The organism is Streptomyces sp. NPDC029041 (genome assembly GCF_040637515.1).
Classification (GTDB): domain Bacteria; phylum Actinomycetota; class Actinomycetes; order Streptomycetales; family Streptomycetaceae; genus Streptomyces.
On record NZ_JBEZWO010000002.1, the window covers coordinates 599,875 to 655,641 of the forward strand.

53 protein-coding genes and 3 tRNA genes (1 of these 56 only partly in view) are annotated in these 55,767 nt (G+C 70.6%); 28 read left to right on the forward strand and 28 right to left on the reverse strand.

All coding sequences use genetic code 11. From position 1 onward, the window contains the following. Nucleotides 1-279: 279 nt before the first annotated feature. From AB0F04_RS06270 to AB0F04_RS06280, 3 genes are all read left to right on the forward strand, one after another. The gene (locus tag AB0F04_RS06270; RefSeq protein ID WP_362038317.1) at nt 280-648 is read left to right on the forward strand and encodes a hypothetical protein; all 369 of its coding nucleotides are present in this window, start codon (nt 280-282) and stop codon (nt 646-648) included. A gap of 134 nt (nt 649-782) precedes the next feature. Continuing rightward, a complete protein-coding gene (locus tag AB0F04_RS06275) occupies nt 783-1,421 on the forward strand; it encodes a bifunctional DNA primase/polymerase (protein WP_362038319.1) in 639 nt (212 codons plus the stop codon). Beyond that, nucleotides 1,412-1,488, forward strand: a tRNA-Lys gene (locus tag AB0F04_RS06280). The genes AB0F04_RS06275 and AB0F04_RS06280 overlap by 10 nt, the downstream gene beginning before the upstream one ends. A gap of 56 nt (nt 1,489-1,544) precedes the next feature. On the opposite strand, the gene AB0F04_RS06285 is transcribed toward AB0F04_RS06280, so the two are convergent. After that, the gene (locus tag AB0F04_RS06285; protein ID WP_362038321.1) at nt 1,545-2,810 is read right to left on the reverse strand and encodes a M6 family metalloprotease domain-containing protein; all 1,266 of its coding nucleotides are present in this window, start codon (nt 2,808-2,810) and stop codon (nt 1,545-1,547) included. 309 nt (nt 2,811-3,119) lie between these two features. Between AB0F04_RS06285 and AB0F04_RS06290 the strand changes: the two genes are divergently transcribed. Further along, nucleotides 3,120-4,985, forward strand: coding sequence for an EAL domain-containing protein (locus AB0F04_RS06290; RefSeq protein WP_362038323.1), 1,866 nt, complete (start codon nt 3,120-3,122; stop codon nt 4,983-4,985). Here AB0F04_RS06290 and AB0F04_RS06295 read toward each other — a convergent pair. After that, complete coding sequence (locus tag AB0F04_RS06295) at nt 4,955-6,073, reverse strand: LLM class flavin-dependent oxidoreductase (RefSeq protein ID WP_362038326.1); 1,119 nt, start codon at nt 6,071-6,073, stop codon at nt 4,955-4,957. The two genes, AB0F04_RS06290 and AB0F04_RS06295, sit on opposite strands and share 31 nt — an antisense overlap. Before the next feature lie 92 nt (nt 6,074-6,165). Beyond that, nucleotides 6,166-6,435 carry a hypothetical protein gene (locus tag AB0F04_RS06300; RefSeq protein ID WP_362038328.1) on the reverse strand — a complete coding sequence of 90 codons (270 nt, stop codon included), beginning with the start codon at nt 6,433-6,435 and terminating at the stop codon, nt 6,166-6,168. Between the two features lie 260 nt (nt 6,436-6,695). Here AB0F04_RS06300 and AB0F04_RS06305 point away from each other — a divergent pair, with 260 nt between their 5' ends. Then, nucleotides 6,696-6,917, forward strand: a complete 222-nt coding sequence (locus AB0F04_RS06305; RefSeq protein ID WP_362038330.1) for a hypothetical protein — start codon at nt 6,696-6,698, stop codon at nt 6,915-6,917. Beyond that, nucleotides 6,914-7,177: a hypothetical protein gene (locus tag AB0F04_RS06310; RefSeq protein ID WP_362038332.1), complete on the forward strand. Its 264-nt coding sequence runs from the start codon at nt 6,914-6,916 to the stop codon at nt 7,175-7,177. The genes AB0F04_RS06305 and AB0F04_RS06310 overlap by 4 nt, the downstream gene beginning before the upstream one ends. 42 nt (nt 7,178-7,219) lie before the next feature. On the opposite strand, the gene AB0F04_RS06315 is transcribed toward AB0F04_RS06310, so the two are convergent. Then, on the reverse strand, nt 7,220-7,951 hold the full coding sequence (locus tag AB0F04_RS06315) for an aspartate/glutamate racemase family protein (RefSeq protein ID WP_362038334.1): 732 nt from the start codon (nt 7,949-7,951) through the stop codon (nt 7,220-7,222). Further along, nucleotides 7,948-8,763 carry an aspartate/glutamate racemase family protein gene (locus AB0F04_RS06320; protein ID WP_362038337.1) on the reverse strand — a complete coding sequence of 272 codons (816 nt, stop codon included), beginning with the start codon at nt 8,761-8,763 and terminating at the stop codon, nt 7,948-7,950. The genes AB0F04_RS06315 and AB0F04_RS06320 overlap by 4 nt, the downstream gene beginning before the upstream one ends. Nucleotides 8,764-8,960: 197 nt before the next feature. On the opposite strand from AB0F04_RS06320, the gene AB0F04_RS06325 reads away from it, so the two are divergent. Further along, on the forward strand, nt 8,961-9,908 hold the full coding sequence (locus AB0F04_RS06325) for a D-2-hydroxyacid dehydrogenase (protein WP_362038339.1): 948 nt from the start codon (nt 8,961-8,963) through the stop codon (nt 9,906-9,908). 25 nt (nt 9,909-9,933) lie between these two features. Then, complete coding sequence (locus AB0F04_RS06330) at nt 9,934-11,343, forward strand: amidase (RefSeq protein WP_362038341.1); 1,410 nt, start codon at nt 9,934-9,936, stop codon at nt 11,341-11,343. On the opposite strand, the gene AB0F04_RS06335 is transcribed toward AB0F04_RS06330, so the two are convergent. Next, the gene (locus AB0F04_RS06335) at nt 11,324-11,818 is read right to left on the reverse strand and encodes a DUF3830 family protein (protein ID WP_359627871.1); all 495 of its coding nucleotides are present in this window, start codon (nt 11,816-11,818) and stop codon (nt 11,324-11,326) included. The genes AB0F04_RS06330 and AB0F04_RS06335 overlap by 20 nt on opposite strands. Nucleotides 11,819-11,924: 106 nt before the next feature. Between AB0F04_RS06335 and ehuB the strand changes: the two genes are divergently transcribed. The 6 genes from ehuB (at nt 11,925) to AB0F04_RS06365 (ending at nt 16,150) form a co-directional block, all read left to right on the forward strand. Further along, nucleotides 11,925-12,854, forward strand: a complete 930-nt coding sequence (gene ehuB / locus AB0F04_RS06340) for an ectoine/hydroxyectoine ABC transporter substrate-binding protein EhuB (RefSeq protein ID WP_362038344.1) — start codon at nt 11,925-11,927, stop codon at nt 12,852-12,854. Further along, entirely contained in the window at nt 12,851-13,567 is a 717-nt protein-coding gene (gene ehuC / locus AB0F04_RS06345) for an ectoine/hydroxyectoine ABC transporter permease subunit EhuC (protein ID WP_362038345.1), read from the forward strand. The genes ehuB and ehuC overlap by 4 nt, the downstream gene beginning before the upstream one ends. After that, nucleotides 13,564-14,214, forward strand: coding sequence for an ectoine/hydroxyectoine ABC transporter permease subunit EhuD (gene ehuD / locus AB0F04_RS06350; protein WP_362038347.1), 651 nt, complete (start codon nt 13,564-13,566; stop codon nt 14,212-14,214). Before ehuC ends, ehuD begins: the two co-directional genes overlap by 4 nt. A 4-nt stretch (nt 14,215-14,218) precedes the next feature. Further along, the gene (gene ehuA, locus AB0F04_RS06355) at nt 14,219-15,001 is read left to right on the forward strand and encodes an ectoine/hydroxyectoine ABC transporter ATP-binding protein EhuA (RefSeq protein WP_362038688.1); all 783 of its coding nucleotides are present in this window, start codon (nt 14,219-14,221) and stop codon (nt 14,999-15,001) included. Nucleotides 15,002-15,210: 209 nt separating this feature from the next. Further along, complete coding sequence (locus AB0F04_RS06360; RefSeq protein ID WP_362038349.1) at nt 15,211-15,969, forward strand: IclR family transcriptional regulator C-terminal domain-containing protein; 759 nt, start codon at nt 15,211-15,213, stop codon at nt 15,967-15,969. 107 nt (nt 15,970-16,076) lie between these two features. Further along, nucleotides 16,077-16,150 (forward strand) — tRNA-Lys (locus tag AB0F04_RS06365). On the opposite strand, the gene AB0F04_RS06370 is transcribed toward AB0F04_RS06365, so the two are convergent. From AB0F04_RS06370 to AB0F04_RS06390, 5 genes are all read right to left on the reverse strand, one after another. Next, nucleotides 16,116-17,780 carry a long-chain-fatty-acid--CoA ligase gene (locus AB0F04_RS06370; RefSeq protein ID WP_362038351.1) on the reverse strand — a complete coding sequence of 555 codons (1,665 nt, stop codon included), beginning with the start codon at nt 17,778-17,780 and terminating at the stop codon, nt 16,116-16,118. The genes AB0F04_RS06365 and AB0F04_RS06370 overlap by 35 nt on opposite strands. A gap of 40 nt (nt 17,781-17,820) precedes the next feature. Next, nucleotides 17,821-18,285 carry a DUF3592 domain-containing protein gene (locus AB0F04_RS06375; RefSeq protein WP_362038354.1) on the reverse strand — a complete coding sequence of 155 codons (465 nt, stop codon included), beginning with the start codon at nt 18,283-18,285 and terminating at the stop codon, nt 17,821-17,823. Between the two features lie 106 nt (nt 18,286-18,391). Further along, nucleotides 18,392-18,997, reverse strand: a complete 606-nt coding sequence (locus AB0F04_RS06380; protein WP_362038356.1) for a lytic polysaccharide monooxygenase — start codon at nt 18,995-18,997, stop codon at nt 18,392-18,394. A 101-nt stretch (nt 18,998-19,098) separates the two neighbouring features. Then, nucleotides 19,099-20,220 carry an SPFH domain-containing protein gene (locus tag AB0F04_RS06385; RefSeq protein WP_362038358.1) on the reverse strand — a complete coding sequence of 374 codons (1,122 nt, stop codon included), beginning with the start codon at nt 20,218-20,220 and terminating at the stop codon, nt 19,099-19,101. A gap of 166 nt (nt 20,221-20,386) precedes the next feature. Next, nucleotides 20,387-21,700 (reverse strand): peptidoglycan-binding protein, encoded by a 1,314-nt coding sequence (locus tag AB0F04_RS06390; RefSeq protein WP_362038360.1) that lies wholly within the window; start codon nt 21,698-21,700, stop codon nt 20,387-20,389. A gap of 196 nt (nt 21,701-21,896) precedes the next feature. On the opposite strand from AB0F04_RS06390, the gene AB0F04_RS06395 reads away from it, so the two are divergent. From AB0F04_RS06395 to AB0F04_RS06405, 3 genes are all read left to right on the forward strand, one after another. Continuing rightward, a tRNA-Lys gene (locus AB0F04_RS06395) sits at nt 21,897-21,970 on the forward strand. 634 nt (nt 21,971-22,604) lie between these two features. After that, nucleotides 22,605-24,605: a glycosyltransferase family 2 protein gene (locus AB0F04_RS06400; RefSeq protein WP_362038362.1), complete on the forward strand. Its 2,001-nt coding sequence runs from the start codon at nt 22,605-22,607 to the stop codon at nt 24,603-24,605. After that, nucleotides 24,602-26,542, forward strand: coding sequence for a kelch motif-containing protein (locus AB0F04_RS06405; RefSeq protein WP_362038364.1), 1,941 nt, complete (start codon nt 24,602-24,604; stop codon nt 26,540-26,542). Before AB0F04_RS06400 ends, AB0F04_RS06405 begins: the two co-directional genes overlap by 4 nt. Nucleotides 26,543-26,630: 88 nt before the next feature. On the opposite strand, the gene AB0F04_RS06410 is transcribed toward AB0F04_RS06405, so the two are convergent. From AB0F04_RS06410 to AB0F04_RS06440, 7 genes are all read right to left on the reverse strand, one after another. Beyond that, nucleotides 26,631-27,668 (reverse strand): glycoside hydrolase family 6 protein, encoded by a 1,038-nt coding sequence (locus tag AB0F04_RS06410; RefSeq protein ID WP_362038366.1) that lies wholly within the window; start codon nt 27,666-27,668, stop codon nt 26,631-26,633. 265 nt (nt 27,669-27,933) lie between these two features. Then, a complete protein-coding gene (locus AB0F04_RS06415) occupies nt 27,934-28,446 on the reverse strand; it encodes a hypothetical protein (protein WP_362038690.1) in 513 nt (170 codons plus the stop codon). 148 nt (nt 28,447-28,594) lie between these two features. After that, entirely contained in the window at nt 28,595-29,272 is a 678-nt protein-coding gene (locus AB0F04_RS06420; RefSeq protein WP_362038368.1) for a class F sortase, read from the reverse strand. 2 nt (nt 29,273-29,274) lie between these two features. Beyond that, on the reverse strand, nt 29,275-29,991 hold the full coding sequence (locus AB0F04_RS06425; RefSeq protein ID WP_362038370.1) for a hypothetical protein: 717 nt from the start codon (nt 29,989-29,991) through the stop codon (nt 29,275-29,277). A 135-nt stretch (nt 29,992-30,126) separates the two neighbouring features. After that, nucleotides 30,127-30,906 carry an HAD-IIA family hydrolase gene (locus AB0F04_RS06430; protein WP_359627842.1) on the reverse strand — a complete coding sequence of 260 codons (780 nt, stop codon included), beginning with the start codon at nt 30,904-30,906 and terminating at the stop codon, nt 30,127-30,129. Nucleotides 30,907-31,015: 109 nt separating this feature from the next. Then, a complete protein-coding gene (locus tag AB0F04_RS06435) occupies nt 31,016-31,822 on the reverse strand; it encodes a hypothetical protein (RefSeq protein WP_362038372.1) in 807 nt (268 codons plus the stop codon). 323 nt (nt 31,823-32,145) lie between these two features. Next, on the reverse strand, nt 32,146-33,387 hold the full coding sequence (locus AB0F04_RS06440) for an ROK family transcriptional regulator (RefSeq protein WP_362038693.1): 1,242 nt from the start codon (nt 33,385-33,387) through the stop codon (nt 32,146-32,148). A 95-nt stretch (nt 33,388-33,482) separates the two neighbouring features. Here AB0F04_RS06440 and AB0F04_RS06445 point away from each other — a divergent pair, with 95 nt between their 5' ends. The 3 genes from AB0F04_RS06445 to AB0F04_RS06455 all read left to right on the forward strand — a co-directional run bounded on the left by AB0F04_RS06445 (nt 33,483) and on the right by AB0F04_RS06455 (nt 36,049). Then, the gene (locus AB0F04_RS06445) at nt 33,483-34,574 is read left to right on the forward strand and encodes a Gfo/Idh/MocA family oxidoreductase (protein ID WP_362038374.1); all 1,092 of its coding nucleotides are present in this window, start codon (nt 33,483-33,485) and stop codon (nt 34,572-34,574) included. Then, a complete protein-coding gene (locus AB0F04_RS06450) occupies nt 34,571-35,092 on the forward strand; it encodes a heme-degrading domain-containing protein (protein WP_362038376.1) in 522 nt (173 codons plus the stop codon). The genes AB0F04_RS06445 and AB0F04_RS06450 overlap by 4 nt, the downstream gene beginning before the upstream one ends. Nucleotides 35,093-35,182: 90 nt before the next feature. Continuing rightward, on the forward strand, nt 35,183-36,049 hold the full coding sequence (locus AB0F04_RS06455) for an LLM class F420-dependent oxidoreductase (RefSeq protein ID WP_362038377.1): 867 nt from the start codon (nt 35,183-35,185) through the stop codon (nt 36,047-36,049). A gap of 97 nt (nt 36,050-36,146) precedes the next feature. Here AB0F04_RS06455 and AB0F04_RS06460 read toward each other — a convergent pair whose 3' ends face one another. The 3 genes from AB0F04_RS06460 to AB0F04_RS06470 all read right to left on the reverse strand — a co-directional run bounded on the left by AB0F04_RS06460 (nt 36,147) and on the right by AB0F04_RS06470 (nt 38,262). Continuing rightward, complete coding sequence (locus AB0F04_RS06460) at nt 36,147-37,004, reverse strand: fumarylacetoacetate hydrolase family protein (RefSeq protein ID WP_362038378.1); 858 nt, start codon at nt 37,002-37,004, stop codon at nt 36,147-36,149. A 146-nt stretch (nt 37,005-37,150) separates the two neighbouring features. Continuing rightward, nucleotides 37,151-37,861, reverse strand: a complete 711-nt coding sequence (locus AB0F04_RS06465; protein WP_362038380.1) for a YidC/Oxa1 family membrane protein insertase — start codon at nt 37,859-37,861, stop codon at nt 37,151-37,153. Between the two features lie 71 nt (nt 37,862-37,932). Continuing rightward, on the reverse strand, nt 37,933-38,262 hold the full coding sequence (locus AB0F04_RS06470) for a DUF6412 domain-containing protein (protein ID WP_362038383.1): 330 nt from the start codon (nt 38,260-38,262) through the stop codon (nt 37,933-37,935). 223 nt (nt 38,263-38,485) lie between these two features. Between AB0F04_RS06470 and AB0F04_RS06475 the strand changes: the two genes are divergently transcribed. Together AB0F04_RS06475 and AB0F04_RS06480 are read left to right on the forward strand one after the other, a co-directional pair. Further along, entirely contained in the window at nt 38,486-39,961 is a 1,476-nt protein-coding gene (locus tag AB0F04_RS06475; RefSeq protein ID WP_362038385.1) for a beta-1,6-galactanase, read from the forward strand. A gap of 148 nt (nt 39,962-40,109) precedes the next feature. Then, nucleotides 40,110-41,126, forward strand: a complete 1,017-nt coding sequence (locus AB0F04_RS06480) for an SEC-C metal-binding domain-containing protein (protein ID WP_362038387.1) — start codon at nt 40,110-40,112, stop codon at nt 41,124-41,126. Nucleotides 41,127-41,259: 133 nt separating this feature from the next. Here the strand turns inward: AB0F04_RS06480 and AB0F04_RS06485 are convergent, their stop codons facing one another. Next, complete coding sequence (locus AB0F04_RS06485) at nt 41,260-42,429, reverse strand: DUF3578 domain-containing protein (RefSeq protein WP_362038389.1); 1,170 nt, start codon at nt 42,427-42,429, stop codon at nt 41,260-41,262. 124 nt (nt 42,430-42,553) lie between these two features. Between AB0F04_RS06485 and AB0F04_RS06490 the strand changes: the two genes are divergently transcribed. After that, nucleotides 42,554-45,715, forward strand: a complete 3,162-nt coding sequence (locus AB0F04_RS06490; protein WP_362038391.1) for a DUF3427 domain-containing protein — start codon at nt 42,554-42,556, stop codon at nt 45,713-45,715. A 126-nt stretch (nt 45,716-45,841) separates the two neighbouring features. Here the strand turns inward: AB0F04_RS06490 and AB0F04_RS06495 are convergent, their stop codons facing one another. Next, complete coding sequence (locus AB0F04_RS06495; protein WP_362038393.1) at nt 45,842-46,237, reverse strand: hypothetical protein; 396 nt, start codon at nt 46,235-46,237, stop codon at nt 45,842-45,844. Between the two features lie 482 nt (nt 46,238-46,719). On the opposite strand from AB0F04_RS06495, the gene AB0F04_RS06500 reads away from it, so the two are divergent. Together AB0F04_RS06500 and AB0F04_RS06505 are read left to right on the forward strand one after the other, a co-directional pair. Next, the gene (locus AB0F04_RS06500; RefSeq protein ID WP_362038395.1) at nt 46,720-47,475 is read left to right on the forward strand and encodes a DUF5919 domain-containing protein; all 756 of its coding nucleotides are present in this window, start codon (nt 46,720-46,722) and stop codon (nt 47,473-47,475) included. After that, on the forward strand, nt 47,468-47,935 hold the full coding sequence (locus AB0F04_RS06505; RefSeq protein ID WP_362038396.1) for an NUDIX domain-containing protein: 468 nt from the start codon (nt 47,468-47,470) through the stop codon (nt 47,933-47,935). Before AB0F04_RS06500 ends, AB0F04_RS06505 begins: the two co-directional genes overlap by 8 nt. Nucleotides 47,936-48,034: 99 nt before the next feature. Here the strand turns inward: AB0F04_RS06505 and AB0F04_RS06510 are convergent, their stop codons facing one another. The 3 genes from AB0F04_RS06510 to AB0F04_RS06520 form a co-directional block, all read right to left on the reverse strand. Beyond that, complete coding sequence (locus AB0F04_RS06510; protein ID WP_362038398.1) at nt 48,035-48,418, reverse strand: alpha/beta fold hydrolase; 384 nt, start codon at nt 48,416-48,418, stop codon at nt 48,035-48,037. Nucleotides 48,419-48,506: 88 nt separating this feature from the next. Then, entirely contained in the window at nt 48,507-48,974 is a 468-nt protein-coding gene (locus AB0F04_RS06515) for a DUF2267 domain-containing protein (RefSeq protein WP_362038400.1), read from the reverse strand. 103 nt (nt 48,975-49,077) lie between these two features. Continuing rightward, nucleotides 49,078-49,503, reverse strand: coding sequence for an Hsp20/alpha crystallin family protein (locus AB0F04_RS06520; RefSeq protein ID WP_362038402.1), 426 nt, complete (start codon nt 49,501-49,503; stop codon nt 49,078-49,080). 168 nt (nt 49,504-49,671) lie between these two features. Between AB0F04_RS06520 and AB0F04_RS06525 the strand changes: the two genes are divergently transcribed. Continuing rightward, the gene (locus AB0F04_RS06525; RefSeq protein WP_362038404.1) at nt 49,672-49,974 is read left to right on the forward strand and encodes a hypothetical protein; all 303 of its coding nucleotides are present in this window, start codon (nt 49,672-49,674) and stop codon (nt 49,972-49,974) included. Nucleotides 49,975-50,366: 392 nt separating this feature from the next. Beyond that, nucleotides 50,367-52,004 carry an alpha/beta hydrolase gene (locus AB0F04_RS06530; RefSeq protein ID WP_362038406.1) on the forward strand — a complete coding sequence of 546 codons (1,638 nt, stop codon included), beginning with the start codon at nt 50,367-50,369 and terminating at the stop codon, nt 52,002-52,004. 119 nt (nt 52,005-52,123) lie between these two features. Here AB0F04_RS06530 and AB0F04_RS06535 read toward each other — a convergent pair whose 3' ends face one another. Together AB0F04_RS06535 and AB0F04_RS06540 are read right to left on the reverse strand one after the other, a co-directional pair. Next, entirely contained in the window at nt 52,124-53,593 is a 1,470-nt protein-coding gene (locus AB0F04_RS06535) for an MFS transporter (protein WP_362038408.1), read from the reverse strand. A 67-nt stretch (nt 53,594-53,660) separates the two neighbouring features. Continuing rightward, on the reverse strand, nt 53,661-55,034 hold the full coding sequence (locus tag AB0F04_RS06540) for a DUF445 domain-containing protein (protein WP_362038410.1): 1,374 nt from the start codon (nt 55,032-55,034) through the stop codon (nt 53,661-53,663). Nucleotides 55,035-55,199: 165 nt separating this feature from the next. Between AB0F04_RS06540 and AB0F04_RS06545 the strand changes: the two genes are divergently transcribed. Next, a protein-coding gene (locus AB0F04_RS06545) for an SGNH/GDSL hydrolase family protein (RefSeq protein WP_362038412.1) crosses the window boundary here: on the forward strand, nt 55,200-55,767 show its 5' end (the start). 767 nt of this gene lie beyond the right edge of the window; the window shows 568 of its 1,335 coding nt (coding positions 1-568); it begins with the start codon at nt 55,200-55,202; the stop codon falls past the right edge of the window.

Consider the following 55,767-nt stretch of genomic DNA (forward strand, 5'->3'; position numbering starts at 1 on the left):
GCCCCCGGCCGGAGGCCGGCCAGCCGCCGGAGGCGGCCGATGAACACAGCCCGGACGGCTGGGAGGCCAACCACGCGGTGCTGGCGCACCTGGCGGAGCACAGGGTGGGGCGGCGACCGTGATCTGGCCGGAAAGCGGCGTGCCCCCGAGGCTCTGACGAACACCGGGTGGTGGGGCGGCCGTACCCGCTACTGCGATGCCCACTTGCGCGCCCGCGAGACAATGGACGGTGGCCCACTCCACCGAGAGGGTCAGCGCGACGTACGAGGAGGAGAAGACATGGCGGAGCCCACGCCGCGTCGGAACGAACCGCGGCTACGCCCCGCGCCCCTGCTCTTCGAGCCCGCGGAGGCGGCCTCCGACCCTGAGCACTTCTTCGACCTCGAGTCGATCGACGACCCCCGGGCGCTGCTGGCCCGGGCGACGGAGCTGACGCTGGCGTTCCGGGCCGCGGCGGACCGGGCGGTGGAGTTCCAGGCGATGGCGGCGGCGCAGCTGGCCGATCCGCGCAGGTTCGACCGGCTGACGACGGCAGACATCGCCGAGCGGGCGGAGTGGACCGAGGACTACGCCAAGAAAATGGTCGAGTTCGGGCGGGATCTGATGCGGGGCGGCGTCGAGGGATGGGGGCCCGGCGGCACCGCCTGAGAGGCCCTGCCGTCACCCCTTACTGATCACGTGGCATATGCCAGGCGGGCAAGATACTCCCTCCCACCCGCTCCTGTCCCGATTTCGCACAACCCTCGGGAGCCGGACGCTCACGCGGGGTAGACATGCCTGCCATGAGCAGCGCATGGAACGCCTCCGATGTCACCCCGGACGGGGCCGCCTGGCTCGCCTCGGCAGGAACGTATCCGCGAAGCACGCTCGCCCTCTGGGAGGAGCGGCCGGACGCGCCGGTCGTGCTGCCCTGCGGCTCGGTCTTCGACGTGGTCAGCGCGCCCGCGATGTTCGGCCGACGCATGCTCGACCGGCTGTGGGACGACGGCCCCGGCTCGGGGCCGGTCGCGGAGTTCCGCGGCCGGATGCTGCTGTTCGCCGCCCCGGGGACGGCCCAGCGGCTCCCCGTGCTGCTGGAGTGGGAGGAGTGGGGCACCCGCGGCCGGGGCCGGGACGCCCGGGACGCCCGCCGTACGAACGCCGTACCGCCCCTGCTGTGCCACGGCACCGGCGACGCGGTGACCGTCCCGGCCCCGTCGGAGAGCACCTCCCCCACCGCCCGGGCGTCCACGGAAACCGCCGCCCCCGCCCGCTCCGCCACCCGCTGGCTCGTCGCCCCCGACACCCGTCAGCCCTGGCTGCCCGGGCCCGAGGTACTGCTCTGGGCGGCCGTCCGGGCGGCCCGCTCGGCGGTGCGGATTTCGATTTTTCCTCCCGCCGACCAGGGTGCTAAGGTCTACGACGTCAGCAGGCGCCGCTAGCTCAGTTGGTTAGAGCAGCTGACTCTTAATCAGCGGGTCCGGGGTTCGAGTCCCTGGCGGCGCACCAGACGGTAAGAGGCCTCTCGCGAGAGCGAGGGGCCTCTTGCGTGTCCCGGAACACCCTCAGCGCCCCACCGCGATCTTCACCGTCCACGCCCCGGAGGCCGTACGCCCCTCCACCTTCACCCGCACCCCTTCCCCCGGCACCGTGAAGCTCTCCCCGATGCCGATCGGGGCGTCGGCGAGGGGTGGGTAGACGGAGTTCTCCCAGCACGCGTCGGTGTGCGGATGGGCGTCGATCACCTCGATGGGTCCGCTCCCGGACTGCGCCCCGCCCCGCACCCGGTACACCAGCACCCCCTGCCGGCACGCGCCCGCGTCGTTGCCCACCGGCACCCGCGCCTCGAAGGCGAGCACGCTGTCGACCCCCGTCCGCACCACAGCGAGCTTCGCGCCCCGCCCGAGCCCGAAGGCCTGCGCCCCCGCCGCCCCCGTCAGCGGCATCCCCGGCCCCGCCGTCAGCGGCTCCAGGGTCAGCCGGGCGGACCCGGCGTCCTGCACACACCGCACCTGCCGCGAGTCCAGCCAGCCCAGCTTCCACTTGTGCCACGCGAAGAGGTCGGGCGCCAGGCCGAACTGGCTGCCCATCAGGTCCCAGTCGCCGACGTGCGTGTCCCAGTCGCCCTTGCCGTCGGCGGGCCGGTGGTACAGGTCGGGAAGGTCGAACACGTGCCCGGTCTCGTGGGCGAGGACGAGCCGGTCCGGCGGATGCTGCTCGAACACGGTGACGATCCGGCGCAGCTCGGTGCCGTCGGCCCGCAGCGGGCTCGTCAGGTTCACCACCTTGGTCGCATCGGAGTCCACGCCGGGGGCGTCCGGGTCGGCGACGAAGTACACGACGTCGTAGCGGGAGAAGTCGACCCGGGGATCGGCCGCGGACAGGGCGTCGTGCAGGTAGGCGGCCCGGCGCGCGGGGCTCCAGTCCCGCCTTATGTCGTACGCGGTGGACGGCTTCGGCATCCGGATCCAGTGCCGCAGGGCGTGCGGGCGCAGGGTGAAGCGGCCGTAGGAAGCCTGTTCGAAGAAGCGGGTGGTGGCCGGGAAGTGGTCGGCGGTCAGCTCCTGCGGGGTGGTCAGCGGGTGGGCGTCCGGGAAGGACAGGAAGACCATGACCGCGTCCAGGGACCGGGCCGGGCGCGGATAGGCGGCGTTCCAGGTGTCCAGGCCCTCCGAGTGGTGGGCGTCGGTCCGGGTCAGGGCGCACGGCGCGGCCGAGCCGGGCTCGGCGGCCGAGGGGCCGGCACCGAGGGAGGTGGCGGCGAGCGCCGACATAGTGGTGAACACGGCCGCGGTGCTGCGCAGTCGGGCGCGCGGAAACGGACGCGGCACGGGTATACCTCCGGGTACGGATCGCGGGACACCGCACCCAGCGTGTGATGATTTGTCGTACTGCGTCCTGTTTGCCTGCACCGGTCGGGTGAAGGGGCCGAAAAATCACGGAAGCCGACATCCCCGAAGCACTCACAGAACGTCACAACTGGTCGGGGGCCTGAAGAAGCCGTCCAGCTGCGCGCAGAAACGATCTGGCAGAAGGGCCGGTTGGCCGGGAAGACTGGACACCGGCTGGAAGGCCCTGGGGCCAGCCTCTATGATCGGCACACTTTCCTGACCTTTCCTGCACGGACAGAGATCGAATACATGCGGGAGCGAGCGGTGAGCGGAACCTCCGAAGGGCCGGCGCCCGCGGCAGACCTGGACCGGCCGGTCGTCACAGAGAGTGAGATCGACACGTCTCCCCGTACCGAGCCGCCGTCCCGGCAGCCCTACCGCTCGGTCTTCACGGCCGCCCCGCTCGCCATGGCGGTCGTGGACCGCGAGGGCACGGTCGTCAGCGCCAACGACGCGCTCGCCGCGCTGCTCGGCACCGGCCCGGACGGGCTTCCCGGGTCCGTCGCCGCCGACCTGGTCGACCTCACCTCCGACGCCCGTACCTGGCACGCCTACCGCGAGGTGCTGCGCGGCCGGCAGTCGCGGTTGCGCTGCACGCGCCGGCTCAAGCACCCCGACGGGCACTCGCTGTGGGTGCAGGTGACGGTCACCCCGCTGCCCGCCGAGGACAGCGGGGTCCTGCTGTCCGTCGCCGACATCAGCGCCCGCCGGGAACTCCAGGCCCGGCTAAGGCACTTGCAGATGCACGACCCGGTGACCCGGCTGCCCAACCGCACGCTGTTCTTCGAACGGCTGTCGGCCGCGCTGGAGGCGGAGTCCTACGAGCAGAGCGGCACGGGCCGGATCGGGCTGTGCTACCTGGACCTGGACGGCTTCAAGGCCATCAACGACACCCTCGGCCACCGCGTCGGCGACCGGCTGCTGGCCGCCGTCGCCGAGCGTCTCATGCGCTGCGCGGACGAAGCGGGGCACTCACGGACCAGCATCCCGCTGGTGGCCCGGCTCGGCGGTGACGAGTTCGCACTGCTCGTCGAGGACTCCACGGGCACCGAACAGCTGGCCGAGCTGGCCGAGTCGGCGCTGCGCGCGGTCCAGGAACCGTTCGACATCTCCGGGCAGCGGCTGTCGGTCTCGGCGTCGATCGGGGTCGTGGAGCGGCACGCCGCGGGCACCACCCCCACCGCGCTGATGCAGGCGGCGGACACCACGCTCTACTGGGCGAAGACGGACGGCAAGGCCCGCTGGACGCTGTTCGACCCGGAACGCAACGCCCACCGCATGACCCGCCAGGCCCTGGCCTCCACCCTTCGGCCGGCCATCGAGCGGGGCGAGTTCCAGCTGGAGTACCAGCCACTGGTGGGCATGGAGGACGACCGGCTGCACGGGGTCGAGGCACTCGTCCGCTGGAATCATCCTCAGTTCGGCGTACTGACGCCGAATCGGTTCATCGGACTTGCGGAGGAGGACGGTTCGATCGTCCCGCTGGGCCGCTGGGTGCTGCGCACGGCCTGCCGGCAGGCCCGGCGGTGGCAGCTGGACCACCCGGACGAGCCGCCGATCTTCGTCAGCGTGAACGTGGCGGTGCGGCAGGTCTGGGACTCCGACCTGGTGGCCGACGTGGCGGAGACCCTGGCCGAGACGGGCCTCGCGCCGCACCTGCTCCAGCTGGAGCTGACCGAGTCGGCGGTGATGGGCTCGGCGGGCCGTCCGCTGCAGACCCTGAAGGCGCTCAGCGACATGGGGGTGCGGATCGCCATCGACGACTTCGGCACCGGCTATTCGAACCTCGCCTACCTGAGCCGGCTGCCGGTGTCGGTGCTGAAGCTGGACGGATCGTTCGTGCGCGGCTTCCAGTACGACGACCGGGAGGCGGCCGCCCGCGCGAATCCGGCCGACGCCGTCGTCGTCGAGGCGATGATCCAGCTCGCGCACCGGCTCGGGCTGACCGTCACGGCCGAATGCGTCGAGACCTCGGCGCAGGCGACCCGGCTGCGCAGCATCGGCTGCGACACCGGACAGGGCTGGCTCTACTCCCGCCCGGTGCCGCCGGACCGCATCTCCGAGCTGCTGGGCACGCCGGGCGTTCAGGCCGAGGCGGGCGTCGGCAACCCGTAGGCGTCGGCGATGAGTTCGTAGGAACGGACACGGACGTCGCCGCCGTGCGCGTTGGCCGTGATCATCAGCTCGTCGGCGCCGGTGCGCTTGGCGAGGTCGTCCAGGCCCGAACGCACCTCGTCCGGGGTGCCGTGGATGACGTTGGCGTTCCAGGAGTCGACGAACTCGCGCTCCATGGGGCTGAACTCGTAGGCCTCCGCCTCCTGCGGGGTGGGCACGAGGCCGGGGCGGCCGGTGCGCAGCCGGACCATGCTGAGGGCGGCGGACAGCACCTGCCGGCGGGCCTCCCGCTCCTCGTCGGCGGCGAACGCGGAGACGCCGATGAGGGCGTACGGCTCGGCGAGCACGGCGGACGGTCGGAAGGACTCCCGGTACAGGTCCAGGGCCGGGATCGTGTTCTGCGCGGAGAAGTGGTGGGCGAAGGCGAAGGGCAGCCCCAGGGTCCCGGCGAGGCGGGCGCTGAAGCCGGAGGAGCCGAGCAGCCAGAGAGGCGGGCGGTGCGGGGACTGGACGCCGCCGGGGGAGGTGGCCTGGACCGGACCGGGGACCGCGTGGATGCGGCGGTAGGGATGGCCGTCGGGGAAGTCGTCGTCGAGGAAGCGGGTCAGCTCGGCGAGCTGCTGGGGGAAGTCGTCGGCGCCCTCGTTCAGCCGTTCCGCGCGGCGCAGGGCGGCGGCCGTGGCACCGTCCGTGCCGGGGGCGCGGCCGAGGCCGAGGTCGATCCGGCCCGGGGCCATGGCCTCCAGCGTCCCGAACTGCTCGGCGATGACGAGCGGGGCGTGATTGGGCAGCATGACACCGCCCGAGCCGAGCCGGATGCGGTCGGTGTGGGCGGCGAGGTGGGCCAGGATCACGGCCGGGGAGGAGGAGGCCACGCCCGGCATGGAGTGGTGCTCGGCGACCCAGTAGCGGTGGAAGCCCCGGTTCTCCGCGAGCCGGACCAGGTCGACGCTGGTGCGCAGGGCGTCGGAGGCGGTACGACCGGCCCCCACGGTGACCAGGTCCAGTACGGAGAGGGGGACGGGGGCGCTGCCCCGTGCTGCGCCGCGTATCTCGTCTGCCGCGCCGCGTGTCTCGTCTGCCGCCACGGTGGGGTGCCTCCTGCTGTGGGCCGTGTGCTGTCGTTCCGGCCATAACGGGAGACTGTCTCCGGTTATTCCCCCTGAAGCGCGTCGACAGGTCAGGCGGCCCGGTCCCAATCGCTGCGCACGCTGTCGTGCGGAGGGGGGCGGTCGGCCTTCTCACGGGCCCGCAGGACGGTCCACGCGAGGGCTGACGCACAGACAAGCCACCAGGGCAGCGGCCACACGATGCCCCACCAGCGGGCCCGGGGATCGAGGAAGGCGTCCACGGCGGCGGAGACCATGGCCGCGGCCAGGCTCCAGCACAGCAGGCGCCCGGCCAGCCGGACAGCGCTTGCACAGGATCTGAACGGGCCCGGTACGGCCATCGGGAGTCCTTCACGGCACGACTGGCTGCGGACGTGGTCAGTGTGCACGCAATGGACGACGGAGGGGGAACGCGCTTTCGGTCAATCGAAGTTTCGTGTGATGTGGCGGAGTTGAGCATTCCTCAGCACGGAGTGGGCTGTTGGAGTGCGTATGCCCCGATCCGCACCGAAGAAGGGGTGGGACCGATTCCGGCCCCCATGAAGGACGGGTTCACGGGCACGGCGCCCTTTTCCCGCCACCCCGGGGCACTCGGCAGTCCATGGAGACGGGTACGTACCGGGCGGCACGAGCGGCGGGCTGCCTCAAGGCCGCGTTCGCGTCGGCCCTCGCCATGAACCTGGCCGAGGCCCTCCGGGATCCGGAGGGGGTCGTCCGGGTGGCGGCCAGGGTGACGGTGGGCGCGCTCTTCACGACCGCTCTCGCGGCCTACCTCGTGCTGTGGGTGCTCCGCCGACGGCGCGCACGGAGCGACCGGCTGTGAGCGGGGGCGGGGCCGGTCCGCACACCCGCCTGCGCGGCGCGGTCGCGGCGGGCTGCTTCGGGGCCGTGGTGGCCGGACCGCAGCAGCTGCTCGGCTCCGGTGCCTGGTGGGACGTCGCCCTGGCCCTGGCGGTCGGAGCCGTCGCCGGCTCGGCCGTCGGCTTCGCGTTCCCCTCGGCCCTCGGGCGTCGCCGCCGGGAGCCGCCCGTCCTCCCGCCACCGCCACATCCTCCGCCCCCGCCCCCGGAGCGGAGGCCGTGAAACGCGGGCCGGGCCGCCGGGGGCGAGGATCAGGCCTTCGGCTCACGCCTGGACGATCGGCTCCCTCGTGAACAGCGCGCCCAGCTCCGGCGCGTTCACCCGCCGGTCCGCCAGGCGCAGGCCCTCCCAGACCGTGACCTGGTTGGCGGTGAGGACCGGCTTGCCGAGTTCCTTCTCCAGGGCCTGGATGTGGGCGGCCGTGTGGAGGGCCGTGTCGGGCAGGAGGAGCGCTTCGGCGTCGGGGTGGTCGGAGCCGCGGGCCAGGGCGAGGAGTTCGGCCTCGCCCCACGTGCCGACCTCGGCGGCGGTGATGATGCCGGAGCTGTTGACCGACACCACCTCCACACCGGCCGCGCGGAGGAACTCGGCGAACAGCTGCGCCACGTCCTCCGGGTAGGTCGCACCGATCGCGACCCTGCGCGCGCCCACCTCGCGCACCGCGTGCGCGAAAGCGAAGGACGTCGACGAGGCCGGCATGCCGGCGGTCTGGGCCAGGGCGCGGACCTGTTCCTGCGCACCGTCCCAGCCGTAGACGAAGCTGCCGCTCGTGCAGGCCCACACCACGGCGTCCGCTCCGGCGTGCCGCAGTTCCTGGACGCCCGCCGCGAGCCGCCCGGCGGAGCCCATCTCGAGCAGCGCGTCCACCCGGTGCGCGTCCTCACCGATGTCGGTGTGCACCAGGTCCACCCGGATGTCGCTGCCCAGCAACTGCTCGATGCGCGGATAGTCGTCCTCGGCGGAGTGGCCCGGGTAGAGGAATCCCAGTGCTGTCATGTCCAGCCTTCCTGCTGCTGCTCTTCTTCCGGCAGTACGGGACCGGGGTCCGCCCCCGGCACTGCGGGACCGGAACGCGCCGCCGGATTGATCAGCGCTTGGTACGGCCCCACCGCACGGGTACCCAGTCGGCGCAGTGCCGCCCACATCGTCACTTGGTTGGCCGAGATCACGGGGATGCGCAGCTCGGCCTCCAGCTGCGGGATCACGTCGTACGTGGGCAGGTTGGTGCAGCTGATGAACAGCGCGTCGGCGTCACCGCGGACGGCCTGCCGGGCCATGTCCACGACCTCGCGGTAGGGGACCTTCCAGATGTGCCGGGTCAGCCCCATGAAGGCGCAGCCGGAGATCGCGACACCGGCCTGGGCGACGTAGGCCTCCAGCGACCGCGTCACCGAGACCGTGTACGGCGTCACCAGCGCCACCCGGCGCACGTCCAGTTCCACCAGGGCCTCCAGCAGCGCGCCGGAGGTGGTGATCGCCGGTACGGCACCGGCCCGGCTCATCGCCTCGCACATCGCCCGCTCGCCCATCATGCCGCCGACGAAGCTGCCGGACGTGCAGGCGTAGGCCACGACCTCGGGGGCGATGGCGTTGAGCGTGCGGACCGCCTCGCTCAGCGTCTCGTGCTCACTGACCAGCCGGGCCAGGTCGAGACTGACCTCGACCGGCACGTAGGGCGTTCGTGTCATGTGCAGGGAGACTTCGCCCGGCACCCAGCGCCACAGTTCGCGGTCGAGTGCGAAGTCGAAGGGGGCGACGACGCCGACCCCGCGCTGCGGGCTGGGCCCGCCGAGAAATGAGACGTCCATGGCAGGCACCGGCCTCACGCTGGGCAACGAGTGTGCAACGGATCGTGGGAACGCCCGTGTTGACGACGGTAGGTTCGGGTGCGAGCGTGGTCAATCCGCCCGGATCACTCCTTGGTCAACACCGGGTTAACTCGTCGTCACCGACCGGCGCCACGGGGCCGGCCGGCCCCGCCGCACGGCTGGAGAATCGGCTGCTCATGCCCATGCCCACCCTGCTCGTCCTGGACGCCGAACCCCTGCCCCGCCTCGGCAGCCTCACCGGCCGCGCCCGTATCGAACACACCGACGCGGCACATCTGGCCGAGCGCCTCCCGCACGCGGACGTCCTGCTGGTGTGGGACTTCACCTCGCGCGCCGTGCGCGACGCCTGGCCGGGCGCGGGTCCGCGGCCACGCTGGGTGCATACGGCGAGCGCCGGCGTGGACCATCTGATGTGTCCGGAACTCGCCGCTTCGGACACGGTGGTGACGAACGCACGCGGCGTCTTCGACCAGCCGATCGCCGAGTACGTCGCCGCGCTCGTGCTGGCGATGGCCAAGGATCTGCCGCGGACCCTGGAGCTCCAGCGGGAGCGGACCTGGCGGCACCGTGAGTCGCAGCGGATCGCCGGGACCCGGGCCGTCGTGGTCGGGTCGGGGCCGATCGGGCGGGCGATCGCGCGCACGCTGGGGGCGCTGGACATCACCACCGCGCTCGTGGGCCGCGCCGCGCGCTCCGGCGTGCACGGCCCGGAGGACCTGGACCGGCTGCTGGCCCGCGCCGACTGGGTGATCGCGGCGGCCCCGCTCACGGACGAGACGCACGGGATGTTCGACGCCCGCCGCTTCGGCCTGATGCAGCCCTCCGCCCGGTTCGTCAACATCGGCCGTGGTCAGCTCGTCGTCGAGGACGCGCTGGCCGAGGCCCTGGCCAAGCGCTGGATCGCGGGCGCCGCCCTGGACGTCTTCGAGGCCGAACCCCTGCCCGCCGACAGCCCGTTGTGGCAGGCCCCGGACCTGATCGTGTCCCCGCACATGAGCGGCGACACCATCGGCTGGCGCGACGAACTCGGTCGGCAGTTCGTGGAGTTGTACGAACAGTGGGCGGCCGGAGAGCCGTTGAAGAACGTGGTCGACAAGCAGCGTGGGTATGTACCCGGGCACTGACGTCCGGCGCTCCCTTGGAGGGTGCATGACCGAGCTCACCGACCTGACCGCCGTACGGCTGCTCGACGGGTACCGCAGGGGCGAGTGGAGTCCTGTGGAGGCGACGCGCGCGGCGCTGGAGCGGGCCGAGTCGATCCAGCCGGAGGTGAACGCGTTCGTCCGGCTGACCGCCGAGGAGGCGCTGGAGCGGGCCGGGCAGTCGGAGGAGCGATGGCGGCGCGGTGAGCCACGCGGGCTGCTGGACGGGGTGCCGGTCACCGTCAAGGACATCCTGCTGCAGCGCGGGGCGCCGACCCTGCGCGGGTCGAGGGCCGTGGATCCGGCGGGGAAGTGGGACGAGGACGCCCCCTCCGTGGCCCGGCTGCGGGAGCACGGGGCGGTCTTCATCGGCAAGACGACGACGCCCGAGTTCGGCTGGAAGGGCGTGACGGACTCGCCGCTCAGCGGTGTGACGCGCAACCCGTGCGATCCGACCCGTACCGCGGGCGGGTCGAGCGGTGGCAGCGCCGCGGCGGTGGCCCTCGGCGCGGGACCGCTGTCGCTGGGCACGGACGGCGGCGGCAGCGTGCGCATCCCGGCCTCGTTCTGCGGGATCTTCGCGCTGAAGCCGACGTACGGGCGGGTGCCGCTCTACCCGGCGAGCGCGTTCGGCACACTGGCGCACGTCGGGCCGATGACCCGGGACGCGGCGGACGCGGCCCTGCTGATGGACGTCATCGGCCATCCGGACTCGCGTGACTGGTCGGCCCTCTCCGCCCCGGCCGGCCCGTACACGGACGGCCTGGCGGGCGGGGTGCGCGGGCTGCGGGTGGCGTTCTCGCCGTCGCTGGGCGGGCAGGTGGCGGTGCAGCCGGCGGTCGCGCGGGCGGTGCGGCGGGCGGTGGAGCGGCTGGCGGAACTCGGCGCGTACGTCACGGAGACCGACCCGGACCTCACCGACCCGGTGGAGGCCTTCCACACCCTGTGGTTCAGCGGGGCGGCCCGGGTGACCCAGCACCTGGGCCCGCACCAGCGGGAGGTGCTGGACCCGGGTCTGCGGGAGATCTGTGCGCGGGGTGCCCGGTACTCGGCGCTGGACTATCTGGCCGCGGTGGACGTCCGGATGGACCTGGGCCGCCGGATGGGCCGTTTCCACGACACCTACGACCTGCTCGTCACGCCGACCATGCCGCTCACGGCCTTCGAGGCGGGCGCCGAGGTACCGAAGGGTTCCGGCCATCGGCGGTGGACGGGCTGGACCCCGTTCACCTACCCGTTCAACATGACGCAGCAGCCCGCGGCGAGCGTGCCGGTCGGCTCGGACGCGGACGGTCTGCCGGTCGGTCTGCAGCTCGTGGCCGCCCGGCACCGGGACGATCTGGTGCTGCGGGCGGCCCACGCGCTGTACGAGGCCGGGGTGGCCTCGGCCGGCCGGCCTACGCCCTCCGGAAGCTGAGCGACTCCCCCGCCGCTCCCGACCTCCACAGGTCGTTGCACGCCTCGGCCATGGTTTCCAGGCCGTCGACGACCTGGCCCCAGACGATGCCGGGCACCCAGCCGACGTCGCCGTTCAGCAGCAGGTTGTTGCGTTCGTAGAACAGGGCCAGGTCGACGAGGGTGGTCCCGGCGCGGACCTCGCGGTCGTAGCCGTACGCCTTGGTCCCCAACTCCGCCCCGGCGAAGGTGAAATAGCACAGATCGCCGGGGATCGGGGTGATGGTCGGGTTTTCCAGGGGTGGTTCGGTTTCGGCGAAGGGCGGGAAAAGGGCGTAGATCTCGTTGCGTGCGTACTTCGCGTGGTAGACGTCGCCGGCCAGCGGCAGGGAATCCCAGACGGCCGCGCAGGTGATCGGCGCGCGGTCGTCCAGCAGCCTGGCCGTGCAGGTCACGTCGCGCTTGACCAGCGAGACTTCGATGTAGCGATCAGCCATGCCTCCATGGGAGTGCCCGTCGCCGCTGCGGTCAAGGGTGCACGGGCCACGTGCGGGGCTTGAAAAGATCGGCATAACTCGGGGGCGGTCGGGTAGCCGCGCGCCCATGGCTCCACCACAGAGAAGCCCCTTCAGACGTCCCGAACCCATACCCCGGCCCGTCCCCGGGCCCACCCGCCGGTCGCTGCTCGCGGGGGTGGCGGCGCTCGGCGCGCTGGGCGCCGCAGGATGCAGCCGGGTCGCCACCGCCTCGGACGCCGAGGGCGGTGACCTGCTCGACCGGCTCCGGGCGGCGGGCGTCGTCCGGCTCGGCATCGCCGGAGAGATCCCGTTCGGCTTCATCGACAAGAACGGCGAACTGACCGGTGAGGCACCGGAACTGGCCAAGGTGATCTTCAAGCGGCTCGGCGTCGACCGGGTGCAGCCCGTGCCCACCGAGTTCGGTTCGCTCATCCCGGGCCTGAACTCCCAGCAATTCGACGTCGTGGCCGCCGGGATGTACGTGAACCCCGAGCGCTGCGAGCAGGTCATCTTCGCCGACCCCGACTATCAGATGCTCGACGCGTTCATCGTGCGCAAGGGCAACCCGAAGGGGCTGCGCAGCTACCAGGACGTCGTGGAGAAGAAGGCGAAGTTCGCCACCGGGACCGGCTACGCCGAGATCCAGTACGCCGTGGACGCCGGGTACGAGGAGAGCGACATCCTCATCGTCCCGGACCAGGTGGCGGGGCTCAACGCCGTCGAGGCGGGGCGCGTGGACGTGTTCGCCGGCACGGCGCTCACCGTGCGCGAGGTGGTGAAGAAGTCCGCCAAGGCGGAGGCCACCGATCCGTTCAAGCCGATCGTCGGCGGCAAGCCGCACGTCGACGGGGGCGCCTTCGCGTTCCGGCCGACCGAGACGAAACTGCGCGACGCCTTCAACGTGGAGCTGCGCAAGCTCAAGAAGAGCGGCGAACTGCTCCGCATCCTCAAGCCGTTCGGGTTCACCGAGTCCGAGATGACGGATCTGACCGCGAAGGAGCTCTGCGGCGGATGACCTCGGGACTCTGGGAACTCGTACTCAAGGGCGTCTGGGTCACGATCCAGCTGCTCGTCTGCAGCGCCCTGCTGGCCGCCGCGGTCTCCTTCGGCGTCGGCGTCGCGCGCACCCACCGGCTGTGGATCGTCCGCTTCCTCGCGGGCGTCTACACCGAGGTGTTCCGCGGCACCTCGGCGCTGGTCATGATCTTCTGGGTGTACTTCGTGCTGCCCATCGCCTTCGGCTGGCAGCTGGTGCCGCTGTGGGCGGGCACCCTGGCGCTGGGCCTGACCTACGGGGCGTACGGCTCCGAGATCGTGCGCGGCGCGCTGAACGCGGTCGACCCGGCGCAGAAGGAGGGCGGGATCGCGCTCAGCTTCACGCCCTGGCAGCGGCTGCGGCTGATCCTGCTGCCGCAGGCCGTGCCGGAGATGATCCCGCCGTTCTCCAACCTGCTGGTCGAACTGCTCAAGGGCACCGCCCTGGTGTCCATCATGGGCATGGGCGACCTGGCGTTCAGCGGCAACCTGGTGCGTCTGGCGCTCCAGGAGAGCGCGGAGATCTACACGATCGTGCTGCTGATCTACTTCGTGATCGCCTTCGCGCTGACCCGCGGCATGCGCGGCCTGGAGCGCAAGCTGAAGGCCGGCACCGGTAAGCCCGTCGGGAGCACGCCCGGCCAGGAACTGGATCGTCCGAAGACGACCGGGATCGGAGGTGCCGTCGCATGAAGTGGGACTGGAGCGCTGTCAGCGGCTTCATGCCGCACTTCTGGGACGGTCTGCTCGTCACCGTGCAGATCCTGGCCCTCGGTTCGCTGATCTCGTTCGCGCTGGGCCTGGTGTGGGCGCTGCTCATGCGGGTGCCCTCGCGCTGGGTGACCTGGCCGGTCGGCGCGGTCACGGAGTTCGTCCGCAACACCCCGCTGCTGGTGCAGCTGTTCTTCCTCTTCTACGTGCTGCCCGAGTGGGGTCTGGCCTTCTCGGCGCTGACCACCGGTGTCTTCGCGATCGGACTGCACTACTCGACGTACACGATGCAGGTCTACCGGGCCGGCATCGAGGCCGTGCCGGTCGGCCAGTGGGAGGCGGCGACGGCACTGAACCTGCCGCTGCGCCGGACGTGGACCGCGGTGATCCTGCCGCAGGCGGTGCGCCGCGTGGTCCCGGCACTCGGCAACTACGTCATCTCCATGCTCAAGGACACGCCGATGGTCATGGCGATCACCGTGCTGGAGATGCTCGGCCAGGCGCGCCTGTACTCGCAGGAGCACTTCCAGTTCACCGAGCCGCTGACGGTGATCGGCGTGGCCTTCATCGTCATATCCTACCTGGCCTCCCTTGCCCTGCGAGCCTTGGAGCGACGCCTTGCCCACTGACACCATTCCCCAGCCCGAGACCAATCCGGAGAAGGACCCCGCCGGCAGCACGGGCGAGCTGATCCGGCTGGAGCAGGTCACCAAGCGGTTCGGGAGCAACACCGTCCTGGACCACCTGGACTTCTCGGTCGACGCCGGCAAGCACGTCACCCTGATCGGGCCGTCCGGTTCCGGCAAGACCACGATCCTGCGGCTGCTGATGACCCTGCTCAAGCCCGACGAGGGCACGATCACGGTCGACGGGCAGCAGCTGTTCCCGGCCTCGGACAAGCAGGTCCGCGAGGTCCGCAAGAAGATCGGGATGGTCTTCCAGCAGTTCAACCTGTTCCCGAACATGACGGTGCTGCGGAACATCACCGAGGCGCCGGTGACCGTCCTCGGCCTGTCGAAGGACGAGGCGGTGGAACGGGCCAAGGGCCTGCTCGACCTGGTGGGCCTGGCCGACAAGTGCGACGCGCACCCGGCCCAGCTCTCCGGCGGCCAGCAGCAGCGGGTGGCGATCGCCCGGGCCCTGGCGATGCGGCCGCAGGTGCTGCTGCTGGACGAGGTCACCTCCGCGCTCGACCCCGAGCTGGTCGCCGGAGTCCTCGACGTCCTCAGGGACATCGCCCGCTCCACCGACATCACGATGCTCTGCGTGACCCACGAGATGAATTTCGCCCGGGACATCTCCGACCAGGTACTGATGTTCGACCACGGCCGGATCATCGAGTCCGGAACGCCGGAGAAAATCTTCAGCGACCCGGAGCTGGACCGGACACGGGAGTTCCTCAGCGCAGTGCTGTGACTACAGCACGTGAGCAGGCCGGACGCCCGGCCCGCTGACCGACACCGGGACTGGGGCATGCTTCTGGCACGTGCCAGAGTGTCATTGCCCCAGTCCGCGGCCCCGGGAATCTTGTCAACCCCCGCTCCTGACAAGCCCATTGCCGGTTAACCTGGAACAGGTTCACTGACCGGATCACGGCCCTACAGCAAGCGCAGGGGGAGACCACCGTGGCGCTGAAGCACGAGCCGACCACCCCGTACCACTCGGCCCAGGAAGCCCTGCGCGTCCTCGACACGGTGGCGCGCGGCACCAGCGGTGTCACCGACGCGGAGATAGCCCTGCACACCCGCATCGCGCCGGAGCGGCTGACCGCGCTCCTACGCATGCTGCGCCGCGAGGGCTACATCGAGCAGATCTCCGACGGCGCCTACGTCACGGGCGAGACCCTGGCCCGCCTCGGCTCCGCCCACCACCGCGAGCAGGCCCTGCGCGACAAGCTCCAGCGCACCCTGGACCGGCTGCGGGACTCGGTCGGTGCCGCGGTCTACATGAGCCGGTACGTCGACGGCGAGATCAGCATCACCCACTACGCCGACAGCCCGTCCACGCCCGCGGTCAACGAGTGGGTCGACTTCCGCTCCTCTGCCCACGCCACCGCCATCGGCAAGAGCCTGCTCACCCAGCTCGACCACGCCGGCCGCCGTGACCACCTCGCCCGGCACAAGATGGCCCGCCTCACCTCGCGCACCATCACCAGCGACCGGCTGCTGCTCTCCCGCCTGGAGGCACAGCCGCCGACCGTCCCCGTCCTGGACCTCCAGGAGTACGCGATCGGCACGGTCTGCGCGGCCGTCCCGATCACGGCCGGCTCCTCCGTCGGCTGCCTGGCCCTGTCCCTCCCGATCGAGCACGCCCACCGCCTGCGCCAGGCCGCGGACACCCTCAACCGCCACGCCGCACCGGTGCTGCTCTCGCTGGCGATCTAGAAGCCCCCTGGCCCCGTGCCGGGTGGTCAGAAGCACCCCCCGGCATTGGGTAGTATTTTCCCCGTCGCCCGCCGCGGAACACGGTTCCGATGGCAGGCGGGAGTCATGCGCCGCTAGCTCAGTTGGTTAGAGCAGCTGACTCTTAATCAGCGGGTCCGGGGTTCGAGTCCCTGGCGGCGCACGGATGAGGGGCCTCTCGTGGGAGCGAGGGGCCCCTCAGCGCGTCTCCGGTCCCCCTCGGTCAGCCTGCGGTACGCCCGCTCCCCGGGCGGCCGCCACCACACGGGACCGGCGCACCGGACCCCCTCCCCGCGCAGTTCCGCCCGGCGGATCTTGTTCGTCGCCGTCACCGGCATCCGCTCCACCACCCGTACGAACCGGGGAGCCATCTTCGTCCCCAGGTCGGGCTGGGCGGCGAGGAACGCCGCGAAGCCCTCCGGGTCGAACGACCCGGCGATCGTGGCCATCACCTGGTCCCCGGTCACCGGGTCCGGTACGGCGTACACACAGACCGCCTCCGCCCCCTCGTACCGCGCGAGGATGTTCTCGATCATCGCAGCGGCCAGGTTCTCCCCGTCCACGCGGAGGCGGTCGTCGGTGCGGCCGGCGAAGTAGAGGTAGCCGTCGGTGTCGCGGTAGAAGAGGTCGCCCGTCCAGTACCAGCCTCCCTCACGGCGTTCCGCCTCGGCCGGAGGGTTGCGCCAGTAGCCCTCGAAGGGGCTGGGCCCCTGGTTGACGAGCTCGCCGATCGCCTCGTCCCCGTTGAGCAGCCGCCCCGCCCCGTCGAAGACGGCCGCCTCGCACTCCGCGCGGGTCTCCCGGTCGAGGACGACGAGCCCGGGGGCGGCCCGGCCGACCGCACCCGGCGGCGTGCCCGGGGTCCACGTGATCGCCGCCCCGCCCTCCGACGAGCCGTAGCCCTCCACCAGCGCCGCCCCGAACCGCCGCTCGAAGGCGGCCGCGTCCACCGCGCCGGCCTCCGTGCCGAAGCCCAGGCGCAGGCAGTGGTCGCGGTCGTCCGGGCGCGGCCGGGTGGCCAGGACGTACTGGATCGCCCGGCCGACGTACGTGAAGTACGTCGCCCCGTAGCGGCGTACGTCCGGCAGGAACGCGGACGCCGAGAAGCGGCGGCGCAGCGCCACCGCCGCGCCGGTCACCAGCGCGGGTGCCCAGTCGGCGATCACCGCGTTGCCGTGGAACATCGGCATACAGACGTAGTGGACGTCGTCCCGGGACAGGGAGAACTGGTCCGCCAGGGAGCGGCCGGCTGCTGTCAGGCGCCCTTGGGAGCAGAGTGCGGCCTTGGGGGCGCCGGTCGAGCCGGAGGTGAAGCAGAGCAGGAAACGGTCGCCGGGGGTGGCCCTGCGAGGGTCGGGGCGGACGTCCGCGTAGGGGGTGAGGAGCTCGGCGTACTCCGGGGTGTCCGTCACCAGCAGGCGGACTCCCGGCAGGTCCAGGCCCGCGAGCAGCGGCAGGTGGGCCCGTTCGGTGATCAGGACCCGGCATTCGGTGTGGAGGATGTCGCGGGCGAGTTCGGCCCCGCGCCGGGTGGGGTTGATTCCGGCGACGGCCGCCCCGGCCAGGGCCGCGGCGCCCAGCCAGAGCGGGAACTCGGGGGTGTTGCCGAGCAGCACCCCGAGGTGGGGTTCGGCGGCCGGCGGCAGGAGGTCCGTGAGGAGTGCCGCCCGGGCCGCCGCGCCCGCCGCCACCTCGTGGTGCGTGAGGGTCCGGTCCTCGTACCGCAGCCCGGGGCGGTGGTCGCCCCACCGGGCGGCGATGAGTTCCGCGACCGTGTTCGCCCTGGAGTCCATGGGCGCGCACGGTAGTTGACGTACCGTCAGATGTGGAGCGCTACGGCTGCATGAAGTCGCCCACGGCGGAGAACATCGCGTACGTCACCGCCATGAAGCCGATGGCGAACAGGATGAACGTGCCGAGGAAGGCGAGCAGACATCCCGTGCCCGCGGCGAGCTTCCCGTGCGCCGGGGGCCTGGCCGTGGCGTGCTCCGGGCGGTCCGCCGGGTAGTGCACGGTGACGATGTCGCCCTCGAGGACCGTCCCGGGCCCGCCCTGCTCCTCGAAGCGGACGCCGCGGCCGTCGCGCGTGGTGAACTCGTACACGTGGTGCAGAGAGGTGTGCACCGAGCTGTCGCCGCCCCCACTCGTCGTGGTGTACACCCGCAGGCAGCGGGCCTCGGCGGTCAGGCCGCTGTTCCAGGCGCGGCTGACCCGCACGGAGCGCCGGACCACCACGACCACGGCACAGGAGGCGACCGCGATCATGAGCGTGGGCACGATGTAGAAGAAGATTTCCATGAGCTCCCCCGAGGCCCTGGGCGGCCTTCGAGCGGCCGGTGTGGCAGGAACCTACCCACACCGGCCGCAGCGGTGACTCAAGAGAAGCTCAGAGGTTCACAAGGGGTCAGAAGGTGACGTCCGAGCAGGCGTAGAACGCGTTGGCCGTGTCGGCGATCGTCCACACGGCCACGATGACGTGCCGGCCGCTGAGCCCGGTCGGCAGCCTGCCGCTGTGGGAGAGCGTGGACGGTGGACGCTGCCCGTTGTACGGCACCGTGAGGAACGGGGTGAGGTTGAGGTCGGACCGGGCCAGGTTGTGGTTCTGGTTCCAGCCCGGCTTGGTGACGTAGTACTTGAAGTCGGTCGTGGCGTGCATGGCGGTGAACTGCCAGCGGAACGTGTAGCTCTGGCCACCCGTCACCCTGGTGGCCGGCCAGGCGCCGCCGGACGGGGTCCGCGGTGCGCTGAGCTGACTGAACCGGCCGAGGCCGGCGTTGCAGATCTGCCCGTCGGCGGGGCCGGAGGCCGGGAAGCCCTTCGGTCCCTCGACGCTCTGCGGTTCCCACTGGATGGATCCGCAGTTGGTCACGGTGCCGTTCTGGCAGAGCTTCTGCCGGCTGATGGGGAGGTCGGTGTAGCCGTGGCCGCTGGCACCGCCGGAGGAGAGCACGAGGGCTCCGGTCGTGGCCAGTCCCACCGCGGCTGCGGACACCTTGGTCCTGGTTCGCATGCTGCCGCTCCTGGTGAACGTGGGGGAGGTTCGGTGAGCCGTGCATGTAGGTCTAGACCAAGTTCGAGATTATGGCCGCTAGTTGAACATGTCCATACCAATCACGGGGCTGTTTCTCCCCGGCCGGCGCAGAACGCCACCGTCAGGTCCTTCACCAGCACTTTTCGCTCGTAGTCGTCGAGTTCGACCAGCCCCCGCATGGTCAGCCGGGTCACGGTGTCCTCCACCGAGTCCACGACCGAGGAGAGCACGCTCGCCCGGTGCCGGGCGTCCAGCTGCGCGATCCGGCGGCGGTGCATCGCGGCGGCGATCTCGGGGGCGTACTCCACGCGGACCGGCTGCACGGAGAACACCTCCAGGCCGACCGGGGCCGCGTCCGCCGCCACCAAGCCGGTCAGCGCCTCGGCCGCCGCGTCCCCGGCACCCCGCGGCCCGCCCGGCATCTCCACCGGCACCCGGGCCAGCGCCGCCTCGACGCACTCCCGCAGATACGTCTCGTGGTCCTCGACGCCCAGCACGGCCCGGGCGGTGTCCCGTACCCGCCACACCACCAGCACGACCACCCGCAGCGCGACCCCGCTCCCGTCGGCCGCGGGCACGGGCTCGCTGCGCCAGTGCCGCAGGCGTACGTCCACCCGGCGGCGCAGCAGCAGCGGGTTGACCCACAGCAGGCCGGAGCGCCGGACGGTCCCCCGGTAGCGGCCGAACAGGTCCAGCACCCAGGCACGTCCGGTGCGGCCCCGGGCCAGCCCGCCGAGCCCGAACAGCCCGAGCGCCCCGGCCCCCGCGTACGCCGCCCACTGCGCGGGGCCGAGCCCTGCCCCGGTGTACGCGGGCAGCCGCAGCGCCTCCAGCACGAGCGGCGGCAGCACCCCGGCCCACCAGGAGGTGGCCACGCACCCGGCCGCGCCGCAGGCTCCGGCCAGTACGCCTGCCGCGCCGGGCAGCACCCGCGCGGGCCGCTCCACGAGGCCGGGGTCCACTTCGGGCACCGGGCGCTTCCGGGCGGCCGCCGGGCGTCTGAGGCGCGGCTGCTCTCCCGTGCCCTGCCTGCGGCCGACGACCGCCGGTTTCACCGGCACCGGAGCGGGGTCGGGGTCGTCACGGAACAGCAGATGGACGGGGATCTCGGTGGTGGCCTCGTTCTGGATGAGCCGGGCGGACCGGACCGGTCCGTCGGCCGGCCCGTCGGACTCGGACGTGTGGGAAGTGGTCGTACTCATGCGTGCCTCCAGCCTCCGCGCCAGATGCGTCACAACGGTGGTCCGGATACGGGCCCCTCGAGGGCCCGACCGGGATTCGGGGCCCGCCCGGAGGGGGGCCGAAGGGGCCTTGGAACCCTCCAGACGGAGGGCCTTCGAGCCCGGCAAGAGGGGGTGCCTCGGAGCCCTATGAGAAGAGGCGCCGCCAGGTTTCCGGGCCCGGGTAGCCGTCCGCCGCGCCGCCCCGCCAGCCCTGGGTCCGCTGGAAGGCCTCGACGCCGCGCCGGTCCGCCTCGCTCCAGGCCGGGCCCGGTCCGGTCCGGTAGAACCTGCCGAAGCCCTTCCGCACGAGCTGCTCGCCCAGCCGGGTGACGTGGGGGTTGTTCGCTCCGGGGCGGAACATCGCCCGCCCCGGGTAGCCGGGGACCCCGTGGGAGGCGGGCGGCGGGCCGGCCACCCCGTCCTTCACGTCCTCGCCCTGGCCGGTGACCAGCAGCTCCCAGGTGCGCGCGTCGGGCAGCCCGTCGGCGTCCGCGCCGGTCCAGCCCTGGGCCAGCTGGAACGCCCGGGTCGCCCGCCGGTCGGCGCCGGTCCAGCGCGGCCCCGGGCCCGAGGCGTACGCGCCGCCGGCCCCGCGGTCGACGAGCATGCGGCCGAGCCGCGTGACGTACTCGTTGTTCGCTCCGGGGCCGAAGTACACCGCTCCCGGGTACGGCGTGGAGGCCGGCGCACCCGCCTGGCCGCCGTCCTTGCCGGGGACCGGTTCCTGCGCGGTGACGCCCTTGTAGCGGTAGGGCACGTACCGGCTGGAGTTGTCCCAGTAGGCGTAGGGGGTGGACTGCCGGCGGGTGTGCGGGGGTGTCTGCTCGTAGGCGGTGTAGTGGGTGTGTGCGCTGTCCGTCCAGCCGCCGAAAATGGTGACATGGGAACCCTTCTCGGGGTCGGCCGCATTGTGGAACAGCAGAATGTCGCCCGGCTGGAGCTCCTCCTTGGAAATCTTCTCCCCGTACGCCGCGAGACTGCCCGTCCATTCGTTCCGCGGCAGCCGCCAGGCCATCGATACATAGCCGGAGCAGTCCTGCCGATAACCGTCGGACCAGAAGGCGCTCATGCTGTACGGCACCTTTGCGGCGACCCAGGTCTTGGCCCTGTTGATGATCTCCGTGCGCGTGATGGCGCTGGACTCGGGGGCGACGGAGGACTCCGTCTGGCGGCCTTCGGGACCGTGCAACGGGGACATGGCACCCTGCGGGGTTTCGGGCTCGTCACCTGCGGGAACGCCCGGGTGGTGCGAGGCGTGCGGGGCCGCTGCGGCCGGTGCGGTGTGGCCCGCGCCGAGGGCGGCGGAGGCCACGGCGGCCAGGGCGAGAGCCCGGTGCGCCGCCGGGTGGGCGCCGGCCCGGCCGGACCAGGAATGCGGGAGGGCGCGGCGCCAGTGGACGCAGCCCGGGCAGTCGCAGTCGCTCGCGGGGTCGATTTCCTCGAATACCGGCGACTCCATGCGATTCCCCTCACACTTCCGGCGGAAAATACGGCGCCCGGGCACCGGAGGGCGCGCGTGGCCAGTTTCGCAACTGTCTTCCGCACGCGCATGCTGACGGTCCGAATGATGTACGCGACCGTCTTTCCGGGGCCCGCGCCCCCGGGCGGTGGTCGGGAGCACCTCTCGACGTCCTGTAGGGTTACGACGTCAGCAGGCGCCGCTAGCTCAGTTGGTTAGAGCAGCTGACTCTTAATCAGCGGGTCCGGGGTTCGAGTCCCTGGCGGCGCACGTTGCCGGTGGCGGCTTGTGTTCGTGGATACGCGAACACAAGCCGCCACCGTTGTTTCTGCGCGGCGTCGCCGCGCGCGGCGGCCGCGCTGCGGCTCCCGCGAGAGGGACCTCCTTGAACTGGACGCACCCGTGGGCCGTATGGAAGAGCAGGCCGCGCGGGGAGCCGGCCTCGCCGAGAGCGACGCGGTGCGGTCCGGCGACCCGATGCGGGCGGAGGGACCACGAGAGAGCACTTTCACACCGTTGACGCCCGCCCGTCGACAACGTCTCCACACGGCCCTCACACGGTCACAATGAACGCCTATGACCGTAACCACCGTGTTTCGCGTCTTGCGATCATGCTGAGCGCCGTAGAATCTTGGCTTTCTGGTTTTACAGGATGCTGCGATTACGCGGCAGTTGGGGGGATTCGGAGCCGGTTGCGGGCTGGGCGGGGATAGGGGCCCCGTTCATGAACCGATGCCGTGGGGGGCATCATGCAACCGGAAGGTCGCATTACCGTGTCTATAGGGTGTGGATGACGTGGTGACTGCGATCCACCACTGATACGTCTGTGAAGGTCGAGGGGGACCAGCAGCAGGCGGTAGGAAGCTACGAAACACGCGGCTGTCCGCGTGTGGGGGGATGACTCATGACGTCGAGGCCCACGGGTGCCCGGCAGGAAAACGACCCGTCCCAGACCACCCAGCTCAGGGTGCCGGCTCACCGGATGAGCACGACGGGGACGTTCCGGCGGATCAAGAAGACGCTGCCGAGATACGACTACGAGCACTACAGCCGGCTTGCCGGTCCCCTCACCCAGCCGGATCCGAATAAGCCGTACAAGGTGCAGTACCGCTCGCTCATCTCGCAGGAGCCGCACCGCATCCGCGTCGCCCTGATGCTGGCCGCGGCGCCGGTGCTGTCCCTGGTGCTGCTGTTCTGGCTGCTCCAGCCCGAGCACTGGACCGAGCGCGACTACCCGGCCTTCGACTGGCTGCCCGCGCTCGACATGGTCATGCTCGTCTCGATCGGCCTGATCGAGTTCTTCCGCTGCATGAACGTGCTGTCGAACGCGCACGCCACGCTGGTGGCCCGCGACCCGATCCCGGTGGTGCCCGAGACCGGCACGAGAGTGGCCTTCCTCACCTCCTTCGTGCCCGGCAAGGAGCCGCTGGAGATGGTGACGAAGACCCTGGAGGCGGCCGTCAGGATCCGCCACCGGGGCCTGATGCACGTGTGGCTGCTCGACGAGGGCGACGACCCCGACGTGAAGGCGGTCTGCGAGCGGCTCGGCGTGCACCACTTCTCCCGCAAGGGCGTCGCGAAGTGGAACCAGGCCAAGGGCCCGCACCGCGCCAAGACCAAGCACGGCAACTACAACGCCTGGCTGGAAGCGCACGGCGACGACTACGACTTCTTCGCCTCGGTCGACACCGACCACGTGCCGCTGCCCAACTACCTGGAGCGGATGCTCGGCTTCTTCCGCGACCCGGACGTCGGCTTCGTCATCGGCCCGCAGGTCTACGGCAACTACGACAACCCCATCACCAAGGCCGCCGAGTCGCAGCAGTTCCTCTTCCATGCGCTGATCCAGCGCGCCGGCAACCGCTACGGCTCCCCCATGTTCGTCGGCACGTCCAACGCGGTGCGCATCAAGGCGCTGAAGCAGATCGGCGGTCTGTACGACTCGATCACCGAGGACATGGCGACCGGCTTCGAGATGCACCGCCACAAGAACCCGGCGACGGGGAAGAAGTGGCGCTCGGTGTACACGCCGGACGTGCTGGCGGTCGGTGAGGGCCCGAGCGCCTGGACGGACTTCTTCACCCAGCAGATGCGCTGGTCGCGAGGGACGTACGAGACGATCATCGGGCAGTACTGGAAGGGCTGGTACTCGCTGCCGCCGAGCAAGCTCTTCAACTACACGATGATGATCATCTTCTACCCGATGTCGGCCCTCAACTGGATCCTGGCGGCGCTGAGCTGCTGCCTGTTCCTGGGCCTGGGCGCCTCGGGTGTGAACATCGACCCGGCCGTGTGGCTGATGCTCTACGGCAACGCCTCCGCCCTGCAGATCGGGCTGTACGTCTGGAACCGCCGGCACAACGTCTCGCCGCACGAGCCGGAGGGCTCCGGCGGTGTGGCCGGCATGGTGATGTCCGCGCTGTCGGCGCCGCTGTACGCGAAGGCGCTGATCGACTCCGTGCTGCGGCGCAAGAGCAAGTTCGTGGTCACGCCCAAGGGCGACTCGGCGAGCCCGGACCGCTGGTTCGGCACGTTCCGCTACCACTGGTACTTCGTCGCGATCTTCGGTGGGTCGATCGCGGCCGGCTTCGTCTTCGGCCACTCGCACCCCGCGATGATCATCTGGGCGACGTTCGCGCTGCTGATCACCGCCTCGCCGGTGTTCGCCTGGCGCTGGCAGCTGCGGCAGGACGCGAAGAAGCCCGCCGCCCCTGCCGGGGGGCAGCCGCAGGACCCTGCGGGGCCGCACCGGACGCAGCCGCTGCCCATCCCGCAGCAGCCGTCGGGACACACCCCGCAGCACAAGCCCACGTGGGCCGCCACCCCGGGCGCACACGGGGAGGTCGGGGGATCCGACCAGACCATGCAGATCGCCCTTGGTGGACTTGGGGGACGTAAGGAATGAACGACCGTGCAGGCCGCCGCCGGGCCCGTCGACTCGCGATCGGCACGGCGGTGGTACTCGCGCTGGCCGGGATGAACGGGCCGTGGCTCTACCGCTTCAGCACCGAGAAATACCACCAGTACACCATCGACAAGCCGGAGTACAAGGCCGCCAACGGCAAGTGGGAGATAGTCGATTTCCCCGAGGAGTACCGGCAGAACACCATTCACGCGGCGCTGCTGCGCACCGGCAAGGTGCTGCTCGTCGCGGGGTCGGGCAACGACCAGGACAACTTCGACGCGAAGAAGTTCGACACCCGGATCTGGGACCCGGTCAAGGGCACCATCAAGAAGGTGCCCACACCGGCCGACCTGTTCTGCACCGGCCACACCCAGCTCGCCAACGGCAACCTGCTGATCGCGGGCGGCACCAAGCGCTACGAGAAGCTCCAGGGTGACGTCACCAAGGCCGGCGGCCTGATGATCGTCCACAACGAGAACCCGGACAAGCCGATCACGCTGCCCGCCGGCACGACGTTCACGGGCAAGGAGAACGGCAAGACCTTCGTCTCGAAGGACCCGGTGCTCGTGCCGCGCGCCAAGAAGGTCTTCGACAAGGCGACCGGCAGGTTCCTGCGCAACGACCCCGGCCTCGGCCGGATCTACGTCGAGGCGCAGAAGCGCGGCAAGAAGTACGAGACGGGCACGCAGGACAACTACCGCGTGCACGGCCTGAAGGGCGCCGACGCCAAGAACACCTACGGCATCGCGCAGAAGCTCGCGCTCGACAAGAAGGACTTCCAGGGCATCCGGGACGCCTTCGAGTTCGACCCCGTGGCCGAGAAGTACATCAAGGTCGACCCGATGAAGGAGGCCCGCTGGTACCCGACGCTCACCACCCTGAGCGACGGGAAGATCCTCAGCGTCTCCGGCCTCGACGACATCGGCCAGCTGGTCCCGGGCAAGAACGAGGTCTTCGACCCGAAGACCAAGAAGTGGACCTACACCGACAAGGTCCGGCAGTTCCCGACGTACCCGGCGCTGTTCCTCATGCAGAACGGCAAGGTCTTCTACTCGGGGTCCAACGCGGGCTACGGGCCGGACGACGTGGGCCGTGAGCCGGGCGTGTGGGACGTCGACACCAACAAGTTCTCGAAAATCCCGGGCCTGAGCGACCCCACGCTGATGGAGACGTCCGGCACGGTGCTGCTGCCGCCCGCGCAGGACGAGAAGTACATGGTGGTCGGCGGCGGCGGCGTCGGCGAGTCCGAGCAGTCCAGCGAGAAGACCCGGATCGTCGACCTGAAGAAGCCGAACCCGCGCTTCGTGGACGGCCCGTCCCTGGACAAGGGCACGCGCTACCCGAACGCCTCGGTCCTGCCCGACGACAGCGTGCTGATCTCCGGCGGCTCGGAGGACTACCGCGGCCGCGGTGACTCCAACATCCTCGAGGCGCGGCTCTACGACACGGAGAAGAACGAGCTCGAGCGCGTCGCCGACCCGCTCGTGGGCCGCAACTACCACTCCGGTTCGATCCTGCTGCCCGACGGCCGCGTGATGTTCTTCGGCTCCGACTCGCTCTACGCGGACGCGGCCAACACCAAGCCGGGCGAGTTCGAGCAGCGCATCGAGATCTACACGCCGCCCTACCTGTACGGCGACAAGGACCGGCCCGCGTTGTCGGGCGGGCCGCAGACCATCGAGCGGGGCTCCACGGGGACGTTCACCTCGTCGGACGCGGCGAAGGTCAAGAAGGTCCGGCTGATCCGGCCGAGCGCCGCCACGCATGTCACGGACATCGACCAGCGGTCGATCGCCCTGGACTTCAAAGCGTCCGGCGACAAGCTGACGGTGACTGTGCCGGAGAACCGCAACCTGGTCCAGGCGGGCTGGTACATGCTGTTCGTGACGGACGCCGACGGCACGCCGAGCAAGGCGCAGTGGGTCAAGGTGCCCTGACCGCCGACGGCACGACGAAGGGGCGCTCTCCGCGAGGAGGGCGCCCCTTGTCCATGGGCCGGGGCGTCGACCGCCCTGACCGATCGGGTCAGGCGGTGGCCTTCGCCAGCTTCAGCGCGTAGTCCGCCCACCACTGGCCCGCCTTCGGGCCGCCCTTGCACTCGCCGTCGGACTCGCCCGGCCGCTTCACCCACAGGTACGCGTCGACCAGCGGGTCCGCCGTCTTCGTCGTCGGGGTCTCGCCCAGGGAACGGCCCGGCGGGTTGCACCAGCGCTCGTCGGGCTTGCCGTCGTTGTAGGGGCCCTTGCCGTTGCGGCTGGTGTCGATGACGAAGTGCTTGCCGCCGACCTTGGCGGAGAGCTGCTTGCCGTAGGCGATGGAGTCCTCGGTGGAGTAGAAGTTGGAGACGTTGACCGAGAAGCCGTCGGCCTGGGCGATGCCCGCGCGGTTCAGGGACTCGAAGATCTGGTCCGGTTGCTGCCAGCCGGCGTTGCCCGCGTCCAGGTAGACCTTCGTGTGCTTCAGCGACGTGAGCTTGGCGACGGCGCCCTTGAGGAGGTCGTAGCGTTCCTCGTGGAACTGCTCCGGGGTGCAGCCGTCGACCAGGTGCAGCAGGGCGTCCGGCTCCAGGACGATCGTGGCGGGCCGGTCGCCGATGCCTTCGGCGACGCCGTCGATCCAGTCCCGGTAGGCGTCGCCGTCGGCGGCGCCGCCCTGCGAGTACTGGCCGCAGTCGCGATGCGGGATGTTGTAGAGGACGAGCAGGGCCGTGCGGCCGGCCTTGTCGGCGGCCTCGGTGAAGCCCCGGACCTGCTCCTGAGGGTCGTCCGGGACGACCCATTCGGCGACCGGCTGCTCGGCGATCTTGCGGATCTGCTCGGCGTCCTGCTTCTTGCCGGACTTCTGCAGGGCGGCGACCTCCCGGGCCGCCGTCCCGTCCGGATTGACCCAGAAGGGGGCCTTTTCCTTGGGCTGTTGGGTGATCCCGGCGCCCGCGTCCCCGCGCGCGTCCGATCCGTCTCCTCCGTCGGAGGAGGAACACCCCGTCACCAGCAGTGCCGCCCCCAGCACCACTGCGGACATCCGCCTCCTGGCGAACGCCCCGGCCCCCCTGCTGCCGTACATCCAACTCCCCCTTGGGTGCACCGTTCCAAGTCTCAATCCTGACATACGTCCCGCGACGCCCACGAGGCGAACACCGTCGGCGCGATGACGCAGCGCCACCGCGGAGGGACGTGACGTGATCCGGCCTCCGGGCCGGGGCGGCCCTTCAATCCTGAAGGCTTCACAGCACATGCCCGGCCTTCGGCCAGAGATTCACCCACCGTGGCCGCCGTGTCCTCCGGCGCGGCTCACCGGGTCGCTGGCTCAACCCGGTGTCCCGGCGGGGTCATGCCTGTCCGCGTGCCCGGTGCCGTTTTGCGTATGACCAGGTCACCGCGGTCATCAGGGCGGGGATTGCGAACAGCGGGGCGAAGACGAACCCCCAGACGGTCTGGGCCGTACCGCTCGACATGTACGTCTGGCTCTCGACGGTGAAAGCGACCACGAGTTGCCACAGTGCCACCAGAACCAGGATGCCCGAGGCGCTCCAGGCCAGCGGGGCGAGGACCCTGGGGTGCAGCGGCCTCCACCGGTCGCTGACGAGCAGCAGCGGAAACAGAGCGGCCAGCTCAGTGAGGACGGAGAGGCCGATGACGTATGCGATGCCCCAGCCCGGGATGTCGAAGACATCGCGCAGCACTTGGTCGTCGTAGCCCACATAGACCCCGGATGCCATGGCGATGCGCCACAGACCGGACGGGACGGCGCACAGAGCGATGGCGTGGGCGGCGCGGCGAGCCCACACAGGCGCAGGGGCGGAGGCAGGGAGCGGAGCGGTCGCTGTCGTCATGACGTACATGCTGGCGTCGGACATGGCGGCCACACCTCGTCCGCTACGGCGGACCGTATCCGCCGTGCGGATGAGGGCGCACCCGCTGAGGGGAGGAGCTGAGAGGCAGCGATCGAGGACATCGCGACCTACCCGGTGAACGTTCGCGGTCACAACACTAGGGGCCGGTTCCCGTCAGGTACGCCGAGACGACCACGTTCGCCGTGTAGCTGCGGGTCGTACGGTCGAAGCTGCCGCCGCAGGTGATCAGACGCAGCTCCGCCCGCCCCGACTCGCGGGGGCCGTACGCCTGGTGGGCGTCGAAGCGGTCGCGGGTGAGGACCTGGACGGACTCGACCGTGAACTCGGCGATCCTGGCATCGGCCCGGACCACCCGGATCGTCTGGCCCGGCCGCATGGCACTGACCTTGTAGAAGACGGCGGGCCGCGACTCGGTGTCGGCATGACCGACCATCAGCGCGGTACCGGGCGCCCCGGGTGCGACCCCGCCGGCGTACCAGCCGACCACGCCCGGCTGGTCGTAGGGCGGTGGATCGAGCGCCCCGTCGGCGTCGAGACCCCGTGCCACCACGGGGGCCTGGACGCCGAGCGCGGGGATGTCGACCCGCTGCGGCAGCGCGTCGCCCAGCGGGCGGTGCTCCGGCGGCAGCTTGATGTCCGGGGGCCGTCCGGCCGCCGCCATGTCACCCGTGGCGGGCGCCGCGATGCCGTGTCGCGTCTCGGTGACCTCGCGGCCCCACAGCCACAGCCCGAGCAGCAGCACGACCCAGGCCATGCCGGTCAGCAGGCGGCCGGTACCCGAGAAACGTCTCCGAACGTGATCGCGGTCGTGCATGGTCAGTCCGTCCCCCGGCCCCGGCGGACCCCGCGCAGCGCGAGGACCACCGCGGCGGCCGCCCCGGCGAGTACGAGTCCGGTCACCCCCTGCGCCGTACCGGGACCGGCGCCGCGCCCCTCGGCGGCGAGGGAGTCGGCGGCACCGCCACCACCCGCCCGGACGGGGGCGACGGGCGAGGCGGGTGCGCCGGGCCGGCGGGAGGGCGGGCCCTCCTCCTCGTCGATGCCGGGTGCGGACGGCTGTCCGCCCTTGCCGGGCACCGGGAGCTGCCCGCCCTCGCCGGGGGCGGGTGGCCGGCCACCGGCCCCGGGCACGGCGGCCGGTGGGGCCCCCGGCACGGCAGCCCGCGGGGCCCCGGACTGTCCCGCCCCAGGTCCCGCTCGGCCGTCCTGGACGGTGAACGTGCCGGTCCGCCGCGAGGCACCGCAGGTGATCCGCACGGCGTACGAACCCGCCTCGAGAGTGGAGCGGACGCGGCTGTCGCCGACGAGCTCGCCGGCGCCGGCGACGGTGAGCCGCGTGTCCGCGACGAACGCCGCGGAGGCGGCCACGGCCGTCCGCTGGGCGCAGCCGGTCACGCGGAGCGTGACGTCACTGCCGGGGGCGGGGCGCGCCGGGGTCACCGAGACGCTCCCCGCGTCCGCCGCGTACGCCGCCGGTGCGAGGGCGACGACGGCCAGGACGCTCGTACAGACCGTGACTCTCAGCAAACCCATCGTGAACCTCCAGACGCCTGGAGCCTCCCCCGCCCGGTGGGCCGCCGCATCCTCAGGGACGCGGCGGCTGCGCCGTACGGGTGACCGAGGGTTTGACCGAGGGTTTGAGCCCCGCCCGCCGCCGGGCCCGGGGTGTCAGACCCGGTCGACGAGGTCCGCGATCGAGTCCACGACCTGCGAGGGCCGGTACGGGAAGTCCTCGACCTGCTCGGGCCGGGTCAGGCCGGTGAGCACGAGGAACGTCTGCATCCCGGCCTCCATGCCGGCCAGCACGTCGGTGTCCATGCGGTCGCCGATCATCGCGCTGGTCTCGGAATGCGCCCCGATGGCGTTCAGCCCGGTCCGCATCATCAGCGGGTTGGGCTTGCCCGCGAAGTACGGCTTCTTGCCGGTCGCCTGCGTGATCAGCGCGGCCACGGCACCGGTCGCGGGCAGCGGGCCCTCGGTGGAGGGACCCGTCTCGTCGGGGTTGGTGCAGATGAACCGGGCACCGCCGAGGATGAGCCGCACGGCCTTCGTCATCGCCTCGAAGGAGTACGTGCGGGTCTCGCCGAGGACGACGTAGTCCGGCTCGTGGTCGGTCAGGATGTAGCCGATGTCGTGCAGCGCGGTGGTCAGCCCGGCCTCGCCGATGACGTACGCCGATCCGCCCGGCCGCTGGTCGTCCAGGAACTGGGCGGTGGCCAGGGCCGAGGTCCAGATGCTCTCGATCGGCACCTCCAGGCCCATGCGGCGCAGCCGGGCGTGCAGGTCGCGCGGGGTGTACATCGAGTTGTTGGTGAGGACCAGGAAGGGCTTCCCGGACTCGCGGAGCTTCTTCAGGAAGGCGTCGGCGCCGGGGATCGGAACGCCCTCGTGGATGAGTACACCGTCCATGTCGGTGAGCCACGATGCGATGGGCTTGCGGTCTGCCATGTGCGGGATCTCCTGCCGTACGCGGTCCAGCGTGCGACCCAGCCTAAACAGTGGCGGGATCTTGCGGAACGTCACGTGCACGGCGTCCCGACTGGCGGGACGGGCCTGTCTACGGCCCTTTCGGTGAGTCTCCGCGGCGGCGGCGTGCGACGAGCAGGGCCGCGCCGCCGGCGAGCAGCAGGACCGCGGTGGCCGCGGCGACCCGGGTGCCGGTGCCGGTACGGGCCAGTTCCTCCGCGAACGGGAAACGGTCCTCGCGGGGCGGGACGGATGCCTCGGAGTCGGGGCGGGGATCCCTGTCCGGGTCGGTGTCCGTGCCGGGGTCGGTGCCGGTCCCCGGCCCGTCGGCGTCGATTTGGAACCGGTAGTCGTTCGACTGCCCGACCCAGTCGCCGTCGTCGTCGTGCCGCTGCACGACCGCGGCGTTGGCCGTGACCTCGTTGGCCACGGCGTCGGAGGTGAGCGTGAGCCGCACCTTCACGGTGACGGTTTCGCCCGGTCCGACGGTGAACCCGGCGAAGCCGTCCTCCTCACCGGCGAACGCCCCGACGAGTTCGTCCTCGGCCGTCTTCTCGAACCGCACCGGGCGGGCGTGCGGCCCGTCGAAGAATTCGAGGTGGGGCTGGGAGGGCTCCAGCGCCCGTTTGCCGTCGACGAGCACGACGACGGGGTGGATCCCCGCGCAGGTCCGGTCGGTCGTGTTGGTCAGGTCGACGGAGAAGGTCCCGAACCCGCCACCGGCCGTGTAGGAGTCCGGGCCGCCGTGGATACGGGTGGTGAGCGGGAAGGTGTGGTCGTCGGGCGCGGCACAGGCGGGCGCCGGGGCCTCCGCGTGGGCGGGAGGTGCACCGGGAAGCAGGACGGCAGCCGCCGCTGCCGCCGCCAGGCAGAAGTGAGCGGGCGTGCGGAGTCGCATGATGATGTGACATTCCGAGCGGAGGGGCTCGCCAGACGCCGCCGCCGCGAACCGACCCCGAACGGCGGCTCGGATCCGCCCGGTCGGCGGACAGCCCCGGCGGCGTCGACCGTACCTTGAGTGGTCCCGGCTCGGTCGGGCCTGCCTGCGCCTGCTGCACGGCAGGACGAGCGGTCGGCCCGAGCTCGCGTCCCCCATCCCGCATCCCCTGTCCCTCATCCCGCAGGACCCGCCGGACCGGCGCGGATTGCCGCAGGCGCTGCCTGATGCGTTCCTGCCGCTCGTCGGACGGCGCGCCTTCCCGCCCCCGGTCTCAGCCGGTCTCAGACTCCCCCACGCCCGAACACCGGCCCCAGCACCAGCTGGGCCGCCCCCGCAGCCACGGCCCCGTCTCCCCCGGCCGTGACGCGTACGGGCACGGCGTCCTGGCCCGTTCGCCGGGCGCGGGCCTCCAGTACCGCGCCGACCCCGTCCACGAAGGCCTCGGGCGCAGCCGCCACCGTGCGGCCGCCGAGCAGGACGACGTCGATGTCGAGCAGCCCGACGAGGTTCGCCGCACCGGCCCCCAGCACCCGCGCCGCCTCGTCCAGGTCGCCGCGCGCCACGGCACCGAGGCACAGGGCCTCGACACAGCCCCGGTTCCCGCAGGTGCAGGGCGGGCCGTCGAGCTGGATCACCTGGTGGCCGAACTCCCCGGCCCCGGTCCTGGCCCCCCGGTGCACGCCGCCGCCGATGACCAGCCCGGCGCCCAGCCCCGTGCCGAGGTGCAGGTACGCGAAGGAGCCGCGCTCACCTCCGGCGGCCAGGCCCAGCGCCGCCGCGTTGGTGTCCTTGTCGACCACGACCGGCACCCCGAGCCGCTCCTCCAGCGCCTCACGCAGCGGGAAACCGTCCCACTCGGGAAATCCGGTCACCCGGTGCAGCACCCCCCGGCCGTGATCGAGGGGCCCGGGCAACGCGACACCCAACCCGAGCAGGGCAGGATCGAGCCCGGAGAGTCCGTGCCGGGGGTCCTGACCGAGCCCGTCCGCTCCCTGCCGCGCCATCCCCACACCCCCGACCGGCAACACCCCCGCCACCGCCTCCCGCACCGCGGCCAGTACGGCCTCCGACCCCGCCCCCAGATCCAGCGCGGCCCGCCGCTCCGCCACCACGGTCCCCCGCAGGTCGACGCGCACGACCCGCACCTCGTCCCGGTCCAGATGGACCCCGACCGCGTGTCCGGCCTCCGGCACCAGCCGCAGCACCGTGCGCGGCTTGCCCCCGGTCGACGCCCGGCGTCCGGCCTCCGCCGCGAGCCCGTCCTCCCGCAGCCGTGCCGTGATCTTGCTGACGGCCTGCGGGGTGAGCCCGGTCCGCTCGGCGAGTTCGAGACGGCTGATGCCCCCGTCCCCGGCGGTCCGCAGCAGGTCGAGCACCAACGCGGCGTTGTGGCTGCGCAGGGACAGCAGGTTCACCCCGCCGCCGCCCTCCGCCCCGGCTGCTCCCGCAACTCCCGCCCCGGCGGTACCGGCCGCTCCTGCCCCGGCCGTACCAGCTGTCCCCGCAGCTCCCGCCCCGCGCATGCCGCCTTCACCGCCCGTACGGTCGTCCGCCTTGTCCACGCCCCCATTGTCCCCGGCGCTTGCACTTTGGCAACAGCGTTGCGAAAGTGGGTGGCATGACTGGCACACCCCTCGGCACAGCCCCCGGTTCGCCCCTTCGCGTCGGCCTCGTCGGCTACGGCCTCGCCGGCTCCGTCTTCCACGCCCCGCTGATCGCCGCCACGGAGGGCCTGGCCCTCGACACGGTGGTCACCTCGAACCCGGAACGGCAGCGGCAGGCCCGGGCCGAGTTCCCGGACGTACGCCTCGCGGCCGCACCGGACGAGTTGTTCGACCGGGCCGCCGAGCTGGACCTGGTCGTCATCGCGTCCCCGAACAAGACGCACGTGCCGCTCGCGACGACCGCGCTGAAGGCCGGTCTGCCGGTCGTGGTCGACAAGCCCGTCGCGGGCACGGCGGCCGAGGCCCGCGCGCTCGCCGCCCTCGCCGAGGAGCGCGGCCTGCTCCTCTCCGTCTTCCAGAACCGCCGCTGGGACAACGACTTCCTGACCCTGCGCAAGCTGCTGGCCGAGGGCGAGCTGGGCGACGTGTGGCGGTTCGAGTCCCGCTTCGAGCGCTGGCGGCCGAAGCCGAAGGGCGGCTGGCGGGAGTCCGGTGACCCCGCGGAGATCGGAGGTCTGCTCTACGACCTCGGCAGTCATGTCGTCGACCAGGCCCTGGTCCTGTTCGGCCCGGCGGCCTCCGTGTACGCGGAGACGGACATCCGCCGCCCGGGCGCCGAGACCGACGACGACACCTTCATCGCGATCACCCACGCCGGCGGCGTCCGCTCCCACCTCTACGTCTCCGCGACGACCGCCCAACTCGGCCCCCGTTTCCGCGTCCTGGGCTCCAGCGCCGGTTACGTCAAGTACGGCCTCGATCCCCAGGAGGCGGCGCTCCGGGACGGCCTGCGCCCCGGCCCCGACTGGGGCGTGGAACCCGAGTCGCTGTGGGGCCGTGTGGGCTCCGGCGAGTCCCCGGTCACCGGCGGCGGCCGCGCCGAACCCACCCTCCCGGGCGACTACCCGGCTTACTATGCGGCCGTGGCGAAGGCCCTGCTGGAGGGCGCCCCGAACCCGGTGACCGCGCGGGATGCGGCCGCCGCCCTGGACGTCCTGGAGGCCGCTCGCCGTTCGGCCCTCGAGAAGGTGACGGTGACCCTGTGACCCACAAGAACACGCCCTCCCACAGCCAGGGGCTCACCCCGAAGTTCCACCCGGAACTCACCCCGAGCCTGGAAGAGCTGGAGAAGCAGGAACGCGTCCTGGTGTTCCGTCAGTTCACGCACGACGACGCCTGGGCGCTCGGCTCGCTCCTCGTCGAGATGGCCCGGGAGCGCCAGGCCCCGGTCGCCATCGACATCCACCGCTCCGGCCAGCAGCTCTTCCACGCGGCACTGCCCGGTTCCACGCCGGACAACGACGCCTGGATCGCCCGCAAGCGCCGCGTGGTCGAGCGCTACGGCTCCGCCTCGTACCTGGTCGGCGCCCGCTTCCGCGCCAAGGGCAGCACGTTCGAGGAGTCCTCGCGCCTCGACCCCGACACCTACGCGGCCCACGGCGGCTCCTTCCCGATCACCGTCGAGGGCGTGGGCGTGATCGGCACGGTGACGGTCTCCGGACTGCCGCAACTCGACGATCACCGCATGGTGGTGGAGGCCCTGGAGCGTTTCCTGGACCGCTAGGTCCTTCCCGGAATGAGCGCAGACTCCCTCCGGTTGGCACCCGTGTACGCGTGATCAAGCATGGCGCCCCTACCGGAGGGAACCCCACCGATGACCACCCCCCTGAAGGAGACGCTCGGCCGGTACGGCATCTGGAGCGTGGGCCTGCGCTCCGAGGACCCGGACCGCCGCGGCGAACTCGCCGAGACCGCCGCCGAACTGGAGGAACTCGGCTACGGCGCCCTCTGGCTGGGCGGCAACAGCTCCGCCGCCAACGCCGCCCCGCTCATCGAGGCGACCTCGACGGTCACGGTCGGCACCAGCATCCAGAGCATCTGGCAGCACGAGCCGGACGCCTCCGCGTCGGCCTTCGCGGAGCTGGAGTCGTCCCACCCCGGGCGTTTCCTGCTGGGCCTCGGAGTGAGCCACGCCAAGCGGGTGGAGCAGTACGCCCGCCCCTACTCGGCCCTGGTCTCCCACCTCGACGGTCTGGACGCCGCCGGACTGCCGGAGGACCGCCGCCTGCTGGCCGCCCTGGGCCCGAAGTCGCTGCGGCTGGCCCGCGACCGGGCAGCGGGCTCGATCCCGTACCTCGTCACCCCGGAACACACGGCGCACGCCCGCGAGATCCTGGGTGAGACCCCGCTGCTGGCCCCGGAGCTGGGTGTCGTCCCGGAGACGGATCCGGGCCGCGCCCGTGCCCTGGCCCGCGAGTTCCTCGAGATCTACCTCCCGCTGCCGAACTACACCAACAACTTCCTGCGGCACGGCTTCACCGAGGACGACCTGAAGGACGGCGGCAGCGACCGCCTGGTCGACGCCCTGTTCGCCTGGGGCGACGACCAGGCGATCCGCACGAAGATCGACGCCTTCTTCGAGGCGGGCGCGGACCACGTCGCTCTCCAGGTCCTGACCGGCGAGCCCCGCGACGCCCTCCCGAGGAAGGCGTGGCGCGACCTGGCTTCCGTACTGGCGTGAGGGGAGCGCCCTGAGGGGCGCGGGGAACTGCGCGACCAGCCACGGACCGCCGCAGCCGGCAACGGACCGCAGTCCCCCACCCCTCCCAGCGGAGCGCCTACGCGTCCTTGAACTCCTGCCGCTGCCGCCCGAGTCCCTCGATCTCCAGCTCCACGACATCCCCGGCCCGCAGGAACGGCTTCGGCTCGGGCGCCCCCAGCGCCACGCCCGCGGGCGTCCCGGTGTTGATCACATCGCCCGGGTACAGCGTCATGAACCGGCTGAGGTAGCGCACGACCTCCCCCACCGGGAAGATCTGCTCGGCAGTCGTCCCGTCCTGCTTCAACTCCCCGTTGACCCACAACTTGAGGGACAGACTCTGCGGGTCCGGCACCTCGTCCGCGGTCACCAGCCACGGGCCGAGGGGGTTGAACGTCTCGCAGTTCTTCCCCTTGTCCCAGGTCCCGCCGCGCTCGATCTGGAACTCCCGCTCGGAGACGTCATGCGCCACGGCGTACCCGGCGACATGCGCGAGCGCCTCCTCCGCGGAGTCCAGGTACCTGGCCGTACGCCCGATGACGACGGCCAACTCCACCTCCCAGTCGGTCTTGAGGGACCGGCGCGGCACGAGGACGGTGTCGTACGGCCCGACCACGGTGTCCGGCGCCTTCATGAAGAGGACCGGCTCGGCGGGCGGCTCGGCGCCGGTCTCGCGCGCGTGGTCGTGGTAGTTGAGCCCGATGCACACGATCTTGCCGATGCGCCCCAGCGGCGGCCCGACCCGCAGCCCGGTGGCGTCCAGTACGGGCAGGTCACCGGCGTCGGCGGCGGCCCGGACCCGGCCGAGTGCCTCCTCGTCGGCGAGCAGCGTGCCGTCGATGTCCGCGACGACGCCCGACAGGTCCCGCAAGGTCCCCTCGGCGTCTAGCAGCGCGGGCCGCTCCGCCCCGGCCGTACCGACTCGCAGCAGCTTCATGATCAGTCTCCCTCGATCGCGGGCGCCCGGCCGATGCGCGCGACCCGGATGCGGCGGGGCGGAGCCATCGGAGGACCGGTCGATCGTCCAAGCTCCGCGTGCACTCCGCAATACCCCGTTCACGTACTGGACCGGACCCCGCCGGGTCACCGGTACAGCACGGCCCGCTCCACGGCACTCCACGTCGTACTGGTGACGACGTACAGCGCGGCGGCCAGCGGCACGACGGCCACGGTGACCAGCGTGAAGAACGACATGAACGGCATCACCCGGCTCACCGCCCCCAGCCCCGGCAGCTGCTCCCCGTCCTCCGCCCGGGCGGCCTGGTTCGCGGCCATCATGCGCTTGCTGAGCCGGTAGCTGAACGCGGCGACGCATCCGACGACCAGGAACAGCCCGGCGTAGACCAGCCCCGCGCCACTGAGGAGGCCGCCGTCGAGCGCGTCCGTCCACCGCTCCCCGAGCGGCGCCGCGAACAGCCGGTGGCCGAGCAGCGCGTTGGCCTCGCCGCCGATCGTGTCGCTGGAGAACAGGTGGTAGAGCAGGAAGAAGGCCGGGATCTGGAGCATCCCCGGCAGGCAGCCGGCCAGCGGCGACACCTTCTCCTCGGCGTGCAGCTCCAGCACGGCCTTCTGGAGCTTCTCGGGGTCCTTGCCGTGCTTCCTCCGCAGCTCGGCGATCTTCGGCTGGAGCGCGGTCCTCGCTTTCTGGCCGCGCGCGGCGGCCCGGGACAGGGGGTGGACGAGGAGTCGTACGAGCGCGGTGAACAGGACGATCGCCGCGGCGGCGGCCGAGGCGCCGCACAGCGGCTGGAGCAGGTCGGCAAGGTGCTCGACCAGGCTGGCGAAGACGGACATGGGTGAGCCCTCCGGGGGTCTCGTCGTGCCGGAACAGGTCAGGGCGGCATGACGACCCGCGCGGGGTCACTTCAGGTGGGGAGGTGCCCCTGCGCGACGGTCGCCCGGAGGGCGTGACCGGGTGCCCGGGGCCGGGTGCGGCCCCGGGCGTCGGGATCACGTTGCGGCAGGAACGCCGTACGCCGGTCCCGGTCGCGGATGGCCGTACGCACCCGGGTGCGCGGCACGGCGGGCGCGCACCGCGAGGCGGCGACGGCGCAGAGCGCGAGGGCGGACGAGGCCGCGGCGGTGGCGGCGAGGGCGACGGTGGCGGAGAGGCTGCCGGTGTCGAGCAGCGCCACTTCGACGAGCAGGAAGAGCAGCGCGAGGGCGGGACGCAGCGTCGCCCAGCTCCGGTTCACCGGCCGCCCCTCCCCCTCGTACGTGTGTGTGTCCTGTCGTTCGTTATACAGGATCACCCTCCGGAGCGGACCGGCGACTTCTTAAACGGGTTTGAAGAAGGTTCGTCAGAACTCTCGACAACCCACACGCCACACCCGATGCTTCTCGTCACCCGACAACGGGCCCCCTCGCGACGCCGGGCCGGGGACCGGCGTGCGCCCTCATCTCCCTTACGGAGGAGCCGTGATACGACGCAGAAGTCTGCTGGCCGCAGCAGGCGGAACGTTCCTCGGCAGCGCCCTGGCGACGGGCACCGCGCGCGCGGACGCCACGATCGCCGTCAACCCGTCGACCACGTACGGCACCTGGGAGGGCTGGGGCACCTCCCTCGCCTGGTGGGCCAACGTCTTCGGCGCCAGGGACGACTTCGCCGACCTGTTCTTCACCACCAAGTCCGTCACGTACAACGGCCGTTCCCTGCCGGGCCTGGGCCTCAACATCGCCCGCTACAACCTCGGCGCGTGCAGCTGGAACAGCGTCGGCGGCGAGACGATGGTGAAGTCGCCCAACATCCCCGCCTTCAAGCAGATCGAGGGCTTCTGGCAGGACTGGAACAACGAGGACCCCACCTCCTCGGCGTGGAAGTGGACGGCGGACGCCAACCAGCGCGCGATGCTGGTGAAGGCGACACAGCGGGGCGCGATCACCGAACTGTTCGCCAACTCCCCGATGTGGTGGATGTGCGGCAACCACAACCCCTCGGGCGCGTCGGGCGGCGGCAACAACCTCCAGACGTGGAACTACCGCCAGCACGCCTCGCACTTGGCGGCGACGGCGCTGTACGCGAAGTCGAACTGGGGCGTGAACTTCGCGACGGTCGACCCCTTCAACGAGCCGGCCTCCACCTGGTGGACCGCGACCGGAACCCAGGAGGGCTGCCACATGGACCCGGCGGTCCAGGCGGCGGTCCTCCCCTACATGCGCAGCGAGCTGGACAAGCGCGGCCTCACCGGCCTGCGCATCGCCGCGTCGGACGAGACGAACTACGACACGGCCCGCTCCACGTGGTCGTCCTTCAACTCGACGACCAAGGGACTGGTGTCCCAGGTCAACGTGCACGGCTACCAGGGCTCGGGCGGCCGCCGCGACCTCCTCTACACGGACGTGGTGACCACCTCTCGAAAGAAGCTGTGGAACTCCGAGACGGGCGACAGCGACGGCACGGGCCTGACGATGGCCTCCAACCTCTGCCTGGACTTCCGCTGGCTGCACCCGACGGCCTGGTGCTACTGGCAGGTCATGGACCCGTCCACGGGCTGGGCGATGATCGCCTACGACGCGGGCACCCTCCAGCCGACCACCGTCCAGACCAAGCACTACGTGATGGCCCAGTTCAGCCGCCACATCCGCCCCGGCATGACGATCCTGGACACGGGCGTGGACTACGCGGTGGCGGCGTACGACGCGACGGCCCGCCGCCTGGTGATCGTCGCGGTGAACACCTCCACCTCCGCCCAGACCCTCACCTTCGACCTCTCCCGCTTCTCGACGGTGACGGGCGGCACCGGGGGCGTGGTCCCGCGCTGGAACACGGTCACGACGGGCGGCGGTGACCTCTACACGGCACGCTCGGACATCCGCCTGAACGGGAAGTCGGTCAGCGTGCCCTTCGCGGCGAAGTCGGTCCAAACCCTGCAGATCGACGCTGTGACCCTCTAGTCCGGGGGCCGGCGGCCGACGGGCCGGCGACGGCGGTTCGGGACGAGTCGTGAAGCCGGGGTGGCGAGCGGAGGGAAAGTCGGGAGGCCGGGTGGTCTGGCCTGCGCATCTCTCACGCTCGTCACCTCCCGGCAGTACGGTGTCCCCCATGCGCCCCGACACGCCTGCCGAAAACGTCGACCACACCGCCGAGGCGGCACGCCTGGAGCGGACCGCCGGCCTGTATCCGGAGGACGCCGAGGCCCTGCTGCTGCGGGCGGCGGCCCACCTGGAGCTCTCCGGCGACCGCCCCACCGCGACCGCCCTGTACGACCGCCTGCTGTCCTCCCCCGACGGCCTGGAGAACCCCCACCTGGTGCGGGCGCTCAAGGCCTCGAACCTGTGGGAGTACGGCCACGAGGCCGAGGCCCGCGCGATCATCGAGGGCGTCCGGGGAGCGTCCCCCAAGGACCCGGCCCCCTGGGTGATCGTCGCGGAGTCCCTGGAATCCCACGACGAACTGGAAGCGGCCCACGAGACGTTCACGGAGGCCGTGCACCGCCTCCTGACGGACGTCCAGGAGCCCCCCTACGCCACCCACCCCCTCCTCTTCGGCCGCCACCGCGTACGGCGCATGCTCGGCAAGTCCCACGACGAGTGGGACGCCCTGGCGGACTCGGTCCACTCTCTCCCGATCACCCTGGACGAACTCCACGACCCCAAGCGGGTCTGGTCCCTGGGCTCGGAGAACCCGGCGGAACTGGAGGCGGAGATCCTCCGCCTCCGAGCAGAGCTGGGCGCCTACCGGGAGGCCCTCTCCCGCCCCTTCCCGGTGGCGATCCTGCACTGGCCGGCGAACGAGCTGACGGAACTCCTGGAGGCGTATCCGACCCTCGCATCGGAGTACCCGACCCACGAGGAACACCTCTCGACCATAGAGACGGCCCTGCGCGAACTGTCCTCCTCCGGCACCCCGAACCTCGGCATCGTCACGGGCACGGTCCCGTCCTACGAGGCCTTCGCGGCATCGGAACTCTCCTCCCCGACAGACGCGACGCTGCTCCCGCAGTACGCGACGACGCTGGCGGCGCGGGGGCGGGCGGTGGCTTGGCCGCCGCAGTCGGGGGCGGGTTGCTGGTGTGGGTCGGGCCAGACGTACGGCCAGTGCCACGGCGGTACGGCCTGACACGGTCAAAAGTCATCGGCAGGCAGCCGCTGAACCAACCCGGCGTGGCGACCCCGCAGACGCGCCCGCCACGCCGGGCACCTGCCCAGCGCACGGCGGCGCTCCCCATCGCCAGAGTAGGACAGCGTCCTGCTCAGGCTCCCACGGCCAGATCCCACGAGACGGCCGTAGGAGAACCCGCCCAGCCCCCGCCCTCAGTCCTCCAGATCGACGCGATGCTGTGTTCCTCTAGGTACTCCGCGTAGTGCCCTATGTCTTCCGTGAAGAGGGCTACAAGGTGCGGCTTCGGCTCACCGCGCTTCAGGTGCCAGTAGTAGCTGTACTCATACAGCTGCCCCACTGCCTCACGGACGGCCTGGGTTGCGTTGCCCTTCTTGACGGCTTTGCCCTCCACAAGCCAACAGCGCTGCTGATCCACGGCGGGACGGCGCAGAACTAGGTCCCTGGGATACATGCCGAGCGTGATCGGCTGATACCCGCGCATCACCACATGAAGGCCGAAGTCTTTGATGAGCTCTTCGTGGTGCCGTTCTCTGCGCCGACGGCCGCCCTTGATGTGGACGTAGTAGTCGCTGCTGTCGTTCGGGCGAAAGCCGTCGAGGGGGTCATCAGCGGGGGAAGGGAGATGGCCCTGCCCTTCGTAGACGATGGGCACGTCATTCGACGACTGCTGGAGCCAGACGCGATGGCTTGCGGCGGCGTCGCGGAGCAGCAGAGATGCCACTCGGAGTTCCTCTGCGAGGACTTCCTCCGCTGGCAGGCTCGCGATCTCATACCGCCGTGCCGCCACGCTGGCAGCCTCGTACGCGCGGGGGCGTTCGAGCTTGGAGTTGAAGGTCGGCGTGTGAGCCCAATGCGCGGCTAACTCGGGTTCCAAGCCCGCTCTGAGGTGTCTTGCCCGCCGCTTCAGTTCCCTCAGCCGGTCGCCCAGCTTGGGGTATACGTCCGAAAGCCTTGTTACACCCTGCTGCAACGTGAGGGTCACGGAGGTTCGGGTCGAGTCGAAGATGTAGGCGAGGTACAAACCCTCCTGGGCCTGCGTGTTGATCGACTCGCCAAACACGCCGATCCACGGGGTGCTACTCGCAGACCCCTGCCCTCCCTTCCCAGACGCGACGAAGCCATGAGGTAAGGGCAGATCGGACATCCTCTCCACCTCCCGAAGGAGGTCTTGGGCTGAAACCCCCCTGCCTATACCAGCCTCGGGATCGTAGGTCTCTGCTATGCGTCTGAGCAGGTCACGTAAGTGCACGCTCAAAACGTAGCTCGAAGCGATCAGCTGCGCCTCCAAAAAGATCGACATCGCGCATATCGACGACCGAACCTGTCCAGCGGGAGGCCGCTGTGTGCCCACAGCCACTGCTCTGTCAGTGCCTCTTGATAGAACGGCCTCATCGATCGACGCGATCAATCGGGGGAGCCTGCCTGTGTCTGAGAGCCGCATTGACCTCTCTGCCCCAGCCGATGGACTGTACGAGCAGCTGATCACGCTCCGCTTCGAGCAGCAGTTGAAGGAGCTGGCAAGCTTCGGATGGCATCCCATCAGCGAGTCCGTGGGGCCTGAATCTGTGCCGCACGTCCTCGCGCGACACATCGGGGGAACGGTTCGGCAGGTATTGCAGAACCTTCCGGCGGAGGAGCGGGTCTACGCGGCGAACCACATCCTGGAGTCGGTCAGCACTCTGCACGGCGCCAAGGAGTGGGTGGACTTGGTCGCAGACGGACCGCGCCAGCTCCTCGCGATCACCCAGCAAGAAGCGCCCGGTGTCTTCGCCGTACGCCCAGGCATCCCGCTCTCCGACGCTGCTCTGATCACCAACTCGCCAGAAGATCCGAGCCTCGGCTTCGAGCTGCGCGCGGAGCTCGCAACCGCCGACCGCGTGGACCTCCTGTGCGCCTTCGTGAAGTGGCATGGGCTGCGGATCATTGAGCAGTCACTCAAGGCCGCCCATGCACGAGGCGTCCCGATACGGGTCATCACAACGACCTACATCGGTGCCACCGAGCGGCGCGCGTTGGATCGGCTCGTGGAAGAGTTCAACGCGCAGGTCAAGGTCAACTACGAGACCCGCTCGACCCGACTACACGCCAAGGCATGGCTGTTTCGCCGCAAGAGCGGATACGACACGGCGTACGTGGGCAGTTCCAACTTGTCCAAGGCAGCGCTTCTCGATGGCCTGGAGTGGAACGTCCGCCTCTCCTCCGTCGCCACACCTGACGTGATGCGCAAGTTCGAGGCGACCTTCGACGCCTACTGGAGCGACCCGTCCTTCGAGGCGTACGACCCGCAGGCCGATGGCGAGCGCCTCCAGGAAGCCCTGGCGATCGCAGGCGGAACATCCTCGACGTCCGCGGCTCAGCGTGGAATCACCTTGTCAGGGCTGGAGGTACGGCCCTATCCCCACCAGCGCGACATGCTGGAGCGGCTCGAAGTCGAGCGGGAGGTGCATGACAGGCACCGGAACCTGCTGGTGGCAGCCACTGGCACGGGCAAGACCGTGATGGCAGCGCTGGACTACAAGCATCTTCGTAAGAAGCATGGCCGTGATCTGCGGCTCCTCTTCGTCGCCCACCGCAAGGAAATCCTCGATCAGTCGATGAGGACCTACCAGGACGTCTTGGTGGACGCGAACTTCGGCGAATCGCTACACAGCGGTGAAATCCCGGAACGCTGGTCACATGTCTTCGCCAGCGTGCAGTCGCTCAGCACCAAGGGCCTTGGCCGTCTCGCTCCGGATCACTTCGATGTGATCGTCCTCGACGAGTTCCACCACGGAACCTCACCGACGTACCGCAAGATCCTCGATCACTTCCAACCGCTGGAACTCCTAGGGCTCACGGCCACACCTGAGCGCATGGACGGCAAGAACATTCAAGACGAGTTCTTTGACGGCCGGATTGCAGCCGAAATGCGCCTGTGGGAGGCGCTGGAAAATGATCTACTCAGCCCCTTCCACTATTTCGGCATCAGCGACACCACAGACCTCAGCACGGTGGAGTGGAAGCGCGGAGCGTATAACCCGACCGCGCTGAGCAACGTGTTGTCGAGCAACGCCAGGCGTGCCCGGCTGGTGGTGAAGGCCGTTCGGGAAAAGCTGTCCGACCCCAGCACCATGCGGGCGTTGGGGTTCTGTGTGTCAGTAGCCCACGCTCACTTCATGGCCGAGGTTTTCCGGACGGCTGGCTTTGAGGCCATCGCGCTATCTGGGGAGACGCCGGCCGAGCAGCGCAAGCAGGCACTGAGCGACCTGGCGTCGGGCAGGCTCCAGGTGATCTTCTCGGTCGACCTCTTCAACGAAGGCCTCGACATCCCGGATGTAGACACCCTGCTGCTTCTGCGTCCCACATCCAGCGCCACGGTGTTCTTGCAGCAGCTTGGCCGTGGACTCCGCCGATCTGAAGGCAAGGCGGTGCTGACCGTCTTGGACTTCATCGGGCAGCATCGCAAGGAGTTCCGCTTTGAGAGCCAGTTCCGAGCCCTCACCAACTTGACCCGCAAACGACTGCTCGACCACATCGAGCATGACTTCCCCCAGCTGCCCTCGGGCTGCCAAATCATCCTTGAAGAGAAGGCGAGGAAGGCGATCATCGCCAACATCAAGGATCAGATCGGGGTCAACGTCACTGCGCTGGCGCGCGAAGTTGCGGACTACGGAGAGTCCAGGCTCAGCCACTACCTGGAAGAGAGCGGCCGTGAGCTGAAGGAGCTCTATCGAGGAAACGGAAATTCCTGGACCGGTCTTCTACGCCGCGCAGGACTCCTCAAGGGCGAGGCGCCTGAAGGCGAAGCAGCGCTCCTCAAGCGCGTCCCTGCATTCCTACACGTGGACGATCCACTGCGTGTAGCCGCATACACCCGGATGCTGGAAGATGACGCGCCTGCCTATGGCGAGCTCGATGAGCAGGGGCAGGCGTATGCCCGCATGCTCTTCTTCCAGCTCTGGCCGCTCGGCGGTGTGACCCGCAAGGGCTTCGCCAGTTACGACTCCGGTTTCGCGGCGCTCCGCAAACAGCGAGCCGTGCGAAGTGAACTCCGCGAGGTGTTGGCGTACAACCTGGCCCACACGGAGCACGTCCCCATTCCGCTACTCGGGCTCGGGGGCGACACGGGGGTCCCTCTGACCGTCCACGCCTCGTACAGCCGCGAGGAGATCCTGCCTGCTCTGGGGCAGTCCGCTATCGGCGGCTTCATGCCCGGCGATTTCCGTGAGGGCGTGAAGTGGTGCGAGTCCGTGAAGACCGACGCCCTTCTCATCACCTTGGAGAAGGATGAGAAGGACTTCTCCCCGCAGACCCGCTACCACGACTATGCCCTCAGCGAGACCCGCTTCCACTGGGAGTCGCAGAACCAGACCTCGGAGACATCTCCCACCGGCCTTCGGTACCAGCGTCACGCCGCTGAGGGCAGCCACGTCCTGCTCTTCGTGCGCCGCTACAAGAACACAGACATCGGCGGCGCCCAACCATGGATGTTGCTCGGCCCTGCCGAGTATGTGGAGCACACGGGCAGCAAGCCGATGGCCATCACATGGCAGCTGAAGCACTCGATCCCGGCGGACGTTTGGACGTACTCAGCTATCGCCGGGTGATGACCGTCGATAGCCTGTCGCCGCATGCGAGGCACTTACCGAAATGGCGCAGTGCCATGTTCGGCGCAACCCCCAGGGCCCATTCCGCGAACCGGTACCGATGGCGCACGCTCTGGTTGTCCTCACTCATCCGAACCCCTTTTCCTGCACCTGTGGCCCGTCCTCTCCCGTGTCGTCATCCCGGCCGCGATCGCCGTCATCGTCGTCGTCTGTCGACCGCGGCAAACGGGCCCCTCGGCTGTCAGCGATCCGCAAGACATCGCCAAGGCACTGCGTGGCGGCGCGCAGCGCACGGCGTACCGCGTCCTCCCCGGACTTTTGGTCCTCCAAGACGGCTTGAGCGCCCTTCAGCACGAGGGCGCCGTCTTGCAACTGGTCCGCTTCGATCTCGTCCGCGAGGCGAGCCAGTGGGCCAGGAGCGCCGTGGGTGGACAGGAAGCACGGCTTGCCGGAGTCGTTCTCCCATGGCAGCAGCCGCAGTCCGGGAGTGACCGCGAGAACGCTGTCCCGGTCGTAGGTCATCAGGCTGCCACCTCCGCACAGTGGGTCCAGCGTGGAGCGATATCGACTCCGCACGTGACGACCACGAGCGTTCGCCGCCGCGATCGCCGTCGACGTTCCTTCTCACGGCGCTCGTGGGCGACGAGATAGGGGCGGACGAGGCCGATGTCCTCGCCCCGGAGCGCAGGCGGGCATCGGTGAGAGGCAAGCGCTGTGTCCTGCGATCGCGTCACGCGACGTGAACCAGGGGCTCTGTGGCGCCCTGAAGCGCGAAACAAGAACCGCAGCAATGGTTCGAGGAGTCCGGCGATACCGTGGGCCATGTCATCAACCCTTCTCGTTGGTGGCCGCGCCCCCGGACCGTCGCCACGGTCGCGGGGGTCTGCTCGTCATGCGTCCACCACACTTCCGCCCCCGATGGTGCGTTCCTACTCCGTCCCCTGACCGTTAGACACGAAGTTGGCTCACCTTTGAAAACGTCCCTAGCGTCCCCGGGAGCACTCGTGAACGAAGCGCTACGCCGTGCCATGCTTCAAGCCCGAATGACGGACCGGCAGTTAGCCGAGAAGTGCGGAGTCGACATCAAGACCGTCGGCCGATGGCTCACCCAAGCCGGGCGCGTCCCCCACGCCCGGCATCGGTGGGACGTCTGCGAGGCGCTCGGGGAGGATGAGGCAGTGTTGTGGCCTGCCGCCGCAAAGAAGGCGATCAAGGTCGGCCCAGACCGAGAGGTCGTCTCCGTGTACCCGTACCGGTCCGGTTGTCCGGCTTCACTGTGGCGATCGTTGATCACCAAGGCCGAGCGGGAACTGACGTTCGCCGGTTACACCAATTACTTCTTGTGGCTGGAGCAGGCCCGACTCGGCGTGGCATTACAGCGCAAAGCCGCTCAGGGGTGTCGAGTGCGCTTCCTGCTGGGCGAGCCTGACAGCGAGCTCACCCGGTCCCGGGAACAAGAGGAGGCTGTTGCGCTCACACTGTCCACGAGAATCCGCGTGACACTCTCCGAGTTGGAGAAGATCAGAAGTCAGCCAGGTATCGACGCGAGGTACAGCGATGGGCACGCGCACCTGTCCGTCTTCCGCTTCGATGACGACATGATTGTGACGCCCCTGCTGACGCACAGTGTCGGCCACGATGCTCCTACGCTGCATCTGCGTCGTCACCAGGACGACGGCATGTTCGACCGTTTCGCTTCACACGTCGAAGAACTGTGGGCCCGAGGCACTCCGGTATGGGGAGAGGAATGCAATGGGTAGGCGCGACTACGAGGACGCCCCCGATGCCCCCGCTGCAAACAGTCTGGTTCCGGCCGCTTCCGTCGTCGTTGTCGACGACGCCGGGCGCATCCTGCTTCAGCGCCGACGAGACAACGGCATGTGGGCGCTGCCAGGTGGCACGATGCACATCGGTGAGTCGTTGCCGGAGTGCGCGGTACGAGAGACCCGCGAGGAGACTGGCTTCGATGTCGAGATCATCGGCATCGTCGGGACCTACACCAATCCCCGCCACGTCTTCGCCTACGACGACGGCGAGGTGCGGCAGGAGTTCTCCATCTGTTTCCTCGCTCGCCCCGTGTCCGGGCAATTGGCCGTGTCCGAGGAGTCCACCGACGTCCGGTGGTTCGATCCCGCAGACGTCGACGGACTCCCCATGGTCGCCGGCATCCGCAAGCGCGTGACCGACTGGCGCGACGGCAACATGCCTGCAGCGCGGTGACCGGCCTGCTTTACGGCCTGCCTTCCGAGTCGGACGACTCCAGCCGCAGCACGCGCAGCTCCGAAGCCTTCGGTCCCGCAGCCCCCCGCACCAGCAGGCTCAGCCCGGACCAGCCCGGCGGGATCCAGAGGACGTTCGCGTCGCCGCCCGAGAAGTCCGGGCGGTCGCCGACCCAGACCCTGCCCGGATCACCGGGGCCAGGTCCAGTTGCCGGATGAGGGCCACGGCGTCCTGGACGTGCGCCTCGCGGGTCGTGGTCGCCGGTGTGCGGGTACTGGCGCCGTGGCCTCGGACGTCGTACGTCACCACGCGGTGGCCGTCGGCGGACAGTTGCGCGGCGAGGGTGTCCCACTCGCCCTGGTGGCCCGCCAGACCGTGCAGGAGGAGGAAGGCGGACGCCCGGTCCCCGGCAGGGCGGTGGTCCGTGTGGGCGAGGCGCGTGCCGTCCGGAGTGGTGAGGGTGGTCCACGTCGTACGGGTCAAGGAGGCTCCTGGCGGCAGCGGGTCGGGCACCGTGACGGCCACCGCCGGTCCGTGACCGGGACGGTGGCCGTCGTCCGTCTTCAGAAGACTACGGAGCCGGGGTCAGGTCCGCCCGGCCGAACAGGAGGGCGTAGCCGGTGGGGAGTTGGGCCAGGATGCGGGTGACCAGGTCGTCGCCGACGAGGGGTGGCAGTGCGCTCAGGACGGAGCTGACGTCCCAGCGGGCCGTGGCGGGCGTCGCCCCAGGCGTGCGTGAGGCGACCTCGTCGACGAATCGTGCGGCCGTGAGGCGGTGTGTGGCCGGGATCTGGGAAGCGATCAGCCGGGCGGCCTCCGGGGGCAGGGCGCGGGCCAGGTCGACGCGTTCGTCGCCGGTGACGTGGGTGCCGAGGGCGGCCAGGACGGTACGGGTGACCTGTTCCGCCTTCGTCCGGGTGGGGTAGAGGCCCGACTCCCGGACCGCATCGACCAGTTGGGGCCAGCCGTCCTCGGCCGCGGCAGCGGCGGTGTGAGGGGCGCGGCTCGTCGTCACACGGGGCACCGTCGGCGTGCTCATGTGCGGGGTTTTCCTCCGGGTGTGTGCGAGGGGGTGCGTGGGGGGTGTCGCGCCGCCGGGAGCTCGTACCGGCGGCGCGACGTACCTGTGGTGTGCGGTGTGGTCAGCTGCTGAGCTGCCTGCGCGTGTCGCCGCCCGAGATCTGGATGCGGCGCGGCTTGGCCTGCTCGGCCACCGGGATGCGCAGGGTCAGGACGCCGGCCTCGTAGGAGGCGTCGATGCGCTCCGTGTCGAGTGTGTCGCCGAGGAACAGCTGGCGCGTGAACGTGCCGGTGGGGCGCTCGGCCACGATGGATTCCGCGCCCTCGGGGGCGGGGGACCTGCGCTCGGCTCGGACGTTGAGGACGTTGCGCTCGACGTCCAGCTCGATCGTCTCGGGGTCGATGCCGGGGAGGTCGAAGTGGACGAAGAAGTCCTCCCCCGAGCGGTAGGCGTCCATCGCCATCGCCGTCGGGCGGGTGGTGGCGGGGCCGAAGACCTGCTGGGTGAGTCGGTCGAGCTCACGGAAGGGGTCCGTGCGCATGAGCATCACGGGTCACTCCTCTCTTCAGGTGCCGTGGGTGCGATGCCATACGGTTTACGTCTTCTTATATAGCTCGGAGGAGGAAACTTGACAAGCCCAGGCTCAGGTTCGGGTTCCGCGAGTCTGCGGGCTAGCCTCGGGATCTTGAACAGGTGTACGACGCAGGAGGCAGGTATGGCGAAGGTTCCCAGTGCGGTGGTCGCCGCGAGCGGGCTCGTGGGCGGGTACGGCGTGGCCCGCTGGACCCGGCAGCGGCCGCTCGGCGGGGTCGTGCTCGCCGTGGCCGGTGTGGCGGCCGCCCGGCAGTGGCGGCAGCAGGCCGGCGGGGTTGCCGCGGGGGCGTTGTCGGCCGCCTACCTCGCCGCCTTCGCGGGATCTCATCCGCTGGCGAGGAAGGTGGGTGCCTGGCCTGCCGTGTTCGGTGTGGCGGGGGCCGTGGGGCTGGCGTCGTGGGCGGTCGCGGACCGGCGCGGCTGACCGGCTGATCCCGGTGAGCCGGGGCACGCCGACCGGCTCACCTCGGCAGACACAACGGCTCGCCTCGGCAGGCACACCGGCTCACCTCGGCAGACACCACGAAAGAACCCGGCCCTGAATCCCAGGGCCGGGTTCTTGTTGGAGCGCCGGGCAGGCCTTGCACCTGCATTTCCCCACAGGAAGTGGGGCGTCTTTCCTTGGACCACCAACGCATCGTCCCGCTACCGGAGTTCCGGCGGCTGGACACAGATCAACTATAGCGCAGTTCCTGTCGGGGATTCGCGCGGCCGAAGCGGTCCGGCCACGGCTGGCCGTCATGTCCCTTGTACTGCACGGGAGTTGGAGAAAGGGTGTGATCCAACTGTGAACTCCTGATCCATGGAGGAACATCCGTGCCGTCCCACACCCCACCGGCCCCGCGCGTCATACGACGGCGCGGGAGACTGGCCGTAGGAGCACTGGCCACCGCGCTGTTCGGGCAGTTGATCAGCGGGACCGCGGTCGCCGCGCCCTCGGCCGGGGACACGGCCGTGTCCCCCGCCCCCCGCTTACCCGGCCGCATAGCCTGGGCGCCCTGCGAGTCGCCGTCCGGCGGGGGCGAGGGCGTCTTCGAGTGCGCCACGGTCAAGGTGCCCGTGGACTGGAAGCGGCCGAAGGGGAGCACCCTCGACTTGGCCCTCGCCCGGCACCGGGCCACCGACCCCGCCCGCAGGATCGGTTCACTGCTGGTCAACCCCGGTGGGCCGGGCGGTTCGGGCGTGGACTTCGCGTTCAGCGCCCCCAGCAGCTTCTCCTCCGAGCTGCTCGCGCGGTTCGACATCGTGGGGTTCGACCCGCGCGGTGTCGCCCGCAGCACCCCGGTGCGGTGCGACGAGGACCGGGTGATGACCCAGAACGCATTGCTCTACCCGGACAGCGCCGCCTCCTTCGCCGCCCTCCGCAAGGCCAACCGCGCGCTCGGCGAGAGCTGCCGCGAACTGTCGGGCCCGCTCGCCGACCACATGGACACCGGCAGCGTCGTCCGCGACATGGAGGCGATCCGCGCCGGTCTCGGCGAGCGGCGGATCAGCTATTACGGCGTCTCCTACGGCACCGCGATCGGCCAGCAGTACGCCGAGCGCTACCCGCACCGCATCCGGGCGATGACGCTCGACTCCAACATGGACCACAGCCTGGGTCCGTGGGGCTTCCAGAAGACCGAGGCCGTCGGGGTGGAGCAGTCGTACGGCCAGTTCGCCGACTGGTGCGCCCGTACCGCGGGTTGCGCGCTGCACGGCCGGGACGCCCGGGCCGTGTTCACCTCGCTCTACAAGCGTGCGGAGGCCGGTGACCTGGTGGTGCCGGGGGACCCGCCGCAGGCCATCACGCCCCAGGACCTCCAGTCCGTGGCCCTGGGCAGCATGTACGACCCGGCTGGCTGGTTCGGGTTCGCCCGGATGCTCGCCGACCTGGACGCCGGTGCCGCCGGGGCGGCGGCGCGGTTCGCGCGGACGTACGGGGAGCCGATGGAGTACCCGTTCAACTCGGTGATGTGCCAGGACTACGACTTCGGTGTGTCCTCCTACCGCACCCTGGCCCGTTTCGAGCGTGAACTGGGCCGGCTCGCGCCCGTGACCCGGCTCAGCCCTCTCGGCTGGACCGTCCAGAACGGCTGCCAGGACTGGCCTTCCGAGGTGCGCAACCCGCAGCGCCGGCTGGACGTCGAGGGAACTCCGCCGATCCTGATGACCAACAGCCGCTTCGACCCGGCCACCCCGTACTCCTGGGGCGCCAACGCCGCCCGGCAGATCGGGCAGGAGGCCGTGTTCCTCACGTACGACGGTGTGGGCCACGGCGACTACTGGCTGAGCCCGTGTGCGCGGGACGCCATCGACACCTACCTCGTGACCCTGAGGACGCCGCGCAAGGGCACGCACTGTCCGGCGGTGTGGCCGTCCGGGCCCTCCGCGCAGCGGCACTCGCCCTCCGGTGGCCTGGTCAACCCGCTGCCGGAGCTGCTGGGTACGGGCACGTACGGGCGGGCCGGGTGACGCGGACCGGCCCGGGACGGACGTGAGCGCGGGCGGGACCGGCCCGGGACGGACGTGAGTGCGGGCGGGACCGGCCCCGGTCGTCATGAACCGGAGCCGGTCCCGCCCGCCTCAGGCCGCTACACCGTCGTCTTCTGCTCCGCCGCCGTCAGCGGCTTGGCGATGTCCTCCAGGGAGCGGCGTTCCGCCTTCACCGCGAGGAGGGCCGCCACCAGGCCGGCCAGGCACATCAGCGTCGCGCCGATCGAGAACGCCAGGACCGTGTCGCCGACGACTCCGGATTCCGTGAGCTTGGCGAACAGCAGCGGGCCGCTGATGCCGCCGGCCGCGGTGCCGATGGCGTAGAAGAACGCGATCGACATCGCCCGGGTCTCCATGGGGAAGACCTCGGAGACCGTCAGGTAGGCGCTGGACGCGCCGGCCGAGGCGAAGAACAGCACCGCGCACCAGCAGGCCGTCATCGTGGTCGCGCTCAGGGAGCCCTGGTCGAAGAGCCAGGCCGTGCCGAACAGGAGCAGGCCGGACAGGATGTACGTGCCGGAGATCATGATGCGGCGGCCGACCGTGTCGAAGAGCTTGCCGAGGAACAGCGGGCCGAAGAAGTTGCCGATGGCGATGACCGCGAAGTAGTAGCCGGTGCTGCCGCTCGGGACGTCGAAGAACGTCGTCAGGATCGCGCCGAAGCCGAAGGTGATCGCGTTGTAGAGGAACGCCTGGCCGATGAAGAGGGAGAAGCCGAGGATCGCGCGCTTGCGGTAGTCGGAGAAGACCGTGCGGCCGATCTCGATGAAGGAGACGCTGCGGCGCTGGTGGATGGTGATCTCGCCCTCGGGGCGGGGCAGCGGCTCACCCCTCTCCTCCTCGATCTTGCTCTCGATGGAGGAGACGAGGCGTTCCGCCTCGTCGTCGCGGCCGTGGATCAGCAGCCAGCGCGGGCTTTCGGGCACGTGCCGGCGGACCAGGAGGATCACCAGGGCGAGGACCGCGCCGAGTGCGAAGGTGAGGCGCCAGCCGACGTTCGCCGCGAAGACGTCCGTGTCCAGCGCGACGATCGACAGCAGGGAGCCGAAGACCGCGCCCAGCCAGAAGCTGCCGTTGATCATCAGGTCGGTGCGGCCGCGGTACTCCTTGGGGATCAGTTCGTCGATCGCGGAGTTGATGGCCGCGTACTCGCCGCCGATGCCGAAGCCGGTGAGGAACCGGAAGAGGAAGAACCACCAGGTGTCGAAGGAGATGGCGGTGAGGGCCGTGGCGGCCAGGTAGACCGCCAGGGTGATCATGAAGAGTTTTTTACGCCCCCATTTGTCGGTCAGACGCCCCCAGAACAGCGCGCCCAGGCAGGCACCCGCCACGTACAGGGCGGCTGCCATACCGGTGACCTCGCCGGACGTGATGGGCAGGCCGCTGCCGGGCTCCGACAGGCGGCCGGCGATGTTGCCCACGACGGTGACTTCGAGTCCGTCGAGGATCCACACGGTGCCGAGACCGATGACGATCGTCCAGTGCCAGCGTGACCACGGGAGGCGGTCGAGACGGGCTGGGATGTCGGTGGTCACGGTGTGGCCGGTGTCGGCCTGGGCGGTGGTCATGGGCCCCCTCCTCTTCGAGCGGAACCCCCGTCGGGTGCCCTGACCGGCTTCTCTTACGCCCGGGGCTTCACGCGCCCAGCGCGTGCGACACCGTGTGGATCAGCAGCCCGGCCAGCGAGCCGACGACCGTGCCGTTGATGCGGATGAACTGCAGGTCGCGCCCGATGTTGGCCTCGATCTTCTTCGTGGTGTGCTCGGCGTCCCAGCTCGCCACCGTGTCGGTGATCAGGGAGGTGATCTCCTTGCGGTAGGTGGTGACGACGTAGACGGCTGCGTCCTCCACCCACTGGTCGACCTTGTCCTGCACCTTGCGCTCGCGCGCCATCCGGGAGCCCAGCGACAGCAGGGACGCCCGTACCCGCAGCCGCAGCTCGCTGCGCTCGTCCTCGGCCGCCGAGACGATCATGGATCGTACGGCCGTCCAGGCGCTGGCGATGAGGTCCTGGACCTCGCCGCGGCCCAGGACCTCGCCCTTGAGCCGCTCGACGCGGGCGCGGGTGTCGGTGTCGGACTGGAGGTCGCCCGCGAAGTCGCTGAGGAAGCGGTCCAGGGCGCTGCGCGCCGGGTGGCCGGGCATGTCGCGCATCTCGGTGGCGAAGCGCAGCAGTTCCCGGTAGACGCGCTCGCCGACCTTCCGGTCGACGAACTTCGGCGTCCAGCCCGGGGCACCGCCCTCCACGGCGTCCATCACCTCGTCGCGGTGCAGCACGAGCCAGTCGTGCGCTCGGGTGACGATCAGGTCGACGACGCGTTTGTGACCGCCGTCGGCGACGACCTTCTCCAGCATCTTGCCGATGCCGGGTCCGATCTCCTGGGCGTTCGCACGGCGGGTGATGGCCTCACCGACGACGGCCTGCACGTCGGAGTCGCGCAGGACCGTCAGGGCGCCGCGCAGGGCGGTGGACAGCTCGGCGGTGACCCGGTCGGCGTGTTCGGGGACCGCGAGCCAGGCGCCCAGGCGGCTGCCGATGCCGACGGCGCGCAGCCGCTGCCGTACGACGTCCTCGGAGAGGAAGTTCTCGCCGACGAACTCGCCCAGGGAGACGCCGAGCTGGTCCTTCTTGGTGGGGATGATCGCGGTGTGCGGGATGGGGATGCCGAGGGGGTGGCGGAAGAGGGCGGTGACGGCGAACCAGTCGGCGAGCGCGCCGACCATGCCGGCCTCGGAGGCGGCGGCGACATAGGCCGCCCAGGTCCCGGCGCCGGAGTTGTGCGCCCAGGTGGACAGGACGTAGACCAGCGCCACGAACACGAGAAGTCCCGTGGCGGTGAGCTTCATTCGGCGTACGCCGCGCTGTTTCTCCTGGTCCGCAGGGCTGAAGGTCGTCATCGCGCGGTTCACGGCGGCGCCGGGGCGGGCATGCTGCCCTCCGGCACCGGCACCCTTTTCCGCTGCTTTCGTCTGTTCCATCCGCTCCACCCGCTCGGTGATCCCGCACACACATTGTCCCTTCCTGACCGACTCCTGGAACGGAACAGCAGTTCCCGGCGTCTGTCGGAAGGGGTAATGCCACGGGGTGCTGTGAGCTTCCCCCGGCCCATGCCGCATCATGGGCACATCAGATCGGAGCCTTGGGCTCCCATCGCCCGAGGAGAACTGAACAGCATGACCCGAGGACGTGGCTACGCCCTCCTGGCCCTGGTCGTCGCAGCGATCGTGGGCCTTTCCACCGCCATATACGTCGGCGTGGCGTCCGACGACGGCCTGCGCATCCGCAACGCCCTCGGCGACGGCCGCGCCCCCCACAACTCCGCCGCCCCCGCCTCCACCGGCACCTGGGTCGGCACCTGGTCCGCATCTCCCTCCGCCGCCGAACCCGGCACCGAGACCACGGGCATGGCGGACCGTTCGGTACGCAACGTCGTCCACACCAGCGTCGGCGGTACGAGTGCCCGCGTCACGCTTTCCAATCTCTACGGCCAGTCGCCGCTGAGCATCACGCGGGCGACGATCGCCGTCTCCGCGGGCAGCGGCACGCCGGCCGCACTCGCCGACACCATGCGGCAGCTGACCTTCGGCGGCGGCCCCACGGTCGTCGTCCCGCCCGGCCGGCAGGTCATGAGCGACGCGGTACGGGTCGTCGTCCCGCACGACTCCGACGTCCTGATCACCACCTACACGCCCACCAGCTCCGGCCCGGTGACCTACCACCGGCACGCCCGGCAGACCTCCT

Coding starts and splice junctions, on each gene's coding strand:
- AB0F04_RS06315 (WP_362038334.1), bottom strand. CDS start 7,951: ATGACAGCACTGGGATTCCTCTACCCGGGCCACTCCGCCGAGGACGAC.
- AB0F04_RS06455 (WP_362038377.1), top strand. CDS start 35,183: ATGACCACCCCCCTGAAGGAGACGCTCGGCCGGTACGGCATCTGGAGC.
- AB0F04_RS06400 (WP_362038362.1), top strand. CDS start 22,605: ATGACGTCGAGGCCCACGGGTGCCCGGCAGGAAAACGACCCGTCCCAG.
- AB0F04_RS06330 (WP_362038341.1), top strand. CDS start 9,934: ATGACCGAGCTCACCGACCTGACCGCCGTACGGCTGCTCGACGGGTAC.
- AB0F04_RS06370 (WP_362038351.1), bottom strand. CDS start 17,780: ATGGACTCCAGGGCGAACACGGTCGCGGAACTCATCGCCGCCCGGTGG.
- AB0F04_RS06495 (WP_362038393.1), bottom strand. CDS start 46,237: ATGACCTACGACCGGGACAGCGTTCTCGCGGTCACTCCCGGACTGCGG.
- AB0F04_RS06465 (WP_362038380.1), bottom strand. CDS start 37,861: ATGTCCGTCTTCGCCAGCCTGGTCGAGCACCTTGCCGACCTGCTCCAG.
- AB0F04_RS06460 (WP_362038378.1), bottom strand. CDS start 37,004: ATGAAGCTGCTGCGAGTCGGTACGGCCGGGGCGGAGCGGCCCGCGCTG.
- AB0F04_RS06485 (WP_362038389.1), bottom strand. CDS start 42,429: ATGTCGATCTTTTTGGAGGCGCAGCTGATCGCTTCGAGCTACGTTTTG.
- AB0F04_RS06535 (WP_362038408.1), bottom strand. CDS start 53,593: ATGACCACCGCCCAGGCCGACACCGGCCACACCGTGACCACCGACATC.
- AB0F04_RS06390 (WP_362038360.1), bottom strand. CDS start 21,700: ATGGAGTCGCCGGTATTCGAGGAAATCGACCCCGCGAGCGACTGCGAC.
- ehuC (WP_362038345.1), top strand. CDS start 12,851: ATGACCTCGGGACTCTGGGAACTCGTACTCAAGGGCGTCTGGGTCACG.
- AB0F04_RS06300 (WP_362038328.1), bottom strand. CDS start 6,435: ATGGCCGTACCGGGCCCGTTCAGATCCTGTGCAAGCGCTGTCCGGCTG.
- AB0F04_RS06515 (WP_362038400.1), bottom strand. CDS start 48,974: ATGAGCACGCCGACGGTGCCCCGTGTGACGACGAGCCGCGCCCCTCAC.
- AB0F04_RS06320 (WP_362038337.1), bottom strand. CDS start 8,763: ATGGACGTCTCATTTCTCGGCGGGCCCAGCCCGCAGCGCGGGGTCGGC.
- AB0F04_RS06305 (WP_362038330.1), top strand. CDS start 6,696: ATGGAGACGGGTACGTACCGGGCGGCACGAGCGGCGGGCTGCCTCAAG.
- AB0F04_RS06290 (WP_362038323.1), top strand. CDS start 3,120: ATGCGGGAGCGAGCGGTGAGCGGAACCTCCGAAGGGCCGGCGCCCGCG.
- AB0F04_RS06405 (WP_362038364.1), top strand. CDS start 24,602: ATGAACGACCGTGCAGGCCGCCGCCGGGCCCGTCGACTCGCGATCGGC.
- AB0F04_RS06375 (WP_362038354.1), bottom strand. CDS start 18,285: ATGGAAATCTTCTTCTACATCGTGCCCACGCTCATGATCGCGGTCGCC.
- ehuD (WP_362038347.1), top strand. CDS start 13,564: ATGAAGTGGGACTGGAGCGCTGTCAGCGGCTTCATGCCGCACTTCTGG.
- AB0F04_RS06385 (WP_362038358.1), bottom strand. CDS start 20,220: ATGAGTACGACCACTTCCCACACGTCCGAGTCCGACGGGCCGGCCGAC.
- AB0F04_RS06480 (WP_362038387.1), top strand. CDS start 40,110: ATGCGCCCCGACACGCCTGCCGAAAACGTCGACCACACCGCCGAGGCG.
- AB0F04_RS06425 (WP_362038370.1), bottom strand. CDS start 29,991: ATGGGTTTGCTGAGAGTCACGGTCTGTACGAGCGTCCTGGCCGTCGTC.
- AB0F04_RS06270 (WP_362038317.1), top strand. CDS start 280: ATGGCGGAGCCCACGCCGCGTCGGAACGAACCGCGGCTACGCCCCGCG.
- AB0F04_RS06435 (WP_362038372.1), bottom strand. CDS start 31,822: ATGCGACTCCGCACGCCCGCTCACTTCTGCCTGGCGGCGGCAGCGGCG.
- AB0F04_RS06445 (WP_362038374.1), top strand. CDS start 33,483: ATGACTGGCACACCCCTCGGCACAGCCCCCGGTTCGCCCCTTCGCGTC.
- AB0F04_RS06440 (WP_362038693.1), bottom strand. CDS start 33,387: ATGCGCGGGGCGGGAGCTGCGGGGACAGCTGGTACGGCCGGGGCAGGA.
- AB0F04_RS06430 (WP_359627842.1), bottom strand. CDS start 30,906: ATGGCAGACCGCAAGCCCATCGCATCGTGGCTCACCGACATGGACGGT.
- ehuB (WP_362038344.1), top strand. CDS start 11,925: ATGGCTCCACCACAGAGAAGCCCCTTCAGACGTCCCGAACCCATACCC.
- AB0F04_RS06380 (WP_362038356.1), bottom strand. CDS start 18,997: ATGCGAACCAGGACCAAGGTGTCCGCAGCCGCGGTGGGACTGGCCACG.
- AB0F04_RS06420 (WP_362038368.1), bottom strand. CDS start 29,272: ATGCACGACCGCGATCACGTTCGGAGACGTTTCTCGGGTACCGGCCGC.
- AB0F04_RS06525 (WP_362038404.1), top strand. CDS start 49,672: ATGGCGAAGGTTCCCAGTGCGGTGGTCGCCGCGAGCGGGCTCGTGGGC.
- AB0F04_RS06410 (WP_362038366.1), bottom strand. CDS start 27,668: ATGTACGGCAGCAGGGGGGCCGGGGCGTTCGCCAGGAGGCGGATGTCC.
- AB0F04_RS06520 (WP_362038402.1), bottom strand. CDS start 49,503: ATGCTCATGCGCACGGACCCCTTCCGTGAGCTCGACCGACTCACCCAG.
- AB0F04_RS06335 (WP_359627871.1), bottom strand. CDS start 11,818: ATGGCTGATCGCTACATCGAAGTCTCGCTGGTCAAGCGCGACGTGACC.
- AB0F04_RS06325 (WP_362038339.1), top strand. CDS start 8,961: ATGCCCATGCCCACCCTGCTCGTCCTGGACGCCGAACCCCTGCCCCGC.
- AB0F04_RS06415 (WP_362038690.1), bottom strand. CDS start 28,446: ATGTACGTCATGACGACAGCGACCGCTCCGCTCCCTGCCTCCGCCCCT.
- AB0F04_RS06505 (WP_362038396.1), top strand. CDS start 47,468: ATGGGTAGGCGCGACTACGAGGACGCCCCCGATGCCCCCGCTGCAAAC.
- AB0F04_RS06275 (WP_362038319.1), top strand. CDS start 783: ATGAGCAGCGCATGGAACGCCTCCGATGTCACCCCGGACGGGGCCGCC.